General features: G+C 62.0%; 53 protein-coding genes and 3 pseudogenes (2 of these 56 cut by a window edge). 25 read left to right on the forward strand and 31 right to left on the reverse strand.

All coding sequences use genetic code 11. The features are described from left to right. From F2P46_RS11495 to F2P46_RS11515, 5 genes are all read right to left on the reverse strand, one after another. On the reverse strand, nt 1-253 hold the 5' end (the start) of the coding sequence (locus tag F2P46_RS11495) for a ParB/RepB/Spo0J family partition protein (protein WP_166889080.1). Its footprint begins 626 nt before the window's first position; only the first 253 of its 879 coding nucleotides appear in the window; the start codon lies at nt 251-253; its stop codon lies off the left edge, out of view. Nucleotides 254-285: 32 nt separating this feature from the next. After that, nucleotides 286-1,056 carry a ParA family protein gene (locus F2P46_RS11500; RefSeq protein WP_166889083.1) on the reverse strand — a complete coding sequence of 257 codons (771 nt, stop codon included), beginning with the start codon at nt 1,054-1,056 and terminating at the stop codon, nt 286-288. Between the two features lie 113 nt (nt 1,057-1,169). Beyond that, on the reverse strand, nt 1,170-1,826 hold the full coding sequence (gene rsmG, locus F2P46_RS11505; protein ID WP_166889086.1) for a 16S rRNA (guanine(527)-N(7))-methyltransferase RsmG: 657 nt from the start codon (nt 1,824-1,826) through the stop codon (nt 1,170-1,172). Next, nucleotides 1,823-3,754 (reverse strand): tRNA uridine-5-carboxymethylaminomethyl(34) synthesis enzyme MnmG, encoded by a 1,932-nt coding sequence (mnmG, locus tag F2P46_RS11510; RefSeq protein WP_166889089.1) that lies wholly within the window; start codon nt 3,752-3,754, stop codon nt 1,823-1,825. Before mnmG ends, rsmG begins: the two co-directional genes overlap by 4 nt. Before the next feature lie 187 nt (nt 3,755-3,941). Next, a complete protein-coding gene (locus tag F2P46_RS11515) occupies nt 3,942-4,706 on the reverse strand; it encodes a TSUP family transporter (protein WP_166889092.1) in 765 nt (254 codons plus the stop codon). 142 nt (nt 4,707-4,848) lie between these two features. Between F2P46_RS11515 and F2P46_RS11520 the strand changes: the two genes are divergently transcribed. Further along, nucleotides 4,849-6,015, forward strand: coding sequence for an iron-containing alcohol dehydrogenase (locus F2P46_RS11520; protein ID WP_166889095.1), 1,167 nt, complete (start codon nt 4,849-4,851; stop codon nt 6,013-6,015). Between the two features lie 165 nt (nt 6,016-6,180). Here the strand turns inward: F2P46_RS11520 and F2P46_RS11525 are convergent, their stop codons facing one another. Beyond that, on the reverse strand, nt 6,181-6,984 hold the full coding sequence (locus tag F2P46_RS11525) for an L-iditol 2-dehydrogenase (RefSeq protein WP_306667686.1): 804 nt from the start codon (nt 6,982-6,984) through the stop codon (nt 6,181-6,183). A 263-nt stretch (nt 6,985-7,247) separates the two neighbouring features. Between F2P46_RS11525 and F2P46_RS11530 the strand changes: the two genes are divergently transcribed. From F2P46_RS11530 to F2P46_RS11555, 6 genes are all read left to right on the forward strand, one after another. After that, entirely contained in the window at nt 7,248-8,558 is a 1,311-nt protein-coding gene (locus F2P46_RS11530) for a sugar ABC transporter substrate-binding protein (protein WP_166889098.1), read from the forward strand. Nucleotides 8,559-8,660: 102 nt separating this feature from the next. Next, nucleotides 8,661-9,521: a carbohydrate ABC transporter permease gene (locus F2P46_RS11535; protein ID WP_166889101.1), complete on the forward strand. Its 861-nt coding sequence runs from the start codon at nt 8,661-8,663 to the stop codon at nt 9,519-9,521. Nucleotides 9,522-9,531: 10 nt separating this feature from the next. After that, nucleotides 9,532-10,350, forward strand: a complete 819-nt coding sequence (locus tag F2P46_RS11540) for a carbohydrate ABC transporter permease (RefSeq protein ID WP_166889103.1) — start codon at nt 9,532-9,534, stop codon at nt 10,348-10,350. Nucleotides 10,351-10,373: 23 nt separating this feature from the next. Next, nucleotides 10,374-11,429, forward strand: a complete 1,056-nt coding sequence (locus F2P46_RS11545) for a sn-glycerol-3-phosphate ABC transporter ATP-binding protein UgpC (protein WP_166889106.1) — start codon at nt 10,374-10,376, stop codon at nt 11,427-11,429. Further along, nucleotides 11,426-12,910, forward strand: a complete 1,485-nt coding sequence (locus tag F2P46_RS11550; protein WP_208296588.1) for a mannitol dehydrogenase family protein — start codon at nt 11,426-11,428, stop codon at nt 12,908-12,910. The genes F2P46_RS11545 and F2P46_RS11550 overlap by 4 nt, the downstream gene beginning before the upstream one ends. 36 nt (nt 12,911-12,946) lie before the next feature. After that, nucleotides 12,947-13,882 carry an AraC family transcriptional regulator gene (locus tag F2P46_RS11555; RefSeq protein ID WP_229509233.1) on the forward strand — a complete coding sequence of 312 codons (936 nt, stop codon included), beginning with the start codon at nt 12,947-12,949 and terminating at the stop codon, nt 13,880-13,882. Here the strand turns inward: F2P46_RS11555 and F2P46_RS11560 are convergent. The 8 genes from F2P46_RS11560 to F2P46_RS11595 form a co-directional block, all read right to left on the reverse strand. Further along, a complete protein-coding gene (locus tag F2P46_RS11560) occupies nt 13,879-14,289 on the reverse strand; it encodes a 4-oxalocrotonate tautomerase family protein (RefSeq protein WP_166889108.1) in 411 nt (136 codons plus the stop codon). The genes F2P46_RS11555 and F2P46_RS11560 overlap by 4 nt on opposite strands. A 45-nt stretch (nt 14,290-14,334) precedes the next feature. Further along, the gene (locus F2P46_RS11565) at nt 14,335-14,751 is read right to left on the reverse strand and encodes a MarR family transcriptional regulator (RefSeq protein ID WP_166889111.1); all 417 of its coding nucleotides are present in this window, start codon (nt 14,749-14,751) and stop codon (nt 14,335-14,337) included. A gap of 40 nt (nt 14,752-14,791) precedes the next feature. Continuing rightward, entirely contained in the window at nt 14,792-15,634 is an 843-nt protein-coding gene (locus F2P46_RS11570; protein ID WP_166889114.1) for an alpha/beta fold hydrolase, read from the reverse strand. Between the two features lie 87 nt (nt 15,635-15,721). After that, a complete protein-coding gene (locus F2P46_RS11575; protein ID WP_166889117.1) occupies nt 15,722-16,705 on the reverse strand; it encodes a branched-chain amino acid ABC transporter permease in 984 nt (327 codons plus the stop codon). Between the two features lie 29 nt (nt 16,706-16,734). Further along, nucleotides 16,735-17,619: a branched-chain amino acid ABC transporter permease gene (locus F2P46_RS11580; RefSeq protein ID WP_166889120.1), complete on the reverse strand. Its 885-nt coding sequence runs from the start codon at nt 17,617-17,619 to the stop codon at nt 16,735-16,737. A gap of 185 nt (nt 17,620-17,804) precedes the next feature. Continuing rightward, the gene (locus F2P46_RS11585) at nt 17,805-19,010 is read right to left on the reverse strand and encodes an ABC transporter substrate-binding protein (protein WP_166889123.1); all 1,206 of its coding nucleotides are present in this window, start codon (nt 19,008-19,010) and stop codon (nt 17,805-17,807) included. Nucleotides 19,011-19,064: 54 nt separating this feature from the next. Continuing rightward, the gene (locus tag F2P46_RS11590; protein ID WP_166889126.1) at nt 19,065-19,772 is read right to left on the reverse strand and encodes an ABC transporter ATP-binding protein; all 708 of its coding nucleotides are present in this window, start codon (nt 19,770-19,772) and stop codon (nt 19,065-19,067) included. Next, nucleotides 19,772-20,542, reverse strand: a complete 771-nt coding sequence (locus tag F2P46_RS11595) for an ABC transporter ATP-binding protein (protein WP_166889129.1) — start codon at nt 20,540-20,542, stop codon at nt 19,772-19,774. The genes F2P46_RS11590 and F2P46_RS11595 overlap by 1 nt, the downstream gene beginning before the upstream one ends. A 218-nt stretch (nt 20,543-20,760) precedes the next feature. On the opposite strand from F2P46_RS11595, the gene F2P46_RS11600 reads away from it, so the two are divergent. After that, complete coding sequence (locus tag F2P46_RS11600; protein ID WP_166888949.1) at nt 20,761-21,222, forward strand: hypothetical protein; 462 nt, start codon at nt 20,761-20,763, stop codon at nt 21,220-21,222. 9 nt (nt 21,223-21,231) lie between these two features. On the opposite strand, the gene F2P46_RS11605 is transcribed toward F2P46_RS11600, so the two are convergent. The 3 genes from F2P46_RS11605 to F2P46_RS11615 all read right to left on the reverse strand — a co-directional run bounded on the left by F2P46_RS11605 (nt 21,232) and on the right by F2P46_RS11615 (nt 24,542). After that, nucleotides 21,232-22,860 (reverse strand): GMC family oxidoreductase N-terminal domain-containing protein, encoded by a 1,629-nt coding sequence (locus F2P46_RS11605; RefSeq protein WP_166889133.1) that lies wholly within the window; start codon nt 22,858-22,860, stop codon nt 21,232-21,234. A 25-nt stretch (nt 22,861-22,885) separates the two neighbouring features. Then, entirely contained in the window at nt 22,886-23,923 is a 1,038-nt protein-coding gene (locus tag F2P46_RS11610; RefSeq protein ID WP_166889136.1) for a nitronate monooxygenase, read from the reverse strand. A 208-nt stretch (nt 23,924-24,131) separates the two neighbouring features. Further along, a complete protein-coding gene (locus F2P46_RS11615) occupies nt 24,132-24,542 on the reverse strand; it encodes a hypothetical protein (RefSeq protein ID WP_166889138.1) in 411 nt (136 codons plus the stop codon). A gap of 354 nt (nt 24,543-24,896) precedes the next feature. On the opposite strand from F2P46_RS11615, the gene F2P46_RS11620 reads away from it, so the two are divergent. Next, nucleotides 24,897-25,691 carry a 5'-methylthioadenosine/adenosylhomocysteine nucleosidase gene (locus tag F2P46_RS11620; protein WP_166889430.1) on the forward strand — a complete coding sequence of 265 codons (795 nt, stop codon included), beginning with the start codon at nt 24,897-24,899 and terminating at the stop codon, nt 25,689-25,691. A gap of 149 nt (nt 25,692-25,840) precedes the next feature. Here the strand turns inward: F2P46_RS11620 and ald are convergent, their stop codons facing one another. Further along, entirely contained in the window at nt 25,841-26,956 is a 1,116-nt protein-coding gene (ald, locus tag F2P46_RS11625) for an alanine dehydrogenase (protein ID WP_166889140.1), read from the reverse strand. Between the two features lie 34 nt (nt 26,957-26,990). Beyond that, a complete protein-coding gene (gene putA / locus F2P46_RS11630) occupies nt 26,991-30,761 on the reverse strand; it encodes a trifunctional transcriptional regulator/proline dehydrogenase/L-glutamate gamma-semialdehyde dehydrogenase (protein WP_368737910.1) in 3,771 nt (1,256 codons plus the stop codon). A gap of 93 nt (nt 30,762-30,854) precedes the next feature. Here putA and F2P46_RS11635 point away from each other — a divergent pair, with 93 nt between their 5' ends. Both F2P46_RS11635 and F2P46_RS11640 read left to right on the forward strand, forming a co-directional pair. Then, complete coding sequence (locus tag F2P46_RS11635) at nt 30,855-31,310, forward strand: Lrp/AsnC ligand binding domain-containing protein (protein ID WP_126073517.1); 456 nt, start codon at nt 30,855-30,857, stop codon at nt 31,308-31,310. A gap of 148 nt (nt 31,311-31,458) precedes the next feature. After that, a pseudogene (locus F2P46_RS11640) lies at nt 31,459-32,551 on the forward strand (methyl-accepting chemotaxis protein). 23 nt (nt 32,552-32,574) lie between these two features. On the opposite strand, the gene F2P46_RS11645 reads toward F2P46_RS11640, so the two are convergent. Continuing rightward, entirely contained in the window at nt 32,575-33,471 is an 897-nt protein-coding gene (locus tag F2P46_RS11645) for a LysR family transcriptional regulator (RefSeq protein WP_166889147.1), read from the reverse strand. Between the two features lie 129 nt (nt 33,472-33,600). On the opposite strand from F2P46_RS11645, the gene F2P46_RS11650 reads away from it, so the two are divergent. Further along, the gene (locus F2P46_RS11650; protein ID WP_166889150.1) at nt 33,601-34,251 is read left to right on the forward strand and encodes an NAD(P)H-dependent oxidoreductase; all 651 of its coding nucleotides are present in this window, start codon (nt 33,601-33,603) and stop codon (nt 34,249-34,251) included. A 68-nt stretch (nt 34,252-34,319) separates the two neighbouring features. Here the strand turns inward: F2P46_RS11650 and F2P46_RS37620 are convergent. Both F2P46_RS37620 and F2P46_RS11655 read right to left on the reverse strand, forming a co-directional pair. Further along, nucleotides 34,320-34,556: pseudogene (locus F2P46_RS37620) on the reverse strand (IS5/IS1182 family transposase); the annotation flags it as partial. A gap of 68 nt (nt 34,557-34,624) precedes the next feature. Next, nucleotides 34,625-35,533 (reverse strand): LysR family transcriptional regulator, encoded by a 909-nt coding sequence (locus F2P46_RS11655; RefSeq protein WP_166889433.1) that lies wholly within the window; start codon nt 35,531-35,533, stop codon nt 34,625-34,627. 118 nt (nt 35,534-35,651) lie between these two features. On the opposite strand from F2P46_RS11655, the gene F2P46_RS11660 reads away from it, so the two are divergent. The 3 genes from F2P46_RS11660 to F2P46_RS11670 are packed head-to-tail and all read left to right on the forward strand — an operon-like array spanning nt 35,652 to nt 37,712. Then, a complete protein-coding gene (locus F2P46_RS11660; protein WP_166889153.1) occupies nt 35,652-36,734 on the forward strand; it encodes an aldo/keto reductase in 1,083 nt (360 codons plus the stop codon). Further along, a complete protein-coding gene (locus F2P46_RS11665; protein WP_166889156.1) occupies nt 36,731-37,099 on the forward strand; it encodes a DoxX family protein in 369 nt (122 codons plus the stop codon). Before F2P46_RS11660 ends, F2P46_RS11665 begins: the two co-directional genes overlap by 4 nt. Nucleotides 37,100-37,109: 10 nt before the next feature. Then, entirely contained in the window at nt 37,110-37,712 is a 603-nt protein-coding gene (locus F2P46_RS11670) for a flavodoxin family protein (protein WP_166889159.1), read from the forward strand. Nucleotides 37,713-37,947: 235 nt separating this feature from the next. Here the strand turns inward: F2P46_RS11670 and F2P46_RS11675 are convergent, their stop codons facing one another. Beyond that, complete coding sequence (locus F2P46_RS11675; protein WP_166889162.1) at nt 37,948-38,898, reverse strand: LysR family transcriptional regulator; 951 nt, start codon at nt 38,896-38,898, stop codon at nt 37,948-37,950. 144 nt (nt 38,899-39,042) lie between these two features. Here F2P46_RS11675 and F2P46_RS11680 point away from each other — a divergent pair, with 144 nt between their 5' ends. Continuing rightward, a complete protein-coding gene (locus F2P46_RS11680; RefSeq protein WP_166889165.1) occupies nt 39,043-39,330 on the forward strand; it encodes a hypothetical protein in 288 nt (95 codons plus the stop codon). An 82-nt stretch (nt 39,331-39,412) separates the two neighbouring features. On the opposite strand, the gene F2P46_RS11685 is transcribed toward F2P46_RS11680, so the two are convergent. The 5 genes from F2P46_RS11685 to F2P46_RS11705 all read right to left on the reverse strand — a co-directional run bounded on the left by F2P46_RS11685 (nt 39,413) and on the right by F2P46_RS11705 (nt 42,984). Further along, nucleotides 39,413-40,009, reverse strand: coding sequence for a chalcone isomerase family protein (locus F2P46_RS11685; RefSeq protein WP_229509234.1), 597 nt, complete (start codon nt 40,007-40,009; stop codon nt 39,413-39,415). Between the two features lie 402 nt (nt 40,010-40,411). Continuing rightward, nucleotides 40,412-40,687: a YfhL family 4Fe-4S dicluster ferredoxin gene (locus F2P46_RS11690; protein WP_166889168.1), complete on the reverse strand. Its 276-nt coding sequence runs from the start codon at nt 40,685-40,687 to the stop codon at nt 40,412-40,414. Between the two features lie 19 nt (nt 40,688-40,706). Further along, entirely contained in the window at nt 40,707-41,204 is a 498-nt protein-coding gene (gene coaD, locus F2P46_RS11695; protein ID WP_166889171.1) for a pantetheine-phosphate adenylyltransferase, read from the reverse strand. A 119-nt stretch (nt 41,205-41,323) separates the two neighbouring features. Next, nucleotides 41,324-41,968, reverse strand: coding sequence for a 16S rRNA (guanine(966)-N(2))-methyltransferase RsmD (rsmD, locus tag F2P46_RS11700; RefSeq protein WP_166889174.1), 645 nt, complete (start codon nt 41,966-41,968; stop codon nt 41,324-41,326). Nucleotides 41,969-42,087: 119 nt separating this feature from the next. Next, nucleotides 42,088-42,984, reverse strand: a complete 897-nt coding sequence (locus F2P46_RS11705) for a DUF6279 family lipoprotein (RefSeq protein WP_166889177.1) — start codon at nt 42,982-42,984, stop codon at nt 42,088-42,090. Between the two features lie 27 nt (nt 42,985-43,011). Between F2P46_RS11705 and glmU the strand changes: the two genes are divergently transcribed. Further along, nucleotides 43,012-44,388 carry a bifunctional UDP-N-acetylglucosamine diphosphorylase/glucosamine-1-phosphate N-acetyltransferase GlmU gene (gene glmU, locus F2P46_RS11710; protein WP_166889179.1) on the forward strand — a complete coding sequence of 459 codons (1,377 nt, stop codon included), beginning with the start codon at nt 43,012-43,014 and terminating at the stop codon, nt 44,386-44,388. A 67-nt stretch (nt 44,389-44,455) separates the two neighbouring features. Here the strand turns inward: glmU and F2P46_RS11715 are convergent, their stop codons facing one another. From F2P46_RS11715 to F2P46_RS11725, 3 genes are all read right to left on the reverse strand, one after another. Further along, on the reverse strand, nt 44,456-45,655 hold the full coding sequence (locus F2P46_RS11715) for an FtsX-like permease family protein (RefSeq protein WP_166889182.1): 1,200 nt from the start codon (nt 45,653-45,655) through the stop codon (nt 44,456-44,458). Further along, nucleotides 45,652-46,431 (reverse strand): ABC transporter ATP-binding protein, encoded by a 780-nt coding sequence (locus F2P46_RS11720; protein ID WP_166889185.1) that lies wholly within the window; start codon nt 46,429-46,431, stop codon nt 45,652-45,654. The genes F2P46_RS11715 and F2P46_RS11720 overlap by 4 nt, the downstream gene beginning before the upstream one ends. A 109-nt stretch (nt 46,432-46,540) precedes the next feature. Further along, nucleotides 46,541-47,008 carry an Lrp/AsnC family transcriptional regulator gene (locus tag F2P46_RS11725; RefSeq protein ID WP_166889188.1) on the reverse strand — a complete coding sequence of 156 codons (468 nt, stop codon included), beginning with the start codon at nt 47,006-47,008 and terminating at the stop codon, nt 46,541-46,543. Nucleotides 47,009-47,170: 162 nt separating this feature from the next. On the opposite strand from F2P46_RS11725, the gene glmS reads away from it, so the two are divergent. The 8 genes and pseudogenes from glmS to F2P46_RS11760 all read left to right on the forward strand — a co-directional run. Continuing rightward, on the forward strand, nt 47,171-49,000 hold the full coding sequence (glmS, locus tag F2P46_RS11730) for a glutamine--fructose-6-phosphate transaminase (isomerizing) (RefSeq protein ID WP_166889190.1): 1,830 nt from the start codon (nt 47,171-47,173) through the stop codon (nt 48,998-49,000). A gap of 847 nt (nt 49,001-49,847) precedes the next feature. After that, nucleotides 49,848-50,055: pseudogene (locus F2P46_RS37625) on the forward strand (hypothetical protein); the annotation flags it as partial. A 93-nt stretch (nt 50,056-50,148) separates the two neighbouring features. Continuing rightward, nucleotides 50,149-51,774, forward strand: a complete 1,626-nt coding sequence (locus F2P46_RS11735; RefSeq protein WP_166889438.1) for a methyl-accepting chemotaxis protein — start codon at nt 50,149-50,151, stop codon at nt 51,772-51,774. A 1-nt stretch (nt 51,775) separates the two neighbouring features. Continuing rightward, nucleotides 51,776-52,237 (forward strand): chemotaxis protein CheW, encoded by a 462-nt coding sequence (locus tag F2P46_RS11740; protein ID WP_166889193.1) that lies wholly within the window; start codon nt 51,776-51,778, stop codon nt 52,235-52,237. Then, on the forward strand, nt 52,234-52,899 hold the full coding sequence (locus F2P46_RS11745) for a chemotaxis protein CheW (protein WP_166889196.1): 666 nt from the start codon (nt 52,234-52,236) through the stop codon (nt 52,897-52,899). The genes F2P46_RS11740 and F2P46_RS11745 overlap by 4 nt, the downstream gene beginning before the upstream one ends. Beyond that, entirely contained in the window at nt 52,896-55,133 is a 2,238-nt protein-coding gene (locus tag F2P46_RS11750) for a hybrid sensor histidine kinase/response regulator (protein ID WP_166889199.1), read from the forward strand. The genes F2P46_RS11745 and F2P46_RS11750 overlap by 4 nt, the downstream gene beginning before the upstream one ends. Beyond that, nucleotides 55,130-56,161: a chemotaxis-specific protein-glutamate methyltransferase CheB gene (gene cheB / locus F2P46_RS11755; protein ID WP_166889201.1), complete on the forward strand. Its 1,032-nt coding sequence runs from the start codon at nt 55,130-55,132 to the stop codon at nt 56,159-56,161. Before F2P46_RS11750 ends, cheB begins: the two co-directional genes overlap by 4 nt. Beyond that, nucleotides 56,158-56,362: the beginning of a diguanylate cyclase gene (locus tag F2P46_RS11760; protein ID WP_306667688.1), read on the forward strand. The gene runs 836 nt beyond the window's last position; the window shows 205 of its 1,041 coding nt (coding positions 1-205); its start codon is at nt 56,158-56,160; its stop codon lies beyond the right edge, outside the window. The genes cheB and F2P46_RS11760 overlap by 4 nt, the downstream gene beginning before the upstream one ends.

Below are 56,362 nucleotides of genomic sequence, written 5' to 3' on the forward strand. Positions count from 1 at the left end.
AACGCACCGCGCCGGTCAGCGTGTCCTGCCCGATCGGGCGCACCAGCACCGGTTGCATGATGCCCTGGGTTTTGATCGAGGCGGCCAGTTCGTTGAGCGCGCCTTCGTCCATGCGCGTGCGCGGCTGGTATTTACCGGCCTGCATCTGATGCACGGCCAGCACCGACGGCGTGTCGGGCTTGGCGCCCTCGCCGTCGCCGCCCAGCAGCGCGTCGAGCCCGCGACCGAGCCCCTTGAGTTTTTTGGTTGCCATATGTTCGTTGCCTATCTGTGTGATGCGTATGTTTACATTGTCTTGATGCGTTCGACCATCTCGGCGCCAAAGGCGATGTAGGCCTGCGCTCCTTTCGAGGACGGATCGAACACCACGCCCGGCACGCCGTACGACGGCGCTTCGGCCAGGCGCACGTTGCGCGGAATGATGGTATTGAAGACCTTGTCGCCGAAGTGCTGCTCGAGCTGGGCCGACACCTGTTGCGACAAGGTCATGCGCGGATCGAACATGACGCGCAACAGGCCGATGATCTTCAGGTCGGTGTTCAGGTTGGCGTGCACCTTCTTGATGGTGTTGACCAGGTCGGACAATCCTTCCAGCGCGTAGTACTCGCACTGCATCGGGATGATCACGCCGTGCGCGGCGCACAGGCCGTTCAGGGTCAGCATCGACAAGGCCGGCGGGCAGTCGATCAGGATGAAGTCGTAATCCTTGTCGACCGAGGCCAGCGCATCCTTCAGGCGGCGCTCGCGGTTTTCCAGTTCGACCATCTCGACTTCGGCGCCGGCCAGTTCGCGGTTCGACGGCAGCACGTCGAAGCGCCCCGCTTCCGAACGCGTGCGCGCCGCGCTGACCTCGGCCTCGCCCAGCAGCACTTCATAGGTCGATGCCTTGAGCCCGGCCTTGTTGATGCCAGCGCCCATGGTCGCGTTGCCCTGCGGGTCCAGGTCGACCAGCAGCACGCGCTGGTCCAGTTTGGCCAGGCCCGCCGACAGGTTAACGCTGGTGGTGGTCTTGCCTACCCCGCCCTTTTGATTTGCAACGCAAAATATTTTCGCCATGTATGCTCTTATAATAGTTTGATGCAAACGATTTATACTGTTTTAATCGTATAAACCGTTTATTCGATTTATACGGTTTAAACGATATAAACCGTTTATATGATTTATACGATTTATTCTGTGCGCAGGTTCTTTTCGATAAAAACCAGATGCCGTTCAGCTTGCAGCCCTGGAACCTGGATAGGCCGCAATTCGCTCACTTTCCAGTCGGCCGGCAGCCGTTCTTGTTCGTCCGCCGGCGCCGTGCCTTTCAAGGCAATGAATTTGCCGCCCTCGGCCAGCAGGTGTCCCGACCAGTTCACAAAGTCGGACAGGTCGGCAAAAGCGCGCGAGGTGATGACGTCGAATTTGTGCGGCACCTGCAGCTGCTCCACGCGCGCCGTGTGCACGGTGACATTCGCCAGGCCCAGCTCGGCTTTGACTTGCGTGAGGAACGCGGTTTTCTTGTGCACGGTATCGATCAGGGCCACTAACATGCCCGGCCGGGCAATCGCCAGCACGATGCCGGGCAGTCCACCCCCTGCCCCGACGTCGAGCACGCTGGCCGCGCCCTCGAAGGCCGACACCGCGGCCAACGAATCGAGCGCATGGTGGGTTGCCATCTGCATCGGATCGCGCACCGAGGTCAGGTTGTAGACCGAATTCCACTTGTGCAGCAGCGCCAGGTAGTCGAGCAATTGCGCGTGCTGCTGTTCGCTCAGGTCCAGCTTGAGTTCTTTAATGCCATTGGCTAGTACGGGCGCAATGGCGTTACGGTCGAAAAACTTCATCCTGCCAACTCCTCGTTGAGCGTGGCGAACCCTTTGGCGCCACGCTTTTTCAAATGCACCAGCAACAGCGAGATGGCCGCCGGCGTCACGCCCGAGATGCGCGACGCCTGCCCCAAGGTCTCGGGACGTTGCTTGTCGAGCTTCTGGCGCACCTCGATCGACAGCGCGGTGATGTCGAGGTAGTCGAATCCAGCCGGCAATTTGAGGTTTTCATAGTGGTCGTGCCGCTCGACTTCCTTGGCCTGGCGGTCGATATAGCCGGCGTATTTGAGCTGGATTTCGACCTGTTCCTTGACCGCAGGGTCATCAACGCCGGGGCCGGCAAGCGCCTGGCCTTCCACGCCGGACAAGCCCATCAGCTTGTCGTAGTCCACGCCGGGACGGCGCAGCAAGTCGGCCAAGGAATATTCGCGTTCGATGGCCTGGCCGATCACACGTTCCGATTCGGTACTGGCGAGGATGCGCGGGTTCACCCAGGTGGTGCGCAGGCGTTCCAGTTCGACGGCGACCGCTTCGCGCTTGCGCTCGAATGCTTCCCACTGGGCGTCGCCCACGCAGCCGAGTTTGCGCCCGATTTCGGTCAGGCGCATGTCGGCATTGTCTTCACGCAGGCTCAGACGATACTCGGCGCGGCTGGTGAACATGCGGTACGGCTCGGCCACGCCTTGCGTCGTTAAGTCATCCACCAGCACGCCGAGGTAGGCTTCGGAACGGCCCGGAATCCACGCATCCTGGCCGCGCGTCAACAGCGCCGCGTTGATACCGGCCAGCATGCCTTGCGCCGCCGCTTCTTCGTAACCGGTAGTGCCGTTGATCTGGCCGGCAAAGAACAAGCCTTGCACCGCCTTGGTTTCGAGCGAGGTTTTCAGGCCGCGCGGGTCGAAATAGTCGTATTCGATGGCGTAGCCCGGGCGCAGGATGAAGGCGTTTTCCATGCCCTTCATCGAGCGCACCAGGGCGATCTGCACGTCGAACGGCAGGCTGGTCGAGATACCGTTTGGATAGAATTCGTTGGTCGTCAAGCCTTCGGGCTCAAGGAAAATCTGGTGCGATTCCTTGCCCGAGAAGCGGTGGATCTTGTCTTCGATCGACGGGCAGTAGCGCGGACCGACGCCTTCGATGACGCCGGTGTACATCGGGCTGCGGTCCAGGCCGGCGCGGATGATGTCGTGCGTCTGCGCATTCGTATGCGTGACCCAGCACGGCACCTGGCGCGGGTGCATGGCGGTGTTGCCCATGACCGAAAAAACCGGCACCGGATCGAGGTCGCCCGCTTGTTCGGACATCTGCGAAAAGTCGATGCTGCGGCCATCGATGCGCGGTGGCGTGCCGGTCTTCAGGCGGCCTTGCGGCAGCTTCATTTCTTTCAGGCGCGCAGAGAGCGAAATCGCCGGCGGATCGCCGGCACGGCCGGCCGAGTAGTTTTGCAGGCCGACGTGGATCTTCCCGTCGAGAAAAGTACCAGCCGTCAGCACCACGGCGCGAGCGCGGAACTTGATGCCGATCTGGGTCACCGCCCCGACCACGCGGTCGCCTTCAAGCATCAGGTCGTCCACTGCCTGCTGGAACAGCCACAGGTTCGGCTGGTTTTCCAGGCGCGAGCGGATCGCTTGCTTGTACAGGATGCGGTCGGCTTGCGCGCGGGTGGCGCGTACGGCCGGGCCTTTGGACGAATTCAGGATGCGAAACTGGATACCGGATTCGTCCGTGGCAATCGCCATGGCGCCGCCCATGGCGTCGACTTCCTTGACCAGGTGTCCCTTGCCGATGCCGCCGATGGAGGGGTTGCAAGACATCTGGCCGAGCGTCTCGATGTTATGGGTGAGCAGCAAAGTCTTCTGGCCCATGCGGGCAGAAGCGAGTGCAGCCTCGGTGCCGGCATGGCCGCCGCCGACGACGATGACGTCGAATTCAGTTGGAAATTGCATGATGGAGTGTAGAGCGAGGGATATGAGGCCCGATTATAGAGTCTTTTCAGACCCCCGACTCTTTTGCACCCAGAATCTGCGATTTTCTCGCAACGGAGTGTTTCACGTGGAACGTGCTATTTGACGAACTTCGATGGTTTCACGTGGAACATCCAGCATGGCTTGGGCGCTGTTCCACGTGAAACAATCACCACTTCACGATGGCGTCGTAGCTTGTCTTGACGATCAGCAGGCTGACCACGACCAGGAACAGTTTGCGCACAAACGCGCTGCCGTGCTTGATCGCCAGCTTGGTGCCGACCAAGGAACCGGCGACCTGGCACACCGCCATCAGCAAGCCGAGTTGCCAGAGGATATGGCCGCTATAGCCGAACCACATCAGCGCCGACAGATTGCAGGCCACGTTGACCACCTTGGCGGCAGCCGAGGCGCTGAGGAAATCGAACCCGAAAAAGCGCACATACAGGAACAGCAAGAAGCTGCCGGTGCCGGGACCGAAGAAGCCGTCGTAGAAACCAATGGCCGCGCCAATGCCCACCGCCACCCAGCGCTCGGTCGCGCCGCTGTGCAATGGTGCGTGGACGCTGCCGAAATCCTTCTTGCGGAAGGTGTACACGGCGACCGCCACCAGCACGAACGGCAGCGCGGTACGGACGAAATCGGCCGGCACCTTGGTCACCGTGTAAGCGCCGGCAAACGACAGAAGCAAGGCCGACACCGCCGCCGGAGCGGCAGCGCTCCACGCTACCCTTACCTTGCGCGCGTAATTCACGGCCGCAGCCCCCGTACCGAAGATGCCCGCGAACTTGCTCGTTCCCAACAAGGTCGCTGGCACTTCACGTGGAAACACCGAGAACAGCACAGGTACCTGGATCAGTCCGCCTCCGCCAACAACAGCATCTACCAAGCCGGCGAGAAAAGCCGCGCATCCGAGTAAGGCGAAATCGATCATGAATTTTCCAGGCAATGGGGCGTAACAGCACAGCCGGATATTGTACGTAAGAAATCCGAAGGACGTTTCCTCCGCCCATTTTCCTGCCCGGTACGCCAATGGTGTAAGCTTTTGACATCTCCCATCGACCAAGAGGTCCCCAATGCCCGAGTCCGCCGAGTTCAGTTTCAGCACCGTTCCCCACCTCGTTTCCGGCCCTGGCGCGAGCAGCCGGCTCGGTTCCCTGGTCCGCAGCCACTTCCCCGATGCGCGCCGCGCGCTGATCGTGACCGACCCGGGCTTTCTCGGCACCGGCCTGGTCGGCACTCCGCAGCGCTCGCTGGAACAGGAAAATATCGCGGTCCACGTCTGGTCCGACGTCGTCGCCGACCCGCCGGAATCGGTGGTACTGCAAGCGGTGGAAGTGGCGCGCCGGCACGATGCCGACCTCGTCATCGGCCTGGGCGGGGGCAGCTCGATGGATGTGGCCAAGCTCATTGCGGTACTGGCCGGCAGCGAGCAGCCGCTCAGCCAGATCTACGGGATCGGCAATGTGCGCGGCAAACGGCTGCCCTTGGTGCAGATTCCGACGACCGCCGGCACCGGGTCGGAAGTAACCAACATCGCCATCGTCACCACCGGCGCGACCACCAAGATGGGCGTGGTCGCGCCCCAGCTGTACGCCGACCTGGCGATCCTGGACGCGCAACTGACCCTCGGCCTGCCGCCGCTGGTGACGGCCGCGACCGGCATCGATGCGATGGTGCACGCCATCGAAGCCTTCACCAGCAAGCACAAGAAAAATCCGATGTCGGACAATCTGGCGCGCCAGGCCTTGTTCCTGCTGTCGCGCAACCTGCTGCGCGCCTGCGAACACGGCGGCGATCTGGCGGCGCGCCAGGCCATGCTGCTTGGTGCGTGCCTCGCCGGCCAGGCGTTTTCCAATGCGCCGGTGGCGGCGGTGCACGCCCTCGCTTACCCGATCGGCGGCATATTTCACGTGCCACATGGCTTGTCCAACGCGCTGGTGCTGCCGCATGTGCTGCGTTTTAACCTGTCGCACGCGAGCGCGCATTACGCCGAGCTGGCACAGATTGTCGATCCGGGCGCGAGCGGCAGCGACGAAGCGCGCGCCAATGCGCTGATCGCGGCGATGGAAAAGATCGCTGCGCAAACCGGCATCCAGACCACCCTGCGCCAGGTCGGCGTGGGCGAATCCGATATCGACAAGCTGGCCGACGATGCGATGCTGCAAACTCGCCTGCTCGGTAACAACCCGCGCGAACTGACGCGCGACGATATCCACCGCATCTACAGCGCCGCCTACTAAGAGCCTATTCTTGTAGGCAAGGCGCCGCTTGCTGCCGGCCCCTCGGAAGCGGGGACGGCGTTGCTCGTCGTAGCATGGCTAGCCATGCGTCCTCCTCCCGCCTTGTCCGCGCTCCCGCTGGACCGGCATCCAGCTACGCTCCCTACAAGAATAGGCTCTAAGCGACTAGCTCATCACGGCGCCACCGTCGACGTTGAGCGTCTGCGCCGTGATGTACGCCGACTCGTCGCTGGCAAGAAAAATCGCCGCGCCCGCCAGGTCGCCCGGCGTGCCCATCCGTCCGAGCGGCACCGCCAGTCCCACCGCCCTCTTCTTCTCGCCCGGCTGCAACTGTTCGTAGCGCGCGAACAGCGCGTCCACATGCTCCCACATGGGCGTGTCGACCACCCCCGGCGAGATGGCGTTGACGCGAATGCCGTGCGGCGCCATCGCCAGCGCGGCCGACTGGGTGTAACTGATCACCGCCGCCTTGCTCGCGCAGTAATGCGCCACCATCGCCTCGCCGCGCCGTCCGGCTTGCGAGGCCAGGTTGATGATGGCGCCGGTCCGGTCCGCGTCCACCATCGATTGCAGCACCTGCTGCATCACAATAAACATGCCTTTGACGTTGACGTCGAAGATGCGCTGGTACATCGCCAGGTCCGATTCCAGCAAGGGCGCCATGTCGAACACGGCGGCATTGTTGAAGAGGATATCGGCGGGGCCGAAGCGGCCGGCGGCCAGCGCCAGCATGGCCGCGACCGCGCCGGCGTCGCGCACGTCGGCGCTCAGGTAGTGCAGGTGGTCCGGGTAGCGCGCCATCAGCGGTGCCAGCGCGGCCGGCGCCGTGCCGGCCAGGTCAACCACGCTGCAACGCGCTCCCTCGGCCAGGTAAGCCTCGGCCACCGCCAGGCCGATCCCGCCGCCGGCCCCGGTCAGCAGGGCATGCCTGGATGCGAGCCGGTTCATGCTTGCGCGCTGTGTGGACATCATCAATCTCCTTGCGTGTGGGTAGTGCGGAAAAGTCTAGCAACGATCAGGCAGCGAGCCTGATACGGGGTACGCAATAGTCGATACTTTTATCCAAGCCGCATCGGCGCTCCATACAGCGGCACGCAGGCAAGCGCCCATTGCAAAAAAGTATCGACAGTAGGAGTTGCAGTATCAGAAAGTATCGGAGTCCGGTGCTACATTCTGTACACGGTGCACACCTTGCATTGAATATAAAACCAAAAAAATTTGGAGACGACAGCATGAAACGTATCGCAAGCAGTGCCTTGTGCACGGCCCTACTCTGTGCCAGCGGCGCATCCCTGGCGGCCACCAACCTGGTGATTGCCACCGTCAATAACGGCCACATGATCGAGATGCAAAAGATGGGCAAGTTCTTCGAGCAAGCCAATCCCGAGATCAAACTCAAATGGGTGACCCTGGAAGAAGGCGTGCTGCGCCAGCGCATGACCACCGACATCGCCACCAAGGGCGGCCAGTTCGACGTGATGACCATCGGCATGTACGAAACGCCAATCTGGGCCAATAAGGATTGGCTGATTCCTGTCAAGCCCGACGCCGCTTACGATATCGAGGACTTGCTGCCATCGATCCGCGACGGCCTGTCGCTGAACGGCAAGCTGTACGCGGCGCCCTTCTACGGCGAAAGCTCGATGATCATGTATCGCAGCGACCTCGTCAAAAAAGCCGGCATGAGCATCGAAGACCGTCCGACCTGGGCCCACATCCGCGCCGTGGCCGCCAAGATCCACGACCCGGCCAACGGCGTGTACGGCATCTGCCTGCGCGGCAAACCGGGCTGGGGCGACAACATGGCCTTGATCACGACCATGGCCAATTCCTTCGGCGGCCAATTGTTCGACATGAAATGGCAGCCGCAATTTACCAGCAAGCCGTGGAAGGACGCCGTCACCACCTACGTCGACCTGCTCAAAAACTTCGGTCCGCCGGGCTCGTCCTCGAACAGCTTCAATGAAATCCTGGCCTTGTACAACGAAGGCAAGTGCGGCATCTGGATCGACGCCACCATCGCCGCGTCTTTTGTCACCGATCCGAAGCAAAGCAAGGTGGCCGACAAGGTCGCGTTCGCGCAGTCGCCGATTGCCACCACCGAGCGCGGCGCCAACTGGCTGTGGGCCTGGTCGCTGGCCATTCCAAAAAGCTCCAAGCAGCCCGAAGCGGCGCAAAAATTCATCAACTGGGCCACGTCCAAGGACTACATCAAACTGGTCGCCAAAGAGTCCGGCTGGGCCAGCGTGCCGACCGGCACCCGCAAGTCGACCTACGCCGCGCCAGAATTCGTCAAGGCGGCCAAGTTCGCCGCCGCCGAAGGCGCCGCCATCGCCACCAGCCGCCCCAACCAGAGCACCCTGCCGCCCTCGCCTTACGTCGGCGTGCAATACGCCGCGATCCCGGAATTCCAGACCATCCGGGTGGCCGCCGGCCAGCAGATGAGCGCGGCTCTTCTGGGCAAGGTCACGGTCGAGCAAGCGCTGGCGGTCACCCAGCAGGCGGCCGAGCGCGAGATGCGCAAGGGCGGCTACTACAAGTAAGCGCGCCGCAGGCGCAGCACGCGCCTGCCCCATCCAGAGCTGTTGCCGGTCGTCGCCTCCCCTGCGGGCAGGCGGCGTTCCCTTGTCGCACCCGAGACCCTTATGACACGACTCCTGCCCCGGACCTTGCTGACCCCTGCGGTGTGCGCCATCACCGTCATTTCCATCGTCCCGCTGTTGATCACCCTGTACTACGCGTTCGTGCGCTACAGCATGCTCGCACCCGGCGAACATGACTTCCACGGAATCGACAACTTCATCTTTTTCTTCACCGACGGCGCCTTTCTGCCGGCGCTGAAAAACACCTTCGTGCTGATGTTTTCCGTCATGGCGATCACGGTCGTGCTCGGCATCGCGCTCGGCCTCTTGATCAACGACGCCTTTCCGGGGCGCGCCATCGTGCGCGTGCTGATGATCTCTCCATTCCTGGTGATGCCGGCGGTGAACGCGTTGATGTGGAAGAACATGCTGCTCAATCCCATCTACGGCCTGTTCGCGCACGTCAGCATTTTCTTCGGCGCGACGCCGGTCGACTGGCTCTCGCACTACCCGCTGCTGTCGATCGTGATGATGGTGTCCTGGCAGTGGCTGCCCTTCGCCTGCCTGATCTTCATGACCGCCTTGCAATCGATGGACAAGGAACAGCTGGAAGCGGCCGGCATGGACGGCGCCAACTACCTGCAGCAGTTGCGCTACCTGTACCTGCCGCACCTGGGGCGCGCGGTGTCGGTGGTGCTGATGATCGAAATGATCTTCCTGCTGTCGGTGTTCGCCGAGATCTTCACTACCACCGGCGGCGGTCCGGGCTTCGAGACCACCACCATCACCTTCATGATCTATCAGCAGGCCTTGCAGTCCTACGACATCGGCGCGGCATCGGCCGGCGCCCTGTTCGCTGTGCTGCTGGCGAATATCGCCGCCTTCTTCCTGATGCGCTCAATCGGCAAGAACCTGGCCAAATAGGGAGACATCGATGACCAACAAACTCGCACTGCACACCCGTACGGCGGCCGCCTGGTTTTTCGCGCTGCTGCTGTTCTTCCCGATCTTCTGGCTCGGATTGATGGCCTTCAAGACCGAAGCCCAGGCCATCGCCACGCCGCCGCTGATGTTTTTCACGCCGACCCTGCACAGCTTCCAGGAGGTGATGGCGCGCGACCACTACGCCGGCTACGCCTTCAATTCGCTCATCACCAGCGTGCTCTCGACCGTGTTCGGGCTGGCGATCGCGATTCCCGCCGCGTACTCGATGGCCTTCTTCCCGACCGGCGGCACCGTGGGCCTGCTCAAATTCATCCTCAGCTCGCGCTACATGCCCGGCGTGGGCGCACTGATGCCGATCTACGTCTGCTTCCAGTACGCCGGCCTGCTCGACACGCGGGTCGGCCTGACCATCATGTTCATGCTCATGAACCTGCCGATCATGATCTGGCTGCTCTACACCAGCCTGCGCGAACTCCCGCGCGACATCCTGGAGGCGGCGCGCATGGACGGCGCCACCGTCTTCCACGAGTTCCGCTACATCGTGCTGCCGCTGTCGGTGGGCGGCATCGCCTCGACCGCGCTGGTATGCATGGTGTGGGCGTGGAACGAATCGTTCTGGTCGCTCAACCTGGGCGCCTCGAACGCCGGCACCCTGGCGTGGCTGATCGCCTCCTACTCCAGTCCCGAAGGGCTGTTCTGGGCCAAGCTGTCGGCCGCCTCGCTGATGGCGATCGCGCCGATCATGGCGCTCGGCTGGTTCTGCCAGAAGCAGCTGGTGCAAGGCATGACATTCGGCGCGGTCAAATAAGACAACCATAGGACATCAAGATCATGGCTTACCTCCAACTGAAAAACATCGAAAAATTCTTCGGCGAGCACCACGCCATCAAGGGCATCGACCTGGAGATCGACAAGGGCGAGTTCGTCGTCTTCGTCGGCCCGTCCGGCTGCGGCAAGTCGACCCTGCTGCGCCTGATCGCGGGCCTGGAGCCGATCGACAAGGGCAGCCTGCACCTGGACGGGCGCGACATCACCGCCCTGCCCTCGTCCAGGCGCGACCTGGCGATGGTATTCCAGTCGTACGCGCTGTACCCGCACATGACGGTGTTCCAGAACATGTCGTTCGCGCTGAAACTGGCCGGCGTGCCGCCCGCCCTGATCCGCGCCAAGGTCGACAAGGCGGCCGCCATCCTCAACCTGGGCAACTACCTTGAACGCAAACCGAAAGAGCTCTCCGGCGGCCAGCGCCAGCGCGTCGCCATCGGCCGCGCCATCGTGCGCGACCCGAAAGTGTTCCTGTTCGACGAACCGCTGTCGAACCTGGACGCGGCCCTGCGCGTGCAGACCCGCATCGAAATCGCCAAGCTGCACCGCGAACTGGGCGCCACCACCATCTACGTCACGCACGACCAGGTCGAGGCGATGACCCTGGCCGACCGCGTGGTGGTGCTGCGCGACGGCCAGATCGAGCAGCACGGTTCGCCGCTGTTCCTGTACGACAGCCCGGCCAACCGCTTCGTGGCGCAGTTCATCGGCACGCCGAGCATGAACGTGGTGCCGGCGGCGCTCTTGCAGCGGCTGGCCGCGCTGTCCGGCGGCGCGGCCGCTGCCGACGGCTTTGTCGGCATCCGCCCCGAGCATGTGCATGTGCTCGATGCGGCGCAGCCGGGCAGCCTGCCGGCCACGGTCGACATGGTCGAGTCGCTCGGCGTCGAAACGCTGGTCTACGCGCGCCTGGAAAACAACGTGCAGGTGGTCGCGCGCGGCAGCGAGCGGATCGCCCTGCAACCGGGCGCGCGCACCCACCTGGCGTTCGAACACGGCTTCGTGCACCACTTCGACAAGTCGGGTTCCACGTGCGGCATGCAGGCGCAGGGAGCGCGATGATGACGCTCGCTTTGAACAACGCCGCGCTGGCGCATCTGCCACCGCACATTCCCGGCCCCGGTTACGATCGCAGTATCCCGGCGCGCAGCATCGTGCACATTGGCGTGGGCGGATTTTTCCGCTCGCACCAGGCGCTGTATCTGGACGACCTGCTGCGCCTTCCCGGCCACGCCGAATGGGGTTACTGCGGCGTGGGCTTGCTGCCGATTGATGCGGCGATGCGCGACGCCATGCTGGCCCAGGACTGCCTGTACACCCTGGTCGAGCGCAGCGCGCGCGGCGACACGGCGCGCGTGGTCGGCTCGCTGCTGGAATTTTTGTACGCGCCGGACGACCCGCGGGCGGTGCTGGAAAAGCTGGCCGATCCCGGCACCCGCATCGTCTCGCTCACCATCACCGAGGGCGGCTACTACATCAACCAGGGCGACGGCAGCTTCGACGCCGCCCATCCCGACATCGTGCACGACCTGGCCCACCCGCACGCGCCGCGCTGCTGCTTCGGCTACTTGGCCGAGGCGCTCGCGCGGCGGCGCGAGCGCGGACTGGCGCCGTTCACCGTCATGTCGTGCGATAACCTGCAAAGCAATGGCGATATCGCCCGCGCGATGCTGCTGGCTTTCACAAGGTTGCGCGATCCCCTCTTATCCGCGTGGCTGGCCGAGCACTGCGCCTTCCCGAACAGCATGGTCGACCGCATCACGCCGGCCACCACCGACGAACACCGCCTGCTGCTGCGCCAGCACTTCGGGCTGGCCGACGCCTGGCCGGTGATGGCCGAGCCGTTCAAAAGCTGGGTAATCGAAGACCATTTTCCCGGCGGGCGCCCGGCCTGGGAGCTGGTCGGTGCCCACATGACGGACGATGTGCTGCCCTACGAAAAAATGAAGCTGCGCCTGCTGAACGCCGGCCACCAGTCGCTGTGCTACATCGGTATGTTGCTCGGTTACGAGTACGCACACGAAGCGATGGCCGACGCCGACATCCGCCAGCTGTTTTCAAGCATGATGGACATCGAAGTCACGCCGCTGCTGCCGGCGGTCGAGGGCATCGACTTGGCCGACTACAAGCGTACCCTGGTCGAGCGCTTCGCCAATCCGGCCATTGGCGACCAGCTGCTGCGGATCGGCACCGACAGCTCGGCGCGCATGCCCAAGTTCGTGCTGCCGTCCGTGCGCGACCAGCTTGAACGCGGCGGTCCGATCGACCTGCTCAGCTTCACCGTGGCGTGCTGGTTCCGCTACCTGAACGGCAGCGACGAACAGGGCCGCCCGCTCACCCTGATCGACCCGCTGGCCGCGCAGCTGCGCGAGCTGGCCGTGCGCGGCGGCGCCGACCCGGCCGCGCTGCTGTCGCTGCGCGCGCTGTTCGGCGAGTTGAGCGAGGCGCCCCGCTTCGTCGACGCGGTGGCCGAGGCGCTGGCGCGGCTGTACCGGATCGGTGCGCGCGCCGCGCTGTCGCACTTGCTGGAAAGCGCAAAGTGAACGACCATGGGGATGACAAACGGGGGACGACAACACATGACCACTTTGCCTCAGATACGCCACGTGGAACCGCAGCGCTTCCAGCCCAAGCCGCCCGAGCTCGAACGCGAAAGCTACGATGGCATCGTCCACTACATCGAGCATGGCTATCCCAGCCCGCGCGTGCGCTGGCACTGCCACGACGAGTACGAGCTGCACCTGATCGTCTCGACCAGCGGCAAGCTGTTCGTGGGCGACTACATTGGCGAATTTTCACCCGGCCACCTGGTGCTGACCGGACCGCGCCTGCCGCACAACTGGATATCGGGCAGCGTACCGGACGAAGGCGTCCTGCTGCGCGACATGATCCTGCAATTCGCCCACGAACCGCTGGAGCAAGCCGCGCGGCTGATCCCGGAGCTGCGCGAATTGCTGCCCCTCTTGGAGCGCTCCATCTACGGCATTGAATTTCTCGACATCGGGGCCGAGGCCGAGCAGGATTTCCTGCGGATTCGCGCCAGCGGCGGCGCCGAGCGCTTCGGCCATTTTGTGAACTTCATGTGCCGCCTGGCGCGCAACAACAAATACCGCTTGCTCTCGAGCGCCACCATGCGTTCGTACGATGACGAGGGCACCCTGGCCAAGGTCAACGCGGTCCTGAGCTACATTACCGACAACTACCGCGACCCGATCTCGGCCGAGGCTGTGGCGGATCAGCTCGGCATGTCGCTGAGCAAATTCTCGCGCTTCTTCCGCAAGACCACTGGCAACAGTTTCACCGACTTCGTCACCCGGCTGCGGGTCAACAAGGCGTGCCAGTTGCTGATGAACACCGACCACTACGTCACCAATGTCTGCTACGACGTCGGCTTCCAGAATGTGGCCAATTTCAACCGCCGCTTCCTGCAGATCAAGGGCGTGACGCCGAAAGAATTCCGGCGCCAGGCCGGCGGTCGCTTCGGCACCGCCGCATCCGCGGAGGCGGACGCCTAAGAGCCTATGTCAGCGGCCGGATGCTGGTAGCGGTACTCCTGCGTGCGTCCGCCGTAGCCGTAGGCCGTTGCGCGCACGTCATCGACGTAGATATAGCTTTCCGCGTGCAGCGTGCCGAGCAGCGCGCCAAAGCCGGCGAACACCTCGGCGATGTACGCCGCCTTTTCATCCTTGGTGTTGGTCTCGTCGGTCACCTTCACATCCACGTAGACGCTGTGCTTGCGCTGCGCGCTCAGCGACTCGCCGCCGACGATCCAGCAGTCGGGGTCGACGAAATCGATGGCGATGGCAATGAGCTCCCTCTTCTTCCCGAGGATGGCGATGGTCTTGTGCTGCACCAGGTCGGCAATCTGGCGGATCATGGCGGGCGATTTCACGGCACTGATTTTGATATTGATGATAGGCATTCGAATCTCCATTGATTAGCTATGCAACTACTTGGGTAAAAAAGATCAAGCCACTGCCGCGCGCGCCTGCTTGAGCGAACCGACGATGGCGGCGAACTGTTCCGGTTCGAGAAGCTGCTTCAGGCGCGCGGTGACGGCCGCGCTCGCGGCGTTGAGCTCTTCATGCATGGCCAGCGCACGCGCTTCGGGGAACACGGCGCATTCGCGCCCGTCCCCGCCGGTGGCGCGGCGGTCGATCAGCGCCAGCTTTTGCAAACCGTCGAGCGAGCGCGTGGCGGTCGGGCGGCTGATCACCAGTTCCCTGGCCAATTCGCTTTGCAGCAAACCCGGCCGCGCCAGCACCGCCCGCAACATGAAGGCCTGCGAGGGCGTCAGCCCGAAGGGCTTGAATGCGCGCGTCCACTCACGTTCGAGAACCCGGGCCAGCGCAGTGGTATTGAAATAGAGGCAGTGATCAAACATGCACCCACTGTAGCCGATGATAGTTCGCTACGCAACCAGTTTATGGCATTGTTTCACGTGAAGCATTTTGGAGCTCCGCGTCGAAAAAACTCAGTATTAAGGCATTCACCTGTTCCGCCGCTTCCAGCTGAAGCCAGTGACCGGCTTTTTCGATGCGTTCGAACTGGAAAGGGCCACCCATATATTTCTCGGAGCCGCGCATCTGCGCTTCGGTCAAGGCCACATCGCCCGCGCTCCACACGCCCAGCACCGGCGTCGTGACAGTCGGCCAAGTGCTGGCGTTAAACATTTTCAGGTTGGCGCGGTAATAGTTCAGGGCGGCGGTCAGGCGACCTGGACGGTCAAGTTGCGCGCGCCATTCCTCGAACTGGGCGGGGGTACTGGCCAGGCCGCGCAAGGAATGCCAGTCGAAGGCCTTGATCATCGATTCTGCGATCCCGCGCAGCTGGAATACCAGCACGTAATAGCCTTTGAGCAGCTGCAACAGCCCGCCCTCGGTGTAGGCGGCCGGATGCCCTACCGACAGCGCCACGAAGCGTTCCACGCGCTCTGGCGCGACCATGCACAGGTTCCAGCCGACTACCGAACCCCAGTCGTGGCCGACCAGCAGCACCTTGTCGACGCCGAGCGCGTCGAGCAGGGCCACCATGTCGGCCCGCAGCAGGTCCATGGCGTAGGCGTCCTCGCTGGTGGGCGCTTCGGTGTGGCCAAAACCGCGCAGGTCCGGCGCGATGACGCGGTAGCCGGCGGCAACGAGCGCATCGATCTGCAAGCGCCACACCGCATGCGTATCCGGAAAGCCATGCAGCAAGAGCACGGCCGGCCCCTCGCCTTCGGTAACGACGTGCATTGCAATGCCATTGACGCTCAGTGTTTGTTCCATCGTTTCTCCGCAAAAAATTGGATAAAAAAAGCCGGGTCATGCGACCCGGCCTACACAGCCCGACTTGCAACCGTGCATTTTAAGCAATCATACGGATTTTTTACGAACGCCGGCGGCCGCCAGCGCAGCGCCGATTTCGCCGACGATGCCGCGCCGGAACAACAGCACGCAGAGAATGAAAATCAGCCCCGTCACCATGCCGACCGATTCCCCCAGGGTATTGAACCACTCGACCCCGGTGTGGGTCGCCAGGAAGGTGCCGACATCGCCCAGCTTGTTTTCCAGCGTGATGATGATGAAGGCGCCGATGATCGGCCCCGACAGCGTACCCATGCCGCCCACCAGGGTCATCAGGATCACCAGGCCGGACATGGCCCAGTGCACGTCGGTCAGCGTCTCGAAGCCCAGCACCAGCGTCTTGGTGGCGCCCGCCAGGCCTGCCAGCGAGGCCGACAGGACGAAGGCCACCAGCTTGTACTTGTCGACGTCGTAGCCGAGCGAAATGGCGCGCGGCTCGTTTTCCTTGATGGCCTTGAGCACCTGGCCGAACGGCGAATGAACCGTGCGCACAATCAGCGCAAAGCCCGCCACCGCGATGGCCAGCACCACGAAATACAGGGTCAGGTCGTTGCTCAGGTCGATTACCCCGAACAACTTGCCACGTGGAACACCCTGCAAGCCATCCTCGCCATGCGTGAAGGGCGCGCGCAGCGCCGCAAAATACACCATCTGCGCCAGCGCCAAGGTGATCATGGAAAAGTAAATGCCCTGCCGGCGAATCGCCAGCATGCCCATGACCAGGCCGACCAGCGCGCCGGCCGCCACGCCGAGCAGGATGCCGACTTCGGTCGGCAAGCCAAGCACGGTCAGCGCGTGCCCGGTCACGTAGCCGGCCGTGCCGAAGAAAGCGGCGTGGCCGAAAGACAGCAAGCCCGTGTAACCGATCAGCAGGTTGAAGGCGCAGGCGAACAGCCCGAAGCACAGCAACTTCATCAGGAAGACGGGATAGCCGACAAAAGGCGCCGCCAGCGCAATGATCAGCGCGACGCCGTAAGCGATGTTTTTGTTCATCAATGGCTCCAGTTCTCGGTTACTTGTCTTTACTTCTCTTTGCCGAACAAGCCGGCGGGACGGATCAGCAGCACGATGACCATGACGACGAACACCACCACTTCCGAGCCTTCCGGATAGAAGACGCGGGTCAGGCCCTCGATCACACCCAGGCCGAGGCCGGTGAGGATGGAACCCATGATCGACCCCATGCCGCCGATCACCACAACGGCGAACACGACGATGATCAGGTTCGAGCCCATCAGTGGCGTGACGTTGATGATCGGCGCCGCCAGCACCCCGGCAAAGCCGGCCAGGGCCACCCCGAAGCCGTAGGTCAAAGTGACCATCAGCGGCACGTTGATGCCGAAGGCTTCGACCAGTTTCGGGTTCTCGGTCCCGGCCCGCAGATAGGCGCCGAGCTTGGTCTTTTCGATGACGAACCAGGTTGCCAGGCAGACGCTGAGCGAGGCGAACACGACCCACAGGCGGTAGTTCGGCAATTCCATGAAGCCCAGGTCGGTGCGGCCCTGGAGCAATTCCGGCACGCTGACGGACTGGCCGGAGTTGCCGAAAAACGAGCGGAACACGCCTTCGAGCAGCAAGGTGATGCCGAAGGTCAGCAGCAGGCCGTACAGGTGATCGAGCTTGTAGAGCCAGCGCAGCATCGATTTTTCGACGATGATGCCGAACACGCCGACCAGCAGGGGCGCCAGCGCCAGCATGGCCCAGTAGCTCAGGCCGAAGGTGGTGACGCCGATGTAGGCCGCAAAGGCGCCCATCATGTAGAGGGCGCCGTGGGAGAAGTTGATGACATTAAGCAGGCCGAAGATGACGGCCAGGCCAAGCGAGAGCATGGCGTAGAAGGAGCCGTTGACCAGGCCGAGCAAAAGCTGGCTGACCATCGCCTGCAGGGGAACGCCGAATATTTCCATGGCATCTCAGTTCATAAAGTGGGACCGGGGACGATCCGTCGTTCCCGCGCAGGCGGGAACCCAAGTTCGTCGTGTTGTGGCGACACTCGCACACTTGGATTTCCGCCTGCGCGGGAATGACGGGGTAGCTACGGGAGCGATGCGGCTAACGCGAACATCCGAGGAAAATCCTGGAAGTACTCAGCTTACTTCCACAACGCGCACTTCGTTTCCGCCTTGGTGGTATATGCCTGGGCGCCAGGAATGGTCGCGACGACCTTGTAGTAATCCCACGGATACTTCGATTCGGCCTGCTTTTTCACTTCCATCAGGTACATATCGTGCACCATGCGGCCATCCGGACGGATCTCGCCGCCCTTGGTGAACATGTCGTTAATCTTGGTCTTCTTCAACTGCGCCATGACCTTCTCGCTGTCGTCGGTCCCGATCGCCTTGACCGCGTTCAGGTAGTTGGTCGCGGCCGAGTAATCGGCGGCTTGCAACATCGACGGGAACTTCTTCATCTTGGCGAAATAGCGCTTCGACCAGGCCCGGCTTTCCGGGCTCTGGTCCCAGTACCAGCCATCGGTCAGATACATGCCCTGGGTCATGTTCAATCCCAGGGTGTGGATATCGTTGATGAACACCAGCAAACCGGCCAGCTTCATCGACTTGCCGACGCCAAACTCGTTGGCCGCCTTGACCGCGTTGATCATGTCGCCGCCGGCATTGGCCAGCCCCAGGATCTGCGCCTTCGACCCCTGCGCCTTCAGCAAAAACGACGAAAAATCCGAGGCCGACAGCGGATGCTTGGACGCGCCCGTCACCGTGCCGCCAGCGGCCTTGACCACGTCGGTCGTGTCTTTTTCGAGCGACTGGCCGAAGGCGTAGTCGGCGGTGAGGAAATACCAGGACTTGCCGCCCTGCTTCACAATCGCGCCGCCTGTTCCACGTGCCAAGGCCACCGTGTCGTAGGCGTAATGCACGGTGAAGGGGGAACATTCTTCATTGGTCAGGCGGGCCGTGCCGGCACCGATCGAGATGAAGACTTTTTTCTTTTCCGCCGCAATCTTGGCCATGGCCAGGTTGGCGCCCGAGTTGGTGCCACCGATCAGCATGTCTACACCTTGCTGGTCGAACCATTCGCGCGCCTTGCTGGCGGCGATGTCGGCCTTGTTCTGGTGATCGGCAAAAACGAATTCGATTTTCTTGCCGTTGATGTTGCCGCCCAGGTCGGCGATCGCCATCTTGACCGCTTCCGCGCCACCGGCGCCATCGACGTCGGCGTACACGCCGGACACGTCGGTCAGCATGCCAATCTTGATGGTGTCGTTCGACACTTGCGCGTGCGCCGGCAAGGCGAATCCGAGGCATGCGGCGCTGGCTGCTAAAGCAATGATGTTACGTTTCATATTGTCTCCATTTAGGGTATTGGTATGGTCTTGCTATGGGCTGTCGCTATCCTGCTATACGCCCAACAGTTCAGTCAGAATTGGCATCTTGGCGCTCAGTTCCGACGAAGCAAAGGTTTCCACGATCTGACCGTGCTCCACCACGTAAAACCGGTCCGCCAACGGTGCGGCGAAGCGGAAATTCTGTTCCACCATGACGATGGTGTAGCCCTTGGCCTTGAGCGTAGTAATCATGCGCGCGAGACCTTGCACGATCACCGGCGCCAGGCCTTCGGAAATTTCATCGAGCAGCAACAGGCGCGCGCCGGTGCGCAAAATGCGCGCCACCGCCAGCATTTGCTGCTCACCGCCGGACAAACGCGTGCCCTGGCTGTTTTTTCGTTCCAGCAAATTCGGAAACATCTCATAGATTTCCGCCACCGACATGCCGGCGTCGCTACCGGCCAGTTGCGGCGGCAGCATCAGGTTTTCTTCGGTCGAGAGCGATGAAAAGATACCCCGCTCTTCCGGGCAATACCCGATGCCCAGGTGGGCAATCTTGTGCGTCGGCAGGCTGATCGACTCGACCCCGTTGACCTTGATCGAACCCGTACGCGCACCGGTCAGGCCCATGATCGCGCGCAAGGTAGTGGTCCGTCCGGCGCCGTTGCGGCCCAGCAGGGTCACGACTTCGCCCTTCTCGACCCGCAAATTGACGTTGTGCAAGATGTGCGATTCGCCGTACCAGGCTTGCAGATGCGAGATTTCGAGCGCGGCGGTCATCAATGTGCCCCTTCGAGTTCGGCGCTGGTGGTGCCCATGTAGGCTTGCATCACTTGCGCATTGGTCGAGACTTCGGCGTAACTGCCTTCGGCCAGCAAGGCGCCGCGCTGCAGCACGGTAATCTTGTCGCAGATGCCGGAGACCACGCTCATATTGTGTTCCACCATCAGGATGGTGCGGCCGGCCGACACTTTTTTGATCAGCTCGGTGACCCTGTGGACATCTTCGTGGCCCATGCCCTGGGTCGGCTCGTCGAGCAGCATCAGTTCGGGCTTCATGGCCAGGGTGGTGGCGATTTCGAGCGCGCGCTTGCGCCCGTAGGGCATGTCGACCGTGACGGTATCGGCGAACTCGGTCAAGTCGACCTCGGCCAGCAGTTCCATGGCGCGCTCGTTCAGGCTGGCCAGCGATTTTTCGCTGCGCCAGAAATGGAAGGACGTCCCCAGTTCGCGCTGCAAGCCGATCCGCACATTCTGCAACACCGTCAGGTGCGGAAACACAGCCGAAATCTGGAATGAGCGGATGATGCCCATGCGCGCAATCTGGGCCGGGCGCGCCGGGGTGATGTCTTTTCCGTTGAACAAAATCTTGCCCGAGGTGGGCACCAGGAACTTGGTCAGCAGATTGAAACAGGTGGTCTTGCCGGCGCCGTTCGGGCCAATCAGCGCGTGAATGTGTCCGCGCTGGACAGCGAGGTTAACATCATTGACTGCGGTAAAGCCCTTGAACTCTTTGGTCAGGGCTCGTGTTTCCAATATGACATCTGGCATTGTGTCTCCGGTTTATTTTCATACCGCTTTGAAAACTTTTTTGTTCGACTATACACAGATTGGTTTTTGCTCACAATACAGTATAACTACCATCCCGCCAGCCCTGATGCCTATCAGGCAAGCGACATGGAAGTGCAACTTTGCGCCAGTTTTGACGTCGATAGACGGTGGACAGGCTAAAGTAGAATAGCTGTTTTCCCCACGCACATGCTCTCTCCATGCCGGAACTGACCCCCTGCGATCTCAGGACCATTTGCCAACGCAAGTGGGAACAACTTACGCCCACCGCGAATGAACGCGTGCGCTACTGCGACCACTGTACAAAAGCCGTGTTTGCGCTCCGGACCCAGGCGGAACTGAGTGTTGCCTCTGCCGTCGGACGGTGCGTGGCATTTGCCGATGACAACGAGATTATTGGGGTGATCGGAGAACCCGAGGGCCAATGGGATTGGATGGAAACGCCGTCCGACACCGTCAAGATCCGCTTCGGCCACACCGTCACTGTCGAGCTGGCGGAGCAAATGCGACTCGCATTTCCGCTGGTTTTCAGCGGGGACGTGAACATCCTTCCGGACCAGTGGATCACGCTCGGCACATTCACGCCGTGGGTCGTGCGTCAGTTGAACAAGGAATTGGCTGAGCAATTCCCTGATCTTGAAATCGTGTCGGAAACTATCTGATGCGCACGCTCACGCGGTTGCCGCCTGCGCGATCAGTTCCGCCGCCCGCTCGGCGATCATGATGGTCGGACTGTTGGTATTGCCTGACGTGATCAAGGGCATCACCGAGGCATCGACCACGCGCAGTTTTTGCACGCCGTTCACACGCAGTTCGCTATCGACCACGGCCATCGGGTCCCCTGCCCGGCCCATCTTGCAGGTGCCGACCGGGTGGAAAATCGTGGTGCCGATCTGTCCGGCGGCGTCGGCCAGTTCTTGTTCCGTCTGAAACGCTATCCCGGGTTTGAATTCCTGTGGCGCATAGCGCGCCAATGCCGGCGCGGCCACAATCTTGCGCGTCAACCTCAGCGCCGCCGCCGCGGTGGTGCGGTCTTCTTGCGTGCTCAGGTAATTCGGCGTGATTTTCGGCGCGGCGTAAGAATCGCTTGAGGCAATCCGCACATGCCCGCGCGAGCTCGGCCGCAGGTTGCACACGCTCGCCGTGAACGCCGGAAACGGGTGCAAGGGGTCGCCGAATTTTTCCAGCGACAAAGGCTGCACATGATATTGCAGGTTCGGCGTGGCCTGGCCGGGATCGGAACGAGCGAACGCGCCCAGTTGCGAGGGCGCCATCGACATCGGTCCGCTCTGGAACATCGCGTATTCCATGCCGATTTTCATCTTGCCGAACCAGCTCGCTGCCGTGGTGTTCAAGGTGCGCGCATTGCTGACTTTGTAGATCATGCGCAGCTGCAAGTGATCCTGCAAGTTATCCCCAACCCCGGGCGCGTCGACCTGCACCGTCACGCCGGCGTCGCGCAACAACGCCGCCGGGCCGATGCCGGACAGTTGCAAAATCTGCGGCGAACCGACCGCGCCGGCGGTCAGCACCGTTTCCAGCGCGGCCGTCGCCGTGAACGCCGTACCGCCGCCGGTAAATTCGACGCCCCGGCAGACTTTGCCCTGCTCCGTGTCGTCGATGATCAACCGTTCCACGTGACAACCGGTCATGATGGTCAGGTTGGGCCGTTTGGCCGCTGGCTTGAGGAAGGCCTTGGCCGTGTTCCAGCGGATGCCGCGCTTCTGGTTGACGTCGAAATAGTTGCAACCATCGTTGTCGCCACCGTTGAAATCGTCGATTTTGCGAATACCGGTTTGTTCGGCGGCATCGCGAAACGCGTCGAGCAATTGCCAGGACAGGCGTTGTTTCTCGACCCGCCATTCACCGCCGCTACCGTGCAGTACGCTGGCGCCGCCGTGATAATCCTCGCTCTTCCTAAAAAGCGGCAATACCTTGTCCCAAGCCCAGCCGGCGTCGCCGGTCAGGTCGGCCCAGCGGTCGTAATCGTGCGACTGGCCGCGCATATAGATCATGCCGTTGATCGAGGAACTGCCGCCCAGGACTTTGCCGCGCGGATAAATCAGCGCGCGACCGTTCAGGCCGGCATCCGCTTCGGTCTTGTACAGCCAGTCGGTGCGCGGATTGCCGATGCAGTGCAAATAGCCGACCGGAATGTGGATCCAGAGGTAGTCGTCGCGTCCGCCCGCTTCGATCAGCAGCACGTTGATGTCGCGGCGCCGGGTCAGGCGGTTGGCCAGCACGCAGCCGGCCGTGCCGCCGCCGATGATGATGTAGTCGTATTCTCCTGCCGATTCCAAATGCCGCTCCTCGTCTCATTTTCTTTTATATGGTGCGCATCTCGGCCACCAGCATTTGCATCAGTTTGGCAACCGGCATCGGCCGCGCGCGGCGGATCTCGGCCCCCGCCCAGAGCGACATGAGTTCGGTATCGCCCCGTTCGGCCGCGGCTGCGCGTATGCCCGTGGTCAGTGCGTTTTGGACAGGATACGCTGGAACTTGCTTCTCGACACTTTCCATCTTGCGCATGAAGCTGTTTTCCAGGCCGCGCGCGTAGCGGCCACTGAAGGCGCGCGTCAGGCGGGTGGGCGTGTCGCGCGCCTCGATCAACCGCTGTTTATAGGCGGGATGAATGCCGGACTCATCGGTCACGATAAAGGCGCTGCCCATTTGCACGGCCTGGGCCCCCAGCGCGAGTGCTTCGGCAATATCGACCCCGGTCATGATGCCGCCGGCGGCAATAACCGGCATCTTGACGGCTTCGGCCACCTGGGGCCAGAGCGCTTTTCCGTCCAGGGTGGCGTCTTCTTGCGGTCCAAGAAAGGTGCCGCGATGGCCGCCGGACTCGATGCCCGAAGCGATCACGGCGTCGGCGCCCACGTTTTCCCAGGCCAGCGCTTCTTCCACCGTCGTGACCGTACCCATCACGTAGATGCCGGCGTCGTGCAGCCGCTCGACCTGGATGGGCGTGAGGATGCCGAACGTAAAACTGGCCGCCGCCGGGCGCAGTGCGATCAGGGTGTCGAACTGGGCCTCGAAGTCCTGGCACCACTGTGCCGGCACCGGTAAATTGTCCCAACCAAGGCTTTCCCAGACCGGGCGCAGCAGTTCAACAGCGGCGCCGACCTCGTCCGGCGTGGGCGAAGGTGTCTGGAGAACAAAAAAATTCATCAAAAACGGTTGGTCGGTCATCGACCTGATCCGGCCTACCTCGTCGCGCAAGGATGCGGGCGACATCAACGATCCTGCCATGCAACCCAGGCCACCCGCATTCGATACCGCGGCCACCAATTCGGCCCGGCTGGCGCCGCCGGCCATCGGGCCTTGCAAAATTGGAAACTTAAACAACGCGTGCAGATCCATATCACCTCCACCAAGGTTCGAAAGGACCTGTGGATAAGCCTATTGATATCCACAGGCACCGTTTGTGGATAAACGCGACTTTATTCACAGGCCAAAATTTGTCCCAGATTGATACCAGCCGGATACAGAGGTGATCACCGACTTATACCTCTCGCAAGCTCATGATTTCGTACGGGTTTTTGCCATTATCCACAGAAAAACACCCCTGTTAACAACTACTACTAATTCTATATTTAACCTTTTTAGGTAAACCATCAAGACCTTTGAAAAAACGACCGCGAGAACCCCAAAGGCCAAAAAGCGAAAAAAATTTCTTTGCTGAACAAAAACTCAAAGTTTCCAAAAAAAAAGAATCGCCCACAAAAACGGGCAAGTCATTTTTCTGCAGACCAAAAAAAGCCGCGAAGAACGCGACTGGCTGGCAGTACATGTGGATAAGTCGATGGATATCCACAGGATGAGATGTGCAAAACCATCGACTTTGTTCACAGGCAAATTTTTGTCCAACAGTCATCCTTTGAAGATACAGGCCTTTTCCAGCGACTTTTTCGATGCGTAAACGCTTGATCCTGTTGATAAAACCGGACTTATCCACACAAAAACGGACGTTTACTATCACTACTAAATTTGTATACATACTACTTATATAAAACCCTAAACCCCGGCAAGGCAGTGCATAACCTCGAAGTCATCCACAGCAAGATCCGCCAAAAGCCAGAAAAACCCGAAAAACAAGCGTTTGCAAGCAGCTCCAGGTAAAAATGCAGAACCGGCGATGCACTGGGAAGCCCCTGGAGGCACCGCCACGGCCACAACAAGGTCGCTGGACCGCAAGCCGGGACTGTCTGCAGAAATCGACGCTGGCGGCCTCCTGCGCGCCTTCCGAAGCTTGCAGTGCACGCAGAACGGTTTATCCTTGTGGAAAACTCCAGACTTACCCACATGCACACTCACCAAAAAGGTTCTGCAAAGCATGAATTCAGGCAAAAACATACGTTTAGGCATCATTAGCGCCTTGCACGAAGAACAGGAAGGGCTCGTGGAAGGCATGCAAGGCCCCGCCACGCTCATCCATGGCATGCGCAACTACGCATCAGGACAAGTCGCTGGAATCGACGCTGTCTGCGTCCTGTCGCGGATTGGCAAGGTTGCCGCCGCCATGACCGCGACCACGCTTGTGGAAAAGTACGGAGTTACCCACATCCTGTTCACCGGCGTTGCCGGTGCGGGCGATGCGGGAGTGAAGGTGGGCGACATCGTGGTGGCCGAATCGCTGGTCCAGTACGACATGGATGCCAGTCCCCTGTTTCCCCGCTTCGAGGTGCCGTTGACCGGTTTGTCGCACTTCCAGTCCGACTTGCAGATGAGCCAGCGCGCCGCCAGTGCGGCGCTTGAATTCCTGGACAAGGATTTTGAAACGGCAATCGACGACGTGGAACGGGCCGAATTTGGCCTGGAGCGGCCACGGGTGCATCGCGGGCTGATTGCCAGCGGCGATCAGTTCATCAGCAAACGCGCGCACCTGGCGCAGTTGAACGGATCGCTGCCAGGATTGCTGGCGGTGGAAATGGAAGGAGCGGCGGTGGCCCAGGTGTGCTTCGAGCTGGGCATTCCGTTTGCGGTGATCCGGACGATTTCGGATAACGCGAATGAAGAGGCGGCGACCGATTTCATGCGCTTCGTGAAATCAGTCGCCTCCCGTTATGCTTTTCATATCGTCACGCGTTTCTGCGCCGAGCTGAAAAGCGGCCGGCCTCAGAGGTTGTGAGTTTTTCGGGCGTGCCCGAGCAGCGCGCCAGAGAGTGGCCGAGCTAGGCGCAAAGCACAGCCATAGCTCGGGCTATGGCGAGCATTTGCAACGACGAGCGGGCGCTTTCTGGCGTGATGAGCGGGCATGATCGCAAGACTCTCAGCCTCTCAGACCAGCAGGGAATCGGCCGGCGTGTAGTCGTACCCGAGTGCCTGGGCAATTGCCGCGTAAGTGATTTTGCCCTGGCAGACATTCAAGCCGTTTTTCAGATGGGCGTCGTCGGCCAGGGCTTTTTTCCAACCCTTTTCCGCCAGCGCCACCGCGTGGCCGATGGTCGCGTTATTCAACGCAAAGGTCGAGGTGCGCGCCACCGCGCCCGGCATGTTGGCCACGCAGTAATGCACCACGCCGTCGACGATATAGGTTGGATCGGCGTGCGTGGTCGCATGCGAGGTTTCAAAACAGCCGCCCTGGTCGATCGCCACATCGACCACCACCGCGCCGGCCTTCATTTTCGCAATCATGGCGCGCGTGACCAGTTTGGGCGCCGCAGCGCCCGGTACCAGCACGCCGCCGATCACCAGGTCGGCCGACAGCACCGCTTCCTCGATCGCATGCGCATTCGAATACTGGGTCGAAATGCGGTTGCCGAATATGAGGTCGAGCTGGCGCAGGCGGTCGATGCTTTTATCGAGCACCGTTACCCGCGCCCCGGTGCCAATGGCCATTTGCAGCGCATTGGTACCGACCACGCCGGCCCCGATAATGACCACATGGCCGGCCGCCACGCCGGGAACGCCGCCGAGCAGCAATCCCATGCCGCCTTTGGATTTTTCGAGGTGGGCGGCGCCGGCCTGGATCGCCATGCGCCCCGCCACTTCGCTCATGGGAGCGAGCAAGGGCAAACCGCCGCCGGCGCCGGTAATGGTTTCGTACGCGATGCAAATGGCGCCCGATTTGACCAGCGCCGCAGTTTGCTCCGGGTCCGGCGCCAGGTGCAGATAGGTGTACAGGATCTGGCCGTCGCGCAGCATCGCGCATTCGACCGGCTGCGGTTCCTTGACTTTGACGATCATGTCGGCGCGCGCGAAAATTTCTTTCGCGTCGTCGACCATGCTCGCACCGGCGGCCACATACTGCTCATCGGATAACCCGATCTCAGCGCCCGCATTTTTCTGAACCAGCACCTGGTGTCCGCGCGAGCTTAATTCGCGCACGCTCGGCGGCGTCAAGCCGACCCGGTATTCGTGATTCTTGATCTCTTTTGGAACGCCTACGATCATGTCATCCTCCAAGGGGTAGTTTATGTTTACATCATTAAAGACCTAAGGTCATCAAGCTTGCGTTTCCGCCAGCCGCAGTGGTATTGACGCACAGTGCGCGCTCGGCCACCATGCGCCACAGCGCAATCGGACCTTCTTCCGAGGTATCGATGACGCCGACAATCGCTCCCTGGCGGCTCGCCAGCACAGGCCACAATTCGGCCGTCAGCGACGCTTCTACCAGGGCAATCTGGAAATGGCATTCGGCCGTATCGACGCCGCTCACGAAGGTCATGCGGTCCATGACTTCCGGTGGCAAGCCTTCGGGAATGACTTCTTTTGCACGCGCCAGCACAATCGCCTGGTTGCCCGTCGCCAGGCATGCCGCCAATTGATTGAGCAACACGCCAGGCGTCGCCGCCGCACACAAAATGGCGCCGCGCGGGGCGAACGACAAGCCGTTGCGCTCGCCGGTCGGGCCGGGCAGGATCAGGCTGGCGCCGGCCAGGGTGGTGCGCATGTATTCTTCGGCCAGGGTGACGACGTGCGTGTGGCCGTGGGTGTTGGCCCAGACCAGCAAGGCGTCCAGGCCCGGCGTGCCCTGGCGCTCATGTTCCAGCAGCGGCGGTGCGGCGCGCTGCAGGCGCTTGAGGTAGAGCGGGCCGCCCGCTTTCGGACCCGTTCCGGACTGGCCTTCGCCGCCGAACGGTTGCACGCCGACCACGGCGCCAACGATATTGCGGTTCACGTAGATATTGCCGACATGCGCGCGCGCGGTAATGAAATCGATCGTTTCATCGATACGCGAATGCACGCCCAAAGTGAGGCCGAAACCGGTGGCGTTGATCGACTCGATCAGTTTTGGCAAATCGTCGCGGCGATAGCGAATGATGTGCAGCACCGGGCCAAATACTTCCTGCGTCAGTTCGGCCAGCGAGCCGATTTCGAGCACCGTCGGGGCTACAAACGTGCCCTGCGCCGCCACTGCCGCCGGCACTTCCAGCGCAAAGTGGTTTTTGGCGGTGGATTTGAGGCGCTCGATATGTTTCAGCAGGTTTTGCTGTGCTTCCACATCGATGACCGGGCCGATATCGGTGGCCAGGCGATCCGGCACGCCCACGCGCAATTCCTGCATCGCGCCCTTGAGCATCTTGATGGTTTTATCGGCGATTTCGTGTTGCAGGAACAGCACGCGCAAGGCCGAGCAGCGCTGGCCGGCGCTGTCGAACGCCGATGTCATCACGTCCTGCACCACCTGTTCCGGCAAGGCCGAGGAATCGACGATCAGCGCATTCTGGCCGCCGGTTTCGGCGATCAGGGGAATATCGCACGATTCTTTTACCGAGCGCGCCGCCAGGGTGCGGTTGATCAATTGCGCCACTTCGGTGGAGCCGGTGAAAATCACGCCTTTGACGCGCGCATCGCCAGTCAAACCGGCGCCGACGACTTCGCCGCGACCAGGCAAGAATTGCAGGGCCGCTTTGGGAATACCCGCTTCATGGAACAACTGCACCGCGCGATACGCGATCAGCGGGGTTTGTTCCGCCGGTTTTGCCAGCACCACATTACCGGCGGCAAGCGCTGCCGCCACCTGTCCGGTGAAGATCGCAAGCGGGAAATTCCACGGGCTGATACAGGTCACCGGACCGAGCGCCAGCACATGCTGCGTGCCATGCACCTGGGCCGCGTAATAGCGCAGGAAATCGACCGCTTCGCGGATTTCGGCGATCGCGTTCGGCAGCGATTTACCGGCTTCGCGAATGGCCAGCGCCATCAGTTCCGCATAGTTTTCTTCAAACAGATCGGCCACGCGCGCGAGCATCGCGGCACGCGCCGTCGGTCCGGTGGTTTGCCAATCCATGGCGTAATTGCTGGCGCTGTGCAGCGCCGTTTCCACATCGGCGGCGCTGGCGTCGCTGACTTTACCGACGACGTCAAGGTGCAGCGCCGGATTGCGGATCGACGCCGGTGCGCCGGCCACCACCGGGCCATCGATCAAGGGCGCAGCGTGGTAATTGCGCGGCTGCGCCAGTGCGGTGCCGATATCGCGCAGTACATCTTCGTTGGACAGATCGAGGCCGGCCGAATTCTTGCGTTCCGCACTAAACAAGGCAAGCGGCAAAGCGATGCCGGGATGCGGCGCACCGCCCTGCGCGCGGGATGCCTCGAACGGGTCGGCGATGAGCGATTCGATCTTCACTTTTTCATCGACGATCTGATTGACGAACGAGGAATTGGCGCCGTTTTCCAGCAGGCGGCGCACCAGGTAGGCGAGCAGTGTTTCGTGCGAGCCGACCGGCGCATAAATGCGGCACGGTTTATCCAGGTTGGCCTTGCCGACGACCTGGTCGTACAGCGTTTCGCCCATGCCGTGCAGGCACTGGAATTCATAATCCTTGATGCCGTCCTGCTGCGCCCAGGTGTAAATCACCGACAGGCTATGCGCATTATGGGTGGCAAATTGCGGGTACAGCAGGCTGCTCGCTTTTAACAGTTTTTTGGCGCAGGTCAGGTACGACACGTCGGTGTAGACCTTGCGCGTATAGACCGGATAACCGGGCATGCCATCGACTTGCGCGCGCTTGATTTCGGCATCCCAATACGCGCCTTTGACCAGGCGCACCATGAACTTGCGCCCGCTGCGCTGCGCCAGGTCGATCAGGAAATCGATCACGAACGGGCAGCGCTTCTGGTAGGCCTGCACCACGAAACCGATGCCCTCGAAACCGGCCAGGTCCGGGTCGAAGGCCATCGCTTCCATCATGTCGAGCGAAATTTCGAGGCGGTCGGCTTCTTCCGCATCGATATTGATGCCGATGTTGTATTGTTTGGCCAGCAACACCAGGCTTTTCACGCGCGGCAGCAGTTCGTTCATCATGCGCGCATGCTGGGCCCGGCTGTAACGTGGGTGCAGGGCCGACAGCTTGACCGAAATGCCCGGCCCATCCTTGATGCCGCGTCCGTTCGACGCCTTGCCGATCGCATGGATCGCCGTTTCGTACGAGGCGTAATAGTTTTTGGCATCGGCTTCGGTCAGGGCCGCTTCGCCCAGCATGTCGTAGGAATAGCGATAGCCGCGCTGTTCATTGTCGCGGCTGTTCTTGATCGCTTCGCCGATGGTCTGGCCGGTGACGAACTGGTTGCCCAGCATGCGCATCGCCAGGTCCACGCCCTTGCGGATCAACGGTTCGCCACCCTTGCCGATCAGCTTGGTCAGCGCCGAGCCGAGCCCGGTTTCGCTGCTGGTGCCGACCAGCTTGCCGGTAATGAGCAAACCCCAAGTCGCGGCGTTGACGAACAGCGAGGGCGACTCGCCCAGGTGCTTGCGCCAGTCGCCCTTGCTGATCTTGTCGGCGATCAGGCGGTCGGCGGTCTGGCTGTCGGGAATGCGCAGCAGCGCTTCAGCCAGACACATCAGTGCGACACCTTCTTCGGAAGACAGGGAGAATTCATGCATCAGCGCATCGACGCCGGACGAGCGCGTGCGTTTTTCACGCACGGCCGAGACCAGGCGGTGCGCCAGCGCGTGCGCGTCCGGATGGGCTCGATTGCCCTGCCCCAACAGCCAGTCGACGGCCTCGGCTTCATCGCGCCGGTAAGCGGCGGTGATGGCGGCGCGCAATGGCGCCTGGTCCAGCTTGATTTCAGCCTGGAGCGCTGAGAAGGGAACGAAGGGGATGGCCGAAGCAGCGGCAGTTTGCATTGAGAACTCTTTACTTGGATTAAACGAATCGGAATGACGATTCCGCGTACGGTCAACATGGCTTTCCGTTAAGGAATCGATGTTGCGGCGTGCGCGAAAAGATGATTCGATTGTAGAGTGAATTCTTCTGGATTAATTCTGGTATTACAGAAGACTAGCCATAGATAGTTTTTGGTGAGACAATTTCACCAAATAAAATTTATTGCGGAGATCTCAATGCTGGACAAGATTAGCAAGAAAATTCTGTCGGAACTACAAAGCGACGGCCGGATCAGCAACGTGGAACTTGCGGCGCGGGTGAACCTGTCGCCTGCCGCTTGCCTCGAGCGCGTGCGCAAGCTGCACGAATCGGGCTACATCATGGGCTACACGGCCCAGCTCAATCCCCAGTTGCTCGACGTTTCCTTGCTGGTTTTCATCGAGGTGGTGCTCGACCGCACCACACCCGAAGTCTTCGACGCCTTCAAGAACAGCGTCCAGCTCATCCCCGAAGTGCTCGAATGCCATATGGTGGCCGGCGGTTTCGACTACCTGGTCAAGGCCCGCGTCAAGGATATGGCCGCCTACCGCGAATTCCTAGGCAAAACCCTGCTCCAGAAAGGCGTGCGCGAAACCCATACCTACGCCGTCATGGAAGAAGTCAAAAATACCACCAAACTGCCGATCAAATAAGCACTCGGCAGAAATGTTTTTGTTTGGATACATTGTGTCTCAAATGCATTGAGCTTCCCTTGCTTATGCTGTAGCTTTATGACGATCGAATACCAAGGAACGGCTTCGTACTGAGGATGTCCTGGCGATTCGAGCGGCCAGGGGACACATGAAGCAACTTCATTCCAGGACTGGGCGGCGCGTGCTCGCCTGTTGCGGCGCGGCCGCTGGTGGCGTTCTTGTGGTTTTCCTCCTTGGCTTGGCTGCCGGCCCCGCGCTCGGACCGCTACTCGCCGCCGCGCTGGCGGGCGTGGCCAGCATTGGCCTGTTCCTCCTCCTGCAAGCGAAAGGCGATGGCGGCGATAGCGGGAAGTTCATCGCCGTGGTCGGCCATTCCATCGACGACATCATGATCGGCGCCGCCGAAACGGCGTATTTTGTCGATTCGGTCAAGAAAAAGATCGAAAAGGACGTGCAAACCGCCATCGGCATCGTTGCCAGCGCTGAAGAGGTGGCCCGCACCACCGAGCAGATTGCCGTCAACGCCGGGCGCGCCGCCACCGTGGCCGCTGAAGTGCGCAGCGAAAGCGTGGCCGGACGCGCCGAGGTGGCCGAAGGGCTCAAGCGCATCAGCAGCGCCCGCGTCGACGCCCACCAAGCCGCCGGCACCATGAGTGCGCTGCAGGAAAAGTCCAGGGCCATCACCGGTTTTACCGACGTCATCACCGAAATTTCCGCCCGTACCAATTTGCTGGCGCTCAACGCCGCCATCGAAGCGGCGCGGGCCGGCGAGCACGGGCGCGGCTTTGCCGTGGTGGCCGGCGAAGTGCGCCAGCTGGCGCATCGCACCCGCGAGGCCGCCGGCGAAATCAGCATGATGGTGCGCGCGATTAATGAGCAGGCGGCAACAGCCAGCGTCGGGATGGCCTCGCTCGCGAGCGTGGTAGGAAGCCTTGTTGGCCGCCATGCCGCAACTGGCGTACGCGGGCGCGGTCGACAGGAATGGGTATTTTCCGACCCATAACAAAAAGTTTTCGCAGCCGCTGACCGGGGATTACGCTGTCGATATCGTGAACAACCGGACCAAGCGGATTTTCAATGACCGCACCGGGTCACGTTGCGGCGCGAATACCAAGGCGTTTTTGTTGCAGACATACAAGCGCGATACGGGAGAAGTGATGCACGACCTGTCGGCCCCGATTTACGTCGATGGCAAGCACTGGGGCGGATTTCGGATCGGGTACCGGTCGGCGGCCACATAGCGCCGGACGATCCGCAGCCGCATTCACGCCGCTAAACGTTCCCTGAGGTGGTCGAGCAGCCAGCGTCCCGCCGGCCCGAGTGCGCGGTTGCGCATATGCGCCGCATACATGGTCAGTCCTTCCCGGGGTGTCGGGTCGTCGATGATCTGAAACGCATGCAGTTGCCCGGCGGCGACCGGCCCGGCGATCAGATGCGCGGGCATGCGGCACCATCCAAAGCCCGCCATCACGAAGTCCAGGCGCCGCCCCAGATCGACGAAGCGCCACAGCCTGGCGCTCGCCAGCCCGTAATTCCCCCCACCGGGGTCGACAGGATCGGACAGCACAAGTTGCACGTGCGGCTCCAGATCGGCGTGTGTTGCCGGACGTCCAAGCGCGGCCAGTGGATGTGCGGGCGCGACAACGGGCTGCATGCCGATAGTGAGCAAGGGGTAGGCGACGACGTCATCGGGAACGGCGGGAAGCAGCAGGCAGATGCCGAGCGCGGCCGAGCCGCTGCGCAAGCGCCGCAACGAGCCACCCAGCCCTTCTGTCGAGAAATTGACCGGAAGATCGGGAAAGCGTTCCCCCAGCGCGCGCAAGCTGTCGATCAAGGGCGCGCTCGGCACCAGTGGGTCGATGGCGATGACGAGTTCGGGCTCCAGGCCGGCGTGCGTACTCATCGCTATCGCCTGGAAACGGTCGGCGCTCGCCAGGACCAGGCGCGCCTGCTCGACCAGGACACGCCCGCTGTCAGTCAGGCGCGGCCGGTGACCGCTGCGATCGAACAGCAGCACGCCCTGGACTTGTTCCAGTGTCGCAATTGCCTGGCTGATGGCCGACTGCACACGCCCCAGTTTCCTGCCTGCGGCGGAGAAGCTGCCCGTGTCGGCAATCGTCACCAGCACGCGCAGCTGGTCCAGCGTAAAACTTCCGATCAAGACAGTCCTCCCTTGCGTGAGTCATCACAAATTCCGATAGAAAGTATCATATTTTGATCTCTGGTACAGGGAGATTGCTGGCTATATATTGATCGCCTGCAGCCAATTCTTTTGTAAGGAGATATTCAAATGACTCAACTTCTGGTGGTCGAAACCAGCCCTCGCGGCAATACGTCGGTCTCGCGCCATATGACGCGCCGCTTTGTGGAGGAGTGGCGGGCCGCGCATCCGGGTGGCGAGGTGCTCGAGCGCGATTTGATGGAAACGGGCTTGCCTTTTGTCACGGCACCCTGGCTGGAGGCCTATTTCACGCCCCCTGCCCAGCATTCGCCTGCGATGAAGGACAGGCTGGCGCTGTCGGACCAACTGGTGGCCGAACTGCTCGCGGCAGACCACATCGTCATTGCCACGCCGGTCTACAACTATAACGTGCCCGCCGTACTGAAGGCATGGATCGATCACATCGTGCGCAAGGGGATGACGCTCGGCTTCGACGGACGCGGCCTCGTTACCGGCAAACAGGCGACCGTGCTGATCGCTTCGGGAGGCGTGTATACCGAAGGTTCGCCCATCCGCGAGCGCGATATTGCCACGCAATACCTGCGCCTCATCCTCGGTGTGATCGGCATTGCCGATATCACTTTCGTGGCCGGCGGCGGCGCCAAGGCGGTGGATCTGGGCGAGGAAACGATGGAGGGATTCGTTGCCGGATTGGCGCCCGAGCTCCAACGCGCCGCAGCGCGGAACAACACCGGCATAGGAGGGGCGGGCGCGGCTTAGAGCGCCTGACAAAACCTCTCGACGTACCTCCAGCAGATGAGTGAGCAGGCAAGCTGATCTACCAGTCAATGGTGTTTGCAGCCGAGCTCGCCGCAATCAGTCGGGTTTTGGCCAGTATGCCCGCCACCAGCCGGTGCCGACACGCTGGCTGCGTCAATGCAGGCTCGATCCCGCATGATCTGGTCATATTCTCGGAGCCGCTGCAGGACCGCCTCGTGAACGCTGTGCCAAACACCCGCTTGCATCGATTCGTGAAGGCGACGCCGGCACGTCATGCCGCTCCCGCACCCGAGCTCACGCGGCAGGTACTGCACGCTTAGTCTCAATGAATGGAAGCGTCAATCCAACATGATGAGACTGGCTCCGACTGCGGTTACCGTTCCAAGTCTGGCTGCAGGATCTGTTCGAGCCATTCGATGAAAATGCGAACGCGGCGCGACAGGTTCTGGCGATGTGCCACCACGACCGATACCGGCAACGGCGCCGGCCGCAAACCCGGCAGCACCTCGATCAGTTCGCCGTTGGCAAGATAGGGTTTCAGGCTGGTCAGCCCGGCCTGAATCAGTCCGAGGCCGGCCAGTCCCGCACCGTGATAAGCCTGGACGTTGTTGACGCTAACCGCGCCGGGCAGCGCGAGCGTGGCAAAGCCGTCGCCGTCCGGGTATTCCCAGCCGAATGGCCGGGTGCCCAGGGTCGGCGTGTAGTGCACCATGCGATGTCCCTGCGCGAGCAGCTCGTGCAGGGTGCGAGGTATTCCACGCTGCTCAAGATAAGCCGGACTCGCGGCGTTTACCATCGGAAGGTTCCCGAAGGGGCGTGCCACCAGCGTTTCGTCGACGATGGGGCCAACTCGCAGCACGCAATCGATCCCTTCCTGGACCAGCTCGACGCGCCGGTCAGTGCTGGATATCTCCAGCTCGATGTCCGGATAGCGTGCCAGGAAAGTCGGCAAGGCGGGCATGACCGTGGTACGGGCTAATTCGGTGGGCAAGTCGATGCGCAGACGGCCGCTCAGCGGTGCGTCGCGTCCGCTGAACATTGAACCCAGATCCTCGGCATCCGCGAGCAAAGCGCGTGCACGCGTGTAGAAGTTGCGCCCGTCTTCGCTCAATTGCACCGTCCGGGTCGAACGGTGTAACAGGCGCACGCCCAATTGCGCCTCCAGCTGGCGGACCACGTTCGACGCCCGGCCTTTCTGAATGCCTATGCTCTCAGCGGCGTGGGTGAAGCTGCTCATTTCTGCGATGCGAACAAAAATCTCCAACGCCTCAAGGTTTTGTATTGTCATATGTTTTGATAACAATGGGTTTCCATAGGAGCACTTTATAGAAAAAGTCGCAGCGGGCATAGTGAACGCTTGGGGCCACCAAGTGGGACCCCCTACACTTTTCGAGGCGATGATGCGCTACAAACAATTGGGTAACACAGGGCTGTTCGTGTCCGAGCTGTGCCTCGGCACAATGACCTTCGGTCCTCCGGGGCAGGCAGGCCTGTATCACGATATCGCCGGAATGGATCAAGCGACGGCCGACAACATCGTGCAGCGCTGTCTGGACGCAGGTGTCAATGTCTTCGATACCGCCGATGTCTATACCCACGGCCATGCCGAGCGCATGCTGGGCCAGGCTTTGAAAAATCTTGGCGTGGCACGCAAAGATGTCGTTATCGCGACCAAAGTATTCAATCCGTCGGGCTCCGGACCGAACGACCGCGGCGCATCGCGCGGACACATCATGGACGCGATCGTGGCCAGCCTGGAGCGCCTGCAGACAGAGTACATCGACCTCTACCAAGTGCATGCCAACGATCCGGTGACCCCCCTTGAAGAAACGCTGCGCGCGTTCGATGACCTGATGTCGCGTGGGCTCGTGCGTCATGCGGGCGTCTCGAACTGGTCAGCCTGGCGCATCGCCAAGGCGAATGGCATTGCCGAGCGACGAGGGTACGGACGCTTCGAAACCGTGCAAGCCTATTATTCGATCGCAGGCCGCGATATCGAGCGTGAACTGGCGCCGATGCTGAGCGAAGAGAAGATGGGGCTGCTGGCTTGGTCGCCGCTGGCAGGCGGCCTGCTGTCCGGTAAATTTGGTCCCGATTCAATCAATCAGGGTCGGCGCGCGACTTTCAATTTTCCTCCTGTCGATAACGACAAAGCCTGGGCCTGCGTAGCGGCAATGCGCACCATCGCCGAGAAGCATTCGGCGAACGTGGCAAGCGTCGCCCTCGCCTACGTCATGGCGAAGCCCTTCGTCACTTCCGTCGTCATGGGTGCAAGGCGTCTGGATCAGCTTGAACAGAATCTGCGCGCCGTGAATCTTGAGCTCGACGCCGATGATCTCTCCCAACTCGACAGCGTCAGCAAGCTCACGCCGGAATATCCGGGCTGGATGCTCGAGCGGACTGCACCGACGCGCATGCCCGCCGGCGTACAGGTCAAGCCTGGCGTGGATGCGTCCACGGAACGTCAAACGGCATCATCATGAGCACTTCTTCGAAGAAGAAGTTTATCTTGAAAACCGTCTCCTGGCGTGGATTGTTGAAGTGGGTTTTGATCGCGTTCTTCGTGTGCGCCGGGCTGCTCAATGTTTTCGCCACTGCCCCGCTGCTCGCGCAATATCGGCGATGGGGATACCCCGGGTGGATGCATGACGCCACTGGTTTGCTCGAACTGTCCAGCGCCTTTTTCCAGGCACGAAGGATGACTCATACAGCGGGAATCGCGCTGGGAGGCGCCGTCATGGCGGCCGCTGCCCTCACTCTGGTGATCCAACAGGAATGGCTGCATGCCCTTTTCCCGATGCTGGTCTTTCTCGCCCTGATTACTTCACGCATTACCCATCAACCTTGAAAGTCTTATCATGAGCATGCATTCCCAAAAATCAAAAGGCGTTGTCATTTTCCATTCAGGCTATGGCCATACCAAACGGGTGGCCGAGGCCGTGGCAGAGGGCGCTCAAGCAAGCCTGCTTCAGATTGACGCCGACGGCAATCTGTCCGACCAGGCGTGGGCGGAAATAGAAGTCGCGCAATACATCATACTCGGGTCGCCAACCTACATGGGCGGGCCGAGCTGGCAATTCAAGAAATTTGCCGATGCATCGTCAAAGCCATGGTTTGCCGATTTGTGGAAGGACAAGGTCTTCGGCGGATTTACCAACAGCGCAAGCATCAATGGTGACAAGCTGGCGACGCTCCAGTATTTCACGCTGCTGGCCGCGCAGCATCGCGGGATCTGGGTGGGCATGGGCATGAAATCATCCAACACCAAGGCATCCCAGCGCGACGATATCAATCGCATGGGCTCGTTCCTCGGTCCGATGGCGCAGACGCCTGCTGATGCCGCGCCGGAAGAGATGTCGTTCGGCGACCTCGAAACCGCGCGCATGTACGGAAGACGCGTCGCCGAGATTGCGGACAGGCTGTTCACAGCCAGTCTTGAAGCCGGCTCGCTCGATAACTGACGTGTTTTTCAAATAGTGGAGTCAGGAGCTTGACGTTCGCTCTGGCCGGTTGCAGTACTCGAGTTTGCAATAGCAAGCGGCACGCGGCGCATGGACGAACACCTCTTTCATTTGCTGCTTAGTTCGCCCAGCCCAGCCGCGGATGTCTGCTTCTGGCCCGAAAGCGGCCGGTTGCAGTGACTCACTGTACGCTGTTGTTGCTCCCAGGACAAGTGACCGGTTTTGTCAGGCACTCTTAGTCGCTGTTCGTCACCGCCCGCAAGGTCGTTGTATTCATCCCTTCCAGATGCTTGCGCAGCCATTTGTGCGCCGGGCTGCGGGCGTCGCGTTCGTGCCAGAGCATGTCCAGGTGCACCGCCGGCAAGCTGAACGGCAGCTCGCGCCACACCAGCGCATCGGTCATCCCGGTCGAGGCAATCAAATGCTTCGGCAGCACGGTGATCAAATCCGAATTGGCCACCACTCGCCCCGCCGTGAAAAACTGGTTCACGGTCAGCAAAATGCGCCGCTCGCGGCCCAACTGCGCCAGCGCCTCGTCCACCAGGCCATGCGCGCGGCCGGAAAAACTCACCAGCAAGTGATTCGCCGCGCAATAGTTCTCCATCCCCAGCTCGACCTTGGCCAGCGGATGGTTCTTGCGCATCACGCAGACATAATGGCCCGAATACAAGCGCTCATGGCGGATCGGCGAACTGGTGTCGCTCGACAACTGCGCCGCCACCCCGGGGAAAAAACCCACCGCCAGGTCGATATCGCCGCGCAGCAGCATCGGGCGCGGTTCGCGCGTCGTCAGCGGCACCATGCGCACGTTCACGCCCGGCGCTTCGCTCTCGATCGAACGCATCAGCGAAGGCAGCCAGAACGCCGCCGTGGCGTCCGCCATGGCCATGCGGAAGGTGGCGTGCGCCTTGGACACATCGAACGTTTCCGGCGTCACCGCCGCTTCCAGCCCGGCCAAAGCCTGGCGCACCGCCGGCCACAGCAACTCGGCGCGCGGGGTCGGCTTGACGCCGTAGGCCGTGCGGATAAGCAATTCATCGCCCAGACTCTCGCGCAAGCGCTTGATCGCGTTCGAGACCGCCGGCTGGGTCATGGCCAGGTGCCCGGCCGCGCGCGTCAGGTTTTGCTCGGTCATCACCGCGTCGAACACGCGCAGCAGGTTCAAATCCAGGGTCAAAAAGCTCATGATGATCGAAAAGAGTTAGCGATTAGCTATCATACCGCAATCCATTCACCATTGATATAATCGGTATTGGATATTGGAATTGGATTTATATGTTGCGTTGCACTATAGTTGACTCATAACAACTGATCCTGCGATTTCCATATCATGTCTACTCTGCTTCACACCACGGGCGCTGCTGCCTTTTCGCTGATGCCGCTGGTGCAAGGCGTGGCCCTGGTCCTGGCGATCGCCGCCGTCGCCCTGTTTTTCAAGCCTTTGCTGGTCGGTATCTTCCGCGCGCTGGTGCTGGTGGTGAAACCGCGCCTGAGCAAGGACCAGCTCGCGGCACGCCGGAATATGCGCAACGCCAAATTGCTGCAACGGATGACCAACTCTTCAAGCGGCAACGCCAGCCTCACCGCCGAACTGCGCGCGATGGCGGCCCGGTCCTGATGGTCCCGGCCGCGCGAGCGGCAGGCAAAAAAAAGGCGGCGCCCGGTCAATACCGGCGCCGCTTTTTTATTGCTAAAGGATGTTATTTTCCGCCGAGCAAAGCTGTCTTCAAGTGCGTATCGACCGGATGCTCGCCCATCCAGATGCGCAAAATGGCGTTGTAGAACGCGATATCGGGTACCACTTCGCCGATTTTCTTGCCGTTGAATTCGCACTGGGTGCCGGTTCCGGGAATCCAGTCCAGGTGCAGTACATCGCCCTTTTTCAGCACTTGCAGCAGGGCGAACATTTCGCCGAACTTGCTGATCTGGGTGACGATCTTGGCTTTTTCGGTGTTGTCGAGATTTTTGTTCAGGCCGTTCATGAAGGCGTCGCCGAAATCGTCCGAGGTCAGGTCGCGCATCATCACCAGGGTGACGCGGCGAGGACCATCCATCTTCATAATTTCAGGCAAGGACTTGCTTTTTTCCGGCAGGTACAGCGAGGTGACGTACACCTTGGCCACGAATTTCTGGCGCATGCCGAAGCCGTTGAGCTGGAGTTCCTTGCCGGCCACCTTGACGGTATCGTCGAGCTTGACGCCGCTGATCTCCGCCGCACAGGCACCCTGGCCGAAGGCACAAGCGAGGACGATTCCTGCCAGCAAGCCTTTGAAACTGAAATTGTTCATTACGATCATGGTGTCTCCAGTGGTTTGACTATTTTTGTTCCGCATAAATGACCTGTGGCGCCGGCCTGCGGTTTGCCGGTGTCTATTCGATCGGCACTCCCGCATTTTGCTTCAACGCGCCAGCACCTGCGACGGACGACACGAGCACAGCCGCCATCGTATTTACGCGGCGGGTATTATAGACTTTTTGTGCGGTCGAGATCGGGCCGAGATATGCGCTGCAAGGAAAATTTAATGGTGGGGTGTTAAGGAACTAGGCAAATATACCATTGAAATTCACAAAAAAATTGCCGCAAGGGCATTTTAAGCAAGGAAATTAATGGTTTTAAGACAAATCTGTGGCTCTAAAGGCACATGACTTTATAAATTGACAATGCCACTTAAAAGCGGGTCAGGCGCGGCGGCACCGGTTCAGGCTGGCGGCGTGTCCGGCGTGTCCTTGCCGGCGGTCAGGCGCTCGTACTTCGCGCGCAACTGTTCCGGCGTTTCGCGCCAGGCCGGGTTGAATGGAATGCAACTGACCGGGCACACCTGCTGGCATTGCGGCTCATCGAAGTGACCGACGCATTCGGTGCATTTGTTGGGGTCGATCTCGTAGATCTCGGCACCCATGTAAATGGCGTCGTTCGGGCACTCGGGCTCGCACACGTCGCAGTTGATGCAGTCGTCGGTAATCAGTAAGGCCATGATTGCTTTGCTTTGCTTCTTATTCGGAAGGCGGCGCCATGGTGGCGATCTTCTTCTGCAGCCAGCGGTCGACCGACGGAAACACGAACTTCGACACATCGCCGCCCAGCATGGCAATCTCGCGCACGATGGTGCCGGAGATAAACTGGTACTGGTCGGACGGTGTCAGGAACAGGGTTTCGACATCGGGCAGCAGGTAGCGGTTCATGCCCGCCATCTGGAACTCGTATTCAAAGTCGGACACGGCGCGCAGGCCGCGCACGATGACGCGGGCGTCATGCTTGCGCACGAAATCCTTGAGCAAGCCCGAAAAACTCTCGACCTTCACGTTCGGATAATGGCCCAGCACCTCATTGGCGATTTCCAGGCGGTCGTCCAGCGAGAAAAACGGGCGTTTGTTCTTGCTGTCGGCGACGCCCACGATCAGGCTGTCGAACAGCCCGGACGCGCGGCGCACCAAATCCTCATGGCCGCGCGTGAGCGGGTCAAAGGTTCCTGGATAAACGGCTACAACCATTGCGGCTCCCTAGAGATGCACCAATATAGAACGCGCATTATGCCTGAAATTTATGCGCGCTCCCGGTAGCGCCGTCGGCGGTCTTGACCGGGACCGAACAAAGCGCTGGCAAATGGTGTTTACGCTGCCGTTTTGCGCAGCTTGAGCAGGTAATAGAAGACGATGCCAGCCTTGTCGTTACGCACCGCTTCCCATGGCGCGAGCCAGTCGGGCACGGCGCTGCCGTCTTCAGGTTCGAACGGCAGCGGCGCGCCGGATTCGGCATACACCAGCCCATCGTCGGCGAGCAGGCTCACGCACAGCGGCAGACTGCGTTCGAGCAGGTTTTGCTGGTACGGCGGATCGAGGAACACCAGAGCGTAGCGCTGGCCGCGCAGCGCCATGTTTTGCGCAGTGGCAAGGGCCTCGCCACGGGCGACCTGGACGTTTTCGGCCTTGAGCTTGAGTTTGACATCGTCGAGCTGGCGCACCACGGGCGTGTGGTTGTCGACCATGGTGACCGAGCGCGCGCCGCGGCTGGCCGCTTCGAAACCGAGCGCGCCGCTGCCGGCGAACAGGTCGAGGCAGTCGGCGCCGGCCCAGTTGGCGTCCCACAGGTGGTTGATCCAGTTAAACACGGTTTCGCGCACCCGGTCGGGGGTGGGACGCAGGCCGAGCGCGTCGAGCACCGGCAAGGTCGAGCGCTTCCAGGCGCCGCCGATGATGCGGACTTGTTTTGGCGGCGGCGGACGGTGCACCGGGACTTTGGCGGGTTTCTTTTGCATGGAGACGGAGAGGCGGATTGCTGATCCGGCGCACTATATCATGGGGGAATGGGTGCTGCGGGGAGGCGGGAAACTTGCGCACCCGCCGGTCGGCGGATGCGCGGGTCATGCGGATGCGTTTACTTGGTGTCGGCAGCGAGGATGTTGAAGTCGCTGATCCAGCCCTGCATGCGTTTTTGCGCATGGGCTTTCTGCTCCGGCGTGGCGATCTTTACAGCCGTCAAGATCATCTGCATCGTGCCATCCGTGTAGGTATCGAAAAATTGCTTGTTTTCGGGGCTTTGCGTGCGCGCCAGCATATCCTTGACCAGGCCCTGCACCAGCGGCGCGGCCGCCTCCTTGCTCAGGTTTTCCTTATCGATCTTGCGCAGCACCGTCATGATCTTCTGCTGGCGCCGGATGCGCTCGTCGAGCCAGAGCTGGTTGTTCAGCGGACGCGCATCGGAAGCCTTGCGCAAGAGCACTTCCTGTTCCTTGCTGAAGCCGCCGAACCACAGGTCGAACTGTTCCATCGACTTCTTGAAACGCTTCTCCTGCAAATCGTCGACGCTGCCGCGGATGAACTTTTTACGGAACGTCTCGTTGTTCTTGTCGAACTTCTTTTCGATGTGCGCCAACTGCTCGGGCTTGATCGAGAGCGCCAGGTCGGTCAGCTCCGGCAAGGCCTTTTGCGCCAGCAATTCGGTGCGCGACATGATCTCGCGGTAATCGGCATCCAGGTCAGCCTTGCTCAGGTTAGCTGCAAGTTGTCGCTGGGCAGTATTGAGGATATGGATGTAATCCTTCAACTGGGTCTGGCGATGCCACTTGAACAGTTCCTTGATATCCTGCTTGACCTCCGGCGCCTGCTCGGAATCGAGGTCGACATAGGCGTCGAGCCACCAGTAGAGCAAGGTGTCGCCCTGGTTGTAGGCCAGTTTGATGCCGCTGCACGCGGTCAGCACGGCCATTACGGCGAGCAGGCAAAGAACGCGAAAGCGCTGGGAAAGTGGTTCCTGCGTGTTAAACTTTTTCATTTATTAACTCTTTTTGAACGAACGCTTATGAACGTAGTGATTCTTGCAGCTGGAATGGGAAAGCGTATGCAATCTGCGCTGCCGAAAGTGCTGCACCCGCTGGCGGGAAAACCCCTCCTGCAGCATGTGATCGATACGGCAAGGGCACTTGCACCGAGCAAATTATGCGTTATTTACGGGCACGGCGGCGCAGCGGTGCCCGAGATGCTCAAAAGCCAGGACAGCACGGGCCATGCGGCCATCGATACCGCGCTGCAAGAACCGCAGCTCGGCACCGGCCACGCGGTCAGCCAGGCCGTGCCGCAGCTCGATGAAGACGCCCCGACCCTGATCCTGTACGGTGACGTGCCGCTCACCACCGTGGCCTCGCTCAAGCGCCTGGTCGACGCCGCCGGCACTGACAAGCTCGGCATCCTGACGGTGGTGCAGGCCAATCCGTTCGGCCTGGGCCGCATCGTGCGCGAAGGCGGCACGATTACCCGCATCGTCGAGGAAAAAGATGCCAACGAAGCCGAGCGGGCTATTTGCGAAATCAACAGCGGCATCATGGTCGCGCCGACGCGCCACCTGAAAAAGTGGCTCGGTTCGCTGTCGAACAACAACGCGCAGGGCGAGTATTACCTGACCGATATCGTGGCGCAGGCCGTGCAGGACGGTGTGCCGGTGGTGTCGGCCAATCCGTCGGCCGAGTGGGAAGTGGCCGGCGTGAACAGCAAGGTGCAGCTGGCCGAGCTGGAGCGTCGTCACCAGCTCAATATTGCCCATGCGCTGCTGGAAAAAGGCGTGACCCTGCTGGACCCGGCGCGCATCGACGTGCGTGGCGAACTGATCTGCGGACGCGATGTGACCATCGACGTCGGTTGCGTGTTCGAAGGCCGGGTCGAACTGGGTGACGGCGTCGCCGTGGGCGCGCACAATGTGCTGGTCAACGCGCGCATCGCGGCGGGAACCAACATCAAACCGTTCTGTCATATTGAAGATGCGGTGGTGGGCGCCAAGTCGGTGATCGGCCCGTATGCGCGCTTGCGTCCTGGGACCGAGCTGGCTGAAGACGTCCATATCGGCAACTTTGTCGAGATCAAGAACAGCCAGATCGCGGCGCACAGCAAGGCCAATCACCTGGCCTACGTGGGCGATGCAACGGTTGGTTCGCGCGTGAATATTGGCGCGGGGACGATCACGTGCAATTACGACGGCGCCAACAAGTTCCGTACCGTGATCGAGGATGATGCGTTTATCGGCAGCGACAGCCAGCTGATCGCGCCGGTTACGGTTGGCAAGGGTGCGACCCTGGGAGCCGGGACCACCTTGTCGAAAGACGCGCCGGCCGGCAAGCTGACCATCTCGCGCGCCAAGCAGGTGACGATTGAAAACTGGTCGCGGCCGGTGAAGGTGAAGAAGTAAGTTCTCCCGTCGCTCCCGCGCCTTGGCGCGGGAGCGACGGTCTCCAGGCAAGCGACCTTGTTCAGCTTCAGGGCCCCAGCCCCGCCGCCACATGCGCCCTTGCCGCCTTGAACGCCGGCACCAGCGCCGCCATCAAGGCCACCGCCAGCACCGCCACCACGGCCATCATCATCCGGTTCACATCGAGCTCGACCGGCAACGCCCCTGGCAACGCATGAGGCGCTCCGTCCGCCAGGCTCACCCGGTTGATCACCCAGGCAATCACCCCGCTGCCGACCAGGCTCGCCGCCACGCCCATCATCGCCATGCCCAGCGCCTCCGTGACCAGCATCAAAAACACCGAATGACTGCGCATGCCCAGCGCGCGCAAGGTTGCCACTTCGCGCCGCCGTTCCAGCGCATTGATCGACATGGTGGCGGCAATACTTGCCGCGATCACGGCAAACACCATTCCCGCGATGCTGTCGAACGCCAGGTCGGACGCGCTGCGCGCGCGCATGTAGGCGAGCGACAACTCCTGCCAGGTCCGCACCTCGGCCTGCACGCCCGCCTTGCGCAGCGCGCCCGCCAGCGCGCCACGCTGTTGTTCCAGCAGCGCCGGATCGGACAAAAAAACAACAAACCGCTCGACGCTGTCGGTATCGAGCAAGTCCTGCGCCAGCGCCAATGGCATCAGCATCGAACGGGCTTGCTCGTCGCCCGCGCCCGCCGCGTACACATCGACCACCTGCGCCACCACGCACCGGGGCGCCGCATCCGGCACGGCCGCCGTGAGCGTCAGCGCGCTGCCGACCCGCAGCGCCAGCGCTGCGGCCTTGGCCTGGCTGATGGCAACGCCGTTGCCGGTTCCCGCCTGCAGCTTGCCCGGTGCCGCCTGCAACAGCCCCGGCGCCGCCACGTCGGGCACGCCCAGTCCCGCAAACGTGGCTGAGCGCTCGGCGCTGGCGGCAATCCCGGACACGCTCACTTCCGGCACCACCAGCGCGATCCCTTTCATGCCGTCCAGCAAGGCGCGCACGCGCCCCGCTTCGTCCGCACTGAAGCGCCGCAGCTGCCGGGGCGCGCCCGGCGCGGCGACTGGCAGGACGGTCAGGTGGCCCATCCGTTCCACGATGACGGCCTGGTACGCGATCCCGGCGCGGGTGCTGGCGATGCTGCCCGCAAACAGATCGAGCACGCACAGGCTGGCGGCGATCAGCAAGGTCGCCAGCACGCTGCGCGGACGGCCCAGCACCAGGGTGCGCAAGGCCAGCCGGTACGGGCTCATAAGCGGACCCGGAAGGGCTGGCGTTCCGGGTCGCCCACGGCGACGTGCAAGCGCCCTTCTTGCAGCTGCAAGGTGCGGGTGATGCGCACCAGCTGGCGCTGGTCGCGGGTGGCGATGATAAAGGTCGTGCCGTGCTCGTTTTGCTGCTGCACGAACAGGTCCATCACCAGGCGGATGCTCGCGCTGTCCAGGCGCGAGGTGGGCTCGTCGGCCAGCACCAGGCGCGGCCTGGTCATCAGGGCCCGTGCAATGGCCACGCGCTGGCTCTGGCTGGGGTCGAGGCGCGGCGGATAGGTATCGACGTGGGAGGCCATCCCGAGCTGGTTGAGCAGGTCGCTGGCGCGCGCGTGGGCGGCGCGCAAGGTCTTGGGCGTGAGCGCTTCGCGCAGCATCAGCGGCAGCAGCACGTTTTCGCGCGCGGTCAGCACCGGAATGAGGGTGAACCCCTGGAACACGAAACCCATCATTTCATTGCGCAGGTCGGCGCGCGCCTGTTCCGGCAGCCGGGCAATGAGCAGCTTGGCGATCACGATACTGCCTTCGGTCGCGTGGTCGAGCATGCCGATGAGGTTGAGCAAGGTGGTCTTGCCGCTGCCCGAGGGGCCGCAAATGGCCACCATCTCCGCTTCGCCCACCTGCAACTCGACGCCGTCGAGCGCATGCACGCCGGACAGGCCACCGCCGTAATACTTGTGCACGCGCGCCAGGCGCACCAGGTCGCCCGGCGGCTTGGGCGCCGGGGGCATCGGCCCGTCGTGTTCCAGAATGGCATCCATCGGTCCACCTCCCGCCTCGTCAGTGCGCGCGTCGCCTGATGGACGCGCGGCATTGCTCAGTAGAACCTGTTTCGGCCGGGCAGTCGTTGAGATTACTCAACGGCAATAATCAGACGGCGATGCGGGTTTCGAACTTGCTGCGGAAGGTAGAGAAATAGGCTTTGACGTTACGCACATTGGTGCGCGTGGCAAACAGGCGGTGCGCCAGCGCGTGGTAGGCCGGCATGTCGGCCACTTGCACGATGAGCACGAAATCGGGGCCGGGCGCGACCCGGTAGCATTGCAGCACGGCCGCTTCGGCCGCCACGTGCTGTTCGAACTCGGCCATGCGCTCGGCCGCTTGCACATCGAGCGTGATCTCGACGATGGCGGTCAGGCGCGCGCCCACCTTGTCGGGCGAGACGATCGCCACCTGGCGCTCGATGATGCCGCCCTCGTTCATGTATTTGACGCGGCGCAGGCAGGTCGGCGGCGACACATGGACCAGCTCGGCCAGCTCCGCGTTGGTGTGCGATGCGTCAAGCTGCAGGATATTGAGGATGCGACGGTCGACGTCATCGAGTTCGTTAGCAAGCATGGCGTTTGATGATCCGCAAAGGATGTGAGTGATAAGTGAAAGAAAAATTCATGCAAACTGCTTGATGAAATAATATATCAACAATATAACAAATTAGAAAGCATATTTCATGCTGGCTCAACTACGATCTGCGCATTCAATCATTTCTACATCGAGGTCATCATGTGCGGTATCGTCGGAGCAGTAGCACAACGTAACATTACTCCCATCCTGGTCGAGGGCCTCAAGCGCCTTGAATACCGTGGTTACGACTCGTGCGGCGTGGCCTTGCACGTCGACGGCAAGCTGGTGCGTTCGCGCAGCACCTCGCGCGTGGCCGACCTCGAAACACAGATCGCCAGCGTGGGCCTGCAAGGCTTCACCGGCATCGCCCACACCCGCTGGGCCACGCACGGCGCGCCGGCGTCGCACAATGCGCACCCGCACTTTTCGCCAACCGAAGAGAACGCCCGCATCGCGCTGGTCCACAACGGCATCATCGAAAACCACGACGAGCTGCGCGCCGAACTGAGCGCGCTCGGCTACGTGTTCCAGAGCCAGACCGATACCGAAGTCATCGCCCACCTGGTCGACCACATGTATAGCGGCGACCTGTTCGAGACCGTCCAGCTGGCCGTCAAGCGCCTGCACGGCGCCTACGCCATTGCCGTGTTCAGCCGCGAAGAGCCGCATCGCGTGGTCGCCGCGCGCCAGGGTTCGCCGCTGATCGTCGGCATCGGCCAGGGCGAGAACTTCGTCGCCTCCGACGCCATGGCGCTGGCCGGCACCACCGACCAGATCATCTACCTGGAAGAAGGCGACGTGGTCGACCTGCAACTGGCCAAGGTCTGGATCGTCGACGTCGACGGTAAACCAGTCGAGCGCGAAGTGAAAACCGTGCATGCGCATACCGGCGCGGCCGAGTTGGGTCCGTACCGCCACTACATGCAGAAAGAAATTTTTGAGCAGCCGCGCGTCATCGGCGACACGCTCGAAGGCGTCACCGGCATCATGCCGGAACTGTTCGGCGACGACGCGTACAAAGTCTTCAAGCAGATCGACCGCGTGCTGATTTTGGCTTGCGGCACCAGCTACTACTCGGGCCTGACCGCCAAGTACTGGATGGAATCGGTGGCCAAGGTCCCGGTCCAGGTCGAGATCGCCAGCGAATACCGCTACCGCGACAGCGTGCCGCATCCGAACACCCTGGTAGTGACGATTTCGCAGAGCGGCGAAACGGCCGACACCCTGGCCGCCCTCAAGCATGCGCGCAGCTTGGGCATGCTGCACACCTTGACCATCTGCAACGTGGCCACCAGCGCCATGGTGCGTGAATGCGCCCTGTCGTACATCACCCGCGCCGGCGTGGAAGTGGGCGTGGCGTCGACCAAGGCCTTCACCACCCAGCTGGCCGCGCTGTTCCTGCTGACCCTGACCCTGGCGCAAGTGAACGGCCGTCTGTCGGATGAAGAAGAAGCGACCTATCTGAAAGAAATGCGTCACCTGCCGGTGGCGATTTCCGCAGTGCTGGCGCTGGAACCGCAGATCATCGCCTGGGCCGACGACTTTGCGCGCAAGGACAACGCGCTGTTCCTGGGCCGCGGCATGCACTATCCGATCGCCCTGGAAGGCGCGTTGAAGCTCAAGGAGATTTCGTACATCCACGCCGAAGCGTATCCAGCCGGCGAACTGAAACACGGCCCGCTGGCGCTGGTGACCGATGAAATGCCGGTCGTCACGATCGCGCCGAATGACGCGCTGCTGGAAAAGCTGAAATCGAACATGCAGGAAGTGCGCGCCCGTGGCGGCCAGTTGTATGTGTTCGCCGACGTCGATTCGCGCATTACCTCGGGCGATGGGCTGCATGTGATCCGCTTGCCGGAACACTATGGCCTGCTGTCGCCGATCCTGCACGTGGTGGCGCTGCAGTTGCTGGCGTATCACACCGCGCTGGCCAAGGGCACGGATGTGGACAAGCCGCGCAATCTGGCGAAGTCGGTGACGGTGGAGTAAGGATGGATTGTCCCGTGAGTCGAATGTGGGCAAACAATAAAGTCAGACACAAAACAATAAAGTCAGACACAAAACAATAAAGTCAGACACAAAACAATAAAATTTGACACAGGCGCCTCCAGGCTACTTGCCGTTCGCAGAAGCTCATGTGTGCCGTGATCTGGCCGCATGAGCTTTTCTATTTCACTGTGAGTTCCTTACCGAAGGTCGGGCGCAAGGCGGCGCCGGGAAACCATTAGCGTTCTAATCGTTTATATCGTTAATAGGCATAAGGATGAGACTCGCTCGGGGCCAAGCCGGGGTGAGTCTCCCTCTCTTCTTCGCCGGCCTCGAGGCTGGCTCCCAGAGCCCGACTTCAGACGATCTAGTGCGCCCTCCTGCAACTCTTGGAATGGCCGCTGTCGCCCCTTTGCGGACCTTGGCCACGTTAAGAGCGAGGAGAATTGTTGAATCTGTAGATTGCTCAATTTCTTATGGGGCAGGGACTGCCCCTGTCGCCTCCGAAGACGCACATAAAAATCTGGGAGCCGTGCAGCTATCGCCGGTCGACACATAGTCAGAAGCGAACCTCGACGGTGGCCCCGGCGTCGATCAAGGCGCGCTGCCACGAGGCAAACTGCGATGGCCAACCCTCGGACAATTTTAGCTGCCCCACTGAGATAAAAATGCTTTGTTTCGGCCGCAGTCATGGACGTTGCTTGGCCACGATGGCGAACACTCGCGTTTTGTTTGGACCAATTGAGGTTACCCAAAGAGACGGATCGTGGGACGGTGAACTTGTCCATGCGGGAAACTCTCCGAACTGCTCGACCAATCTGGAAAGTACTTCTGCGAAGGACAAGGGCGCGTACGTGGGCGCGGCCATGACGCTATCTACGCGGCGCGCCTGGCACCGGCCGGCACGATCTTCGTGCTCTGCAAGAGACGGCATCAGCCGCAATGAAATCGAGGATGCCAAATCGGACCACCTCGAGGCCGGATGCAATATCTTGTTGCGTGCCATGCAAGATCGCGCGAAAAGTCATGCGGTAAATTGTTTCTTCGCGCTACACTAGGTGACACTTCTGAGTTCTGTCACCGGGTGACGAGAAGCATGGAATTGCTCCGGAGACAGCTGATTTCTTCTTTTCAAGGGAGCTTCAGCCATGATGCACAGCTGGTCAATACGGCAACGGATTCTGGCAAGCTTTTCCGGCATACTCGTGCTGCTAGCCCTGATGGCGGCGCTGTCCTTCTACTACCTGCGCGAAGTTGGCACCGACACCGAAACCATCAGGAACGACTCGTCCTCGGGCGCCCTGACCAGTAACGACGTCCTTGGCGACCTGCAGGACGACTATGCGCTGGTGCTGCAGCATTTGCTGGCGAGCGAACCAGCGGCGATGGCCAAGATCGAGGAACGCATGAAGGTCGTGCGCCTGGAGCAGCAAGAGAGCCAGCGCGAATACGAGAAGACGATCGTGCAGCAGCAGGAGCGGGCCTTGTACGATGCCTACCTGGCGGCGATCATTCCGTACTGGGCCGTGCAGGAACGCGTCGTCAAGCTCAGTCATGGCGAAAAAGGGCCTGCGCTCAATGCACTGGTCGCCACCGAACTCGATCCTGCATACCTGAAGGCCAAGGCGGCCATTGCGGCAATTATCGGCCGTAACGAAAAGTACAGCTTCAAGATGCTGGACCAGATCGACACCTCGGTCGCAAATGCCACCTATATGATAATGGCCGCGCTCCTGCCCATCTTCCTGTTCACCTGCTTCACCGGCTACTTCCTGCTGCGCGCGATCAGCGAACCGCTGCAGCGCCTGGTGGGTGCGCTCGACGTGATGCGCCAGGGCGACTTCACCACGCGCCTGGTGGCCGATCGGCGCGACGAATTCGGCAGCGTCGTCGACGGCTTCAACCGCATGACCGACGAACTGGCCGGGCTGGTCGGACAGGTGCAGAAGTCCGGCCTGCAGGTGACCACGTCGGTCACCGAGATCGCCGCCACCTCGCGCCAGCAGCAAACCACTGCCAGCGAGATCGCCGCCACCACGGCCGAAATCGGCGCCACCTCCACCGAGATCAGCGCCACTTCGCGCCAGCTGGTGCGAACGATGGGTGAAGTGTCGGCAGTGGCCGAGCAGTCGGCCACCCTGGCTGGCACCGGGCAGGTCGGCCTGTCGCACATGGCCGACACCATGCGCCACGTGATGGAGGCGACCAAGGGCATCAATGCCAAGCTGGTGGTCCTCAATGAAAAGGCGGGCACCATCAACCAGGTGGTAACGACCATCAGCAAAGTGGCCGAACAGACCAACTTGCTGTCGCTCAATGCCGCGATCGAAGCGGAAAAGGCGGGTGAACATGGACGAGGCTTCGCGGTCGTGGCCACCGAAATCCGGCGCCTGGCCGACCAGACCGCAGTGGCGACCTACGACATCTCCCAGACCGTCAAGGAAATCCAGGGGGCGGTGTCGTCCAGCGTCATGGGCATGGACAAGTTCTCCGACGAGGTACGGCGCGGGATGGATGAAATGCAGCAGGTCAGCGGCCAGCTGTCGCAAATCATCGGACAGGTGCAAACGCTCGCGCCGCGCGTCGAGGAAGTCAACGACGGCATGCGCGGGCAGACCGACGGCGCCGAGCAAATCACGCAGGCGCTGGCCCAGCTGAACGATTCGGCCCAGCAGACGGTGGAGTCGCTGCGCCAGTCGTCGCTGGCGATCGACGAACTGAACCAGGTAGCGCTCAGCCTGCGCGGCGGCGTATCGCGTTTCAAGCTGCGGACCTGACATGTTGTTCGTCCTGTTCCAGCTCGGTCAGGACCGCTATGCGCTCGATGCCGCGCAGGTGGAGGAAATACTGCCGCTGATCGGCGTGACCGCCATTGCGCTCGCTCCCGCCGGGGTGGCCGGTGCGATCAGCTATCGCGGCGTACCGGTGCCGGTGCTTGACCTGAGCAGCATGACGCTGGGCCGTCCGGCGGCGCGGCGCATGAATACCCGTATCGTGCTGGTCCGCTGGCCGGACCGTGACGGCGCCCTGCGGCTGCTCGGCCTGATTGCCGAAAAGGTCAACAACACCATGCGCCGCAACCCGGACGACTTTCTCGATCCCGGCATCGGCAATCCCGACGCCCCCTATCTCGGCAAGGTTGCGACCGACGCCCAAGGCCTGGTGCGGCGGGTCGAGATCGACAAGCTCATTTCGCCCGAGGTGCACGCGGTCTTGTTTGCCCAGCAGGCCGCGGCATGAACCTGGACGCCCCCCTCATCGATTGCTGGAACAAGATCGGGGTGCAGGGCGACCGCACCTGCCCCGAGCTCGAGAAGGTGATCCATTGCCGTAACTGTCCCGTGTACTCGGCCGCCGCGGCGCGCCTGCTCGACAGCGACCTGCCCGAAGGCTATGTCGACGAGCGCACAGGCCATTACGCCCAGCCTCAGCGCGACGCGCTGCAAGCGACCGGCGCCTTCACGCTGTTCAGGATCGGCGCCGAATGGCTTTGCCTGCCCGCCGCAGCTGTCACCGAAGTGGCCGGCATGCGCGCCATCCATGTACTGCCACACCGGCCACCGGTGGTGCTGGGCGTGGCCAATGTACGCGGCGCGCTGCTCATCTGCGTTTCGCTGGCCCACCTGCTCGGGGTCGAACAGGACGCTGTCGTGATGGAAGGCGAGGCGATTTCCTACCGGCGGCTGGTGGTCCTGGCTGGCGAACAGGGGCGCCTGGTATTCCCGGTGGACGAAATGCACGGCATCGAACGCTTTTCGCCGGAGGCATTGCAGCCGGTTCCTGCCACGCTGGACAAGGCGGCCTCCACCTATACCAGTGCCATGCTGGCCTGGGGTGAGCGCAGCGTGGGCTGCCTTGATGCCGGCCTGGTGCTGTACGGCCTTCAGAAGGGCCTGGCATGAGTACGGGCGGCCTTGGCGACATGTCGGTCTACGAGCTGTTCCGCCTTGAGCTGGACAGCCAGGCGCCCTTGCTGGTGAACGCACTGCTGGCCCTTGAGGCCGATGCGCTGCCGCTCGACCAGCTCAAGACCTGCATGCGCTGCGCGCATTCGCTCAAGGGCGCGGCCCGCATGATCAACCTTGGCGCGGCCGTGTCCGTGACCCATGCGATGGAAGAGATGATGGTGCGGGCCCAGGCCGGTGACATTGTCCTGCGCACGCCCCAGGTCGATGCCTTGCTGGCCGGCGCCGACCTGCTCAGGCGGATTGCCTATACGCCCGAGGGCGAGATGGAAGGCTGGACTGATTCCCAGGCACCGCAGGCGCTGGCCTATATCGAACTGCTCGCTGCCAGTGCGCACGCGGTCCACGATGCCGCACCGGCACCCAAGGCCGTCTCCGATGCGCCGCGCAGCGAGGGGGGCGCAGGCGCACCGCCGGACCAGGGATCGGAACGCATGCTGCGCGTGACCGCTGAAAACCTGAACGTCATGTTCGGCCTGGCAGGGGAGACGCTGGTCGCCTCGCGCTGGCTCAAGCCGTTTGCCGCGTCGCTGGCCCATCTCAAGCGCCTGCTCACGGAATCGGAGCGCAGCATCGCTGCCCTTGGCCAGTTGCTGTCGGACGGCGGCAGCGGGGAATCGGCGGCCGGTGCGCTGGCCGAGGTGCGCCACAACGCGCTGGCCGCGCAGCAGTTCCTGGCCCTGCGGGTGGCCGAGCTGGAACGCTTCAGCTGGCGCGAAAGCGAACTGGCACAGCGCATGTACGATGCGGCCCTGGCCAGCCGCATGCGCCCATTCGGCGACGGCGTCGATGCCTTTCCGCGCATGGTGCGCGACCTGGCGCAGTCGCTTGGCAAGCAAGTGCGCCTGAAGATCATCGGCCATGCCACCCTGGTCGACCGTGACATCCTCGAGCGTATCGAAGCGCCGCTGACCCACCTGCTGCGCAATGCGGTCGATCACGGCATCGAGCCGGCCGCGTCGCGCCGCGCCGCCGGCAAGAACCCCGAGGCAGTGATCGAGCTGACCGCCGGCCACAGCGCCGGTATGCTGCTGCTGACGGTCAGCGACGATGGCCGCGGCATCGATCCGGAGCCGCTGCGCCGGTGCGTGGTCGAACGCCAGCTCACCAACGCCGCCACCGCCGCTGCGCTGAGCGACAGCGAACTGCTCGAATTCCTGTTCCTGCCCGGGTTTACGATGAAGGACGAGGTGGATGAAATATCGGGACGCGGCGTGGGCCTGGACGTGGTCCAGCACATGGCGCGCCAACTGCGCGGCAGCGTGCGGATCGAGACCCGGGCCGGCAAGGGAACCACGTTCCGGCTGGTGCTGCCCTTGACCACCTCGGTGGTACGTTCGCTGTTGGTGGCGGTCGACTCCCAGCTTTACGCCTTCCCGCTGGCGCAGATCAACCGCACCCTGATGCTGCGCATGGAGGATGTCGAGCAGACCGAAGGACACCAGCACTTCCGGCACGACGGCCGCCAGGTTGGCCTGGTCACCGCGCACCAGGTGCTGGGCGTGCCCGTGCCACAGTTCCAGGACGCGGCGCCGGTGATCGTGCTGGGCGACGGCGCCCGCCCTTACGGCGTCGTGGTCGACCGCCTGCTTGGCGAACACGAGCTGGTGGTGCAGGCGCTCGATGGACGCTTGGGCAAGGTCAAGGACATCAGCGCCGGCGCAGTGGCCGAAGACGGCTCGCCGGTGCTGATCATCGATGTGGAAGACATGCTGCTATCGATCGACAGGCTGGTGGTGGCCGGCCCCTTGCTGCGCGCCCATCGCAACGGCGGCGGGGCCACGGCCGCGCGGCGCAAGCGGGTGCTGGTGGTCGACGATTCCTTCACGGTGCGTGAACTGGAGCGCAAGCTGCTGCAAAGCCATGGCTACGAGGTCGACGTGGCGGTCGACGGCATGGACGGCTGGAACGCGGCGCGCACCGGCAGCTACGACCTGATCGTGACCGACGTCGACATGCCGCGCATGGATGGGATCGAACTCATTACCATGATCAAGCAGCACCCGCAGCTGCGCACCACGCCGGTGCTGATCGTGTCGTACAAAGACCGGCCCGAAGACCAGCGGCGCGGCCTGGACGCGGGCGCCGACTATTACCTGACCAAAAGCAGCTTCCACGACGACAGCCTGGTCGAGGCGGTCGCGGACCTGATCGGCGAGGCGGCCCGGTGAGGGTGGCCATCGCCAGTGCGGTGGCGGGCGACGCCGAAGCAATCGCGCGCGCGCTCGAGTTCGCCCCTCGCCACACCTTGAGCTGGCGCGCCGCCAGCGTCGACGATGCATGCCGGCTGTGCGCGGCCGATCCGCCCGACGTGCTGCTGATGGACCTGTTCGCACCGCCTTGCGGGGCCGCCGAAGCGACCCGCCGCATCATGGCCAGCACGCCGTGCGCGATCCTGCTGCTAGCCACCAACGTGGGTACCTATGCGTCGGAAGTGTTCGAAGCGATGGGCCACGGGGCGCTTGATGCTGTCGACATGCCGCGGCCGGGGGCGCCGGCCTCGCGCGTGAACGCCGCCGCCTTCCTGCTCAAGCTCGACGAAATCAACTCGCGCCTGGGCGAACGCCCACCGGGCGATGTCTTGCGCAGCGAGGTCCCCATGCGTAAGGCGCAGGCGGCCAATACGCTGGTGGCCATCGGCGCCTCGGCCGGCGGGCCGGCTGCGATTCGCACGGTGCTGGCCGCGCTACCCCGGGATTTCCGGGCCGCCGTGGTGATTGTGCAGCACCTGGACCAGCGCTTTGCGCCCGGCATGGTCGAGTGGCTGGGCGAGTATTCGGCGCTGCCCGTGCGCATGGCGCGCGAGGGCGATGTGCCCGAGGCGGGCGTGGCGCTGCTGGCCGGGACCAACGACCACCTGGTGTTCAAAGGCTCGGCGCGGCTGGGTTATTCACCCCTGCCGGCCGAATGCGTGTATCGGCCCTCGGTGGATGTATTTTTTCAAAGCATAATGAGGTTGTGGCAGGGACGCGGAATCGGCGTGCTGTTGACCGGAATGGGGCGCGACGGCGCGCTGGGGCTCAAGGGATTGCGTGACAAAGGCTACTACACGATCGCCCAGGATCTGGCGAGCAGCGCTGTGTATGGCATGCCCAAGGCCGCCATCGGCTTGGGCGCCGCGATCGAAACGCTGGCTGCGGTGCGCATCGCCGCGCGCCTGGTGGAACTGGTCGACGACGACCGGCAGTGGAGGAAATGATGATCCAGGATGGTGAACCGGACAAGCAAGTGCCCGACGTGCATGCGGTATATCCGATCGTTGTACTGCTGGTCGACGACCAGCTGATGGTGGGCGAGATGGTGCGGCGCGCGCTGGCCGGCCAGGCCGACATCTCCCTGCATCACTGTCTGCTTGCGACCGAGGCCATGGCGCATGCCGAACGCCTGCGCCCCAGCGTGA

The sequence above is a fragment of the Massilia sp. CCM 8734 genome (genome assembly GCF_011682155.1).
GTDB lineage: Bacteria > Pseudomonadota > Gammaproteobacteria > Burkholderiales > Burkholderiaceae_D > Telluria_A > Telluria_A rubra.

Excerpts from the sequence above, each read along its gene's own strand:
- F2P46_RS11500 (WP_166889083.1), bottom strand. The coding sequence starts at position 1,056 with ATGGCGAAAATATTTTGCGTTGCAAATCAAAAGGGCGGGGTAGGCAAG.
- rsmG (WP_166889086.1), bottom strand. The coding sequence starts at position 1,826 with ATGAAGTTTTTCGACCGTAACGCCATTGCGCCCGTACTAGCCAATGGC.
- mnmG (WP_166889089.1), bottom strand. The coding sequence starts at position 3,754 with ATGCAATTTCCAACTGAATTCGACGTCATCGTCGTCGGCGGCGGCCAT.
- F2P46_RS11515 (WP_166889092.1), bottom strand. The coding sequence starts at position 4,706 with ATGATCGATTTCGCCTTACTCGGATGCGCGGCTTTTCTCGCCGGCTTG.
- F2P46_RS11520 (WP_166889095.1), top strand. The coding sequence starts at position 4,849 with ATGCCCGAGTCCGCCGAGTTCAGTTTCAGCACCGTTCCCCACCTCGTT.
- F2P46_RS11525 (WP_306667686.1), bottom strand. The coding sequence starts at position 6,984 with ATGTCCACACAGCGCGCAAGCATGAACCGGCTCGCATCCAGGCATGCC.
- F2P46_RS11530 (WP_166889098.1), top strand. The coding sequence starts at position 7,248 with ATGAAACGTATCGCAAGCAGTGCCTTGTGCACGGCCCTACTCTGTGCC.
- F2P46_RS11535 (WP_166889101.1), top strand. The coding sequence starts at position 8,661 with ATGACACGACTCCTGCCCCGGACCTTGCTGACCCCTGCGGTGTGCGCC.
- F2P46_RS11540 (WP_166889103.1), top strand. The coding sequence starts at position 9,532 with ATGACCAACAAACTCGCACTGCACACCCGTACGGCGGCCGCCTGGTTT.
- F2P46_RS11545 (WP_166889106.1), top strand. The coding sequence starts at position 10,374 with ATGGCTTACCTCCAACTGAAAAACATCGAAAAATTCTTCGGCGAGCAC.
- F2P46_RS11550 (WP_208296588.1), top strand. The coding sequence starts at position 11,426 with ATGATGACGCTCGCTTTGAACAACGCCGCGCTGGCGCATCTGCCACCG.
- F2P46_RS11555 (WP_229509233.1), top strand. The coding sequence starts at position 12,947 with ATGACCACTTTGCCTCAGATACGCCACGTGGAACCGCAGCGCTTCCAG.
- F2P46_RS11560 (WP_166889108.1), bottom strand. The coding sequence starts at position 14,289 with ATGCCTATCATCAATATCAAAATCAGTGCCGTGAAATCGCCCGCCATG.
- F2P46_RS11565 (WP_166889111.1), bottom strand. The coding sequence starts at position 14,751 with ATGTTTGATCACTGCCTCTATTTCAATACCACTGCGCTGGCCCGGGTT.
- F2P46_RS11570 (WP_166889114.1), bottom strand. The coding sequence starts at position 15,634 with ATGGAACAAACACTGAGCGTCAATGGCATTGCAATGCACGTCGTTACC.
- F2P46_RS11575 (WP_166889117.1), bottom strand. The coding sequence starts at position 16,705 with ATGAACAAAAACATCGCTTACGGCGTCGCGCTGATCATTGCGCTGGCG.
- F2P46_RS11580 (WP_166889120.1), bottom strand. The coding sequence starts at position 17,619 with ATGGAAATATTCGGCGTTCCCCTGCAGGCGATGGTCAGCCAGCTTTTG.
- F2P46_RS11585 (WP_166889123.1), bottom strand. The coding sequence starts at position 19,010 with ATGAAACGTAACATCATTGCTTTAGCAGCCAGCGCCGCATGCCTCGGA.
- F2P46_RS11590 (WP_166889126.1), bottom strand. The coding sequence starts at position 19,772 with ATGACCGCCGCGCTCGAAATCTCGCATCTGCAAGCCTGGTACGGCGAA.
- F2P46_RS11595 (WP_166889129.1), bottom strand. The coding sequence starts at position 20,542 with ATGCCAGATGTCATATTGGAAACACGAGCCCTGACCAAAGAGTTCAAG.
- F2P46_RS11600 (WP_166888949.1), top strand. The coding sequence starts at position 20,761 with ATGCCGGAACTGACCCCCTGCGATCTCAGGACCATTTGCCAACGCAAG.
- F2P46_RS11610 (WP_166889136.1), bottom strand. The coding sequence starts at position 23,923 with ATGGATCTGCACGCGTTGTTTAAGTTTCCAATTTTGCAAGGCCCGATG.
- F2P46_RS11620 (WP_166889430.1), top strand. The coding sequence starts at position 24,897 with ATGAATTCAGGCAAAAACATACGTTTAGGCATCATTAGCGCCTTGCAC.
- ald (WP_166889140.1), bottom strand. The coding sequence starts at position 26,956 with ATGATCGTAGGCGTTCCAAAAGAGATCAAGAATCACGAATACCGGGTC.
- F2P46_RS11635 (WP_126073517.1), top strand. The coding sequence starts at position 30,855 with ATGCTGGACAAGATTAGCAAGAAAATTCTGTCGGAACTACAAAGCGAC.
- F2P46_RS11650 (WP_166889150.1), top strand. The coding sequence starts at position 33,601 with ATGACTCAACTTCTGGTGGTCGAAACCAGCCCTCGCGGCAATACGTCG.
- F2P46_RS11660 (WP_166889153.1), top strand. The coding sequence starts at position 35,652 with ATGCGCTACAAACAATTGGGTAACACAGGGCTGTTCGTGTCCGAGCTG.
- F2P46_RS11665 (WP_166889156.1), top strand. The coding sequence starts at position 36,731 with ATGAGCACTTCTTCGAAGAAGAAGTTTATCTTGAAAACCGTCTCCTGG.
- F2P46_RS11670 (WP_166889159.1), top strand. The coding sequence starts at position 37,110 with ATGAGCATGCATTCCCAAAAATCAAAAGGCGTTGTCATTTTCCATTCA.
- F2P46_RS11675 (WP_166889162.1), bottom strand. The coding sequence starts at position 38,898 with ATGAGCTTTTTGACCCTGGATTTGAACCTGCTGCGCGTGTTCGACGCG.
- F2P46_RS11680 (WP_166889165.1), top strand. The coding sequence starts at position 39,043 with ATGTCTACTCTGCTTCACACCACGGGCGCTGCTGCCTTTTCGCTGATG.
- F2P46_RS11685 (WP_229509234.1), bottom strand. The coding sequence starts at position 40,009 with ATGATCGTAATGAACAATTTCAGTTTCAAAGGCTTGCTGGCAGGAATC.
- F2P46_RS11690 (WP_166889168.1), bottom strand. The coding sequence starts at position 40,687 with ATGGCCTTACTGATTACCGACGACTGCATCAACTGCGACGTGTGCGAG.
- coaD (WP_166889171.1), bottom strand. The coding sequence starts at position 41,204 with ATGGTTGTAGCCGTTTATCCAGGAACCTTTGACCCGCTCACGCGCGGC.
- rsmD (WP_166889174.1), bottom strand. The coding sequence starts at position 41,968 with ATGCAAAAGAAACCCGCCAAAGTCCCGGTGCACCGTCCGCCGCCGCCA.
- F2P46_RS11705 (WP_166889177.1), bottom strand. The coding sequence starts at position 42,984 with ATGAAAAAGTTTAACACGCAGGAACCACTTTCCCAGCGCTTTCGCGTT.
- glmU (WP_166889179.1), top strand. The coding sequence starts at position 43,012 with ATGAACGTAGTGATTCTTGCAGCTGGAATGGGAAAGCGTATGCAATCT.
- F2P46_RS11715 (WP_166889182.1), bottom strand. The coding sequence starts at position 45,655 with ATGAGCCCGTACCGGCTGGCCTTGCGCACCCTGGTGCTGGGCCGTCCG.
- F2P46_RS11720 (WP_166889185.1), bottom strand. The coding sequence starts at position 46,431 with ATGGATGCCATTCTGGAACACGACGGGCCGATGCCCCCGGCGCCCAAG.
- F2P46_RS11725 (WP_166889188.1), bottom strand. The coding sequence starts at position 47,008 with ATGCTTGCTAACGAACTCGATGACGTCGACCGTCGCATCCTCAATATC.
- glmS (WP_166889190.1), top strand. The coding sequence starts at position 47,171 with ATGTGCGGTATCGTCGGAGCAGTAGCACAACGTAACATTACTCCCATC.
- F2P46_RS11735 (WP_166889438.1), top strand. The coding sequence starts at position 50,149 with ATGCACAGCTGGTCAATACGGCAACGGATTCTGGCAAGCTTTTCCGGC.
- F2P46_RS11740 (WP_166889193.1), top strand. The coding sequence starts at position 51,776 with ATGTTGTTCGTCCTGTTCCAGCTCGGTCAGGACCGCTATGCGCTCGAT.
- F2P46_RS11745 (WP_166889196.1), top strand. The coding sequence starts at position 52,234 with ATGAACCTGGACGCCCCCCTCATCGATTGCTGGAACAAGATCGGGGTG.
- F2P46_RS11750 (WP_166889199.1), top strand. The coding sequence starts at position 52,896 with ATGAGTACGGGCGGCCTTGGCGACATGTCGGTCTACGAGCTGTTCCGC.